This window comes from Alteromonas sp. IB21 (assembly GCF_016405965.1).
Classification (GTDB): Bacteria; Pseudomonadota; Gammaproteobacteria; order Enterobacterales; family Alteromonadaceae; genus Alteromonas.
On sequence record NZ_JAEFCD010000009.1, the window covers coordinates 1 to 57671 of the forward strand.

Consider the following 57671-nt stretch of genomic DNA (forward strand, 5'->3'; position numbering starts at 1 on the left):
TGAATCGTCGTTATGTTGACACTCTTAACGAGTGCCCACACAGATTGTCTTGTCTAAATTGTTAAAGAACATTGCGACTTCGTCGCAATTCACTAGAAGCCGCTGCTTCTTAGTGGCTCACCCTGTTCGAGTGAGGTGCGCATTTTACATCGTTTATTTTCGATGTCAACCCTGTTTTTAAACTTTTTGTTTGTTTGAAAACGTGGTTTCGCGTTTGTTGCCAAGTTGACTTTGTTTTTCTCGAAGCCCCCTCAGAACGTGGAGCGCATTATAGATACCTGCTGAGAAAGATCAACACTTGAATGGGATTTTTTTGCATTTTAAGACATTTTTAGTGTTAACCGCTCATTTCTGCATCATTTCTATCGACTCAATGCATCTTTCGACTAGTTTTTTCACATTTTATTGTTCTAATTGTTACAAATGAGTAAACTGTATACAGCCTCCAACACCATAATAAACAATAGAAAGGTAGGTATATGAAAGTAGGCTTTATTCAATGCGCTGTTATTAGCGCTATTTTTGCAATTGCAGGTTACTTGTTATTTTCTTCTGCTAGTTTAAACGTTCATGTTCCACTAACCGTTTCAGCAGCTCTGCTGATTAGCGGTATCGTTACTCCATGGCTAGCGTCTCTTATTCAAAGTCCATCTTCCTCAGATGCCAGAGTACATTCTAATGAAGGATCGATAGAAACCTTATATGTAGGTAATTTGCCTTACCGTGCTAACGAAAACGCTGTGAAAGAGTACTTCAGCAGTTTTATTGAAGTACAGTCAGTTCGATTAATGAAAGATCGAAAAACGGGAAAACGAAAAGGCTACGGCTTTATCGAAGTTGTGACAGACGATCTGAATAGCGTTATCGATAAGACAAACGATTCTATCTTTCAAGAGCGCACATTAAAAGTTCGCCCAGCGAAAGACAAAGTCGATCACGAATAATTACATTCGCATATACAAAAGCCCGGTAAGCATTTTGCTCCGGGCTTTTTCATATCAAGCAGATTTAAGACTCGTTAGTTTCAGCAGATTGAGGCAGCCCGTCTAGTAAGGTCTGATTAAAAGATCGAAACCTGTTAATAGCAGAAATTAAGTCTGGTACCTGCACATCTTTCATTTCGTTTATCAGTCCAGCAATTAACGCATTGTAGTCTTCGCTACTTGCTAGCTTATTCTCTGCATTGGCAAACGTATCCATCATCTTTTCTAAATACTGGGCTACTGGACTTACCACGTTACCGTATTTGGCGTTATCGCTGTTATCTTCATTGTAGTGCTGTATGTTCTCGTATGTTTTCAGCACTTCCGTTTGTGTGGTTCTATTTAGCTGCAGTGCGTAACCCACTAATTCCTTGTCGTCAAAGCCTAAACTTAGCGCCTCTTCAAATGCCTTATCGATATCGCCACTGTAGAAAGTGTCAGCTAAGTCCTGAACTTGCCCAACCAAATCAGCTATCGAGTCCAATTCATCTTCATCAAGCTCTCCTTTTAATGAGAAACTAATACCGCTTCGTTCGTAGTATTGATAAGAAGTTTGCTGAGTATAAGACGCAGAGAAGTTAGTTCCACTTTGCTCACCATTTTCTGCGCTTGACTGTCCTTCAGATGTCTGAGCTTCAAAGTTTAGCTGCTGAGATGCCTGAAACGACCGCAAACTTTCGAAGCTAAAGCTTACTTCATCGCCATCTTTCGTTCTGATCGTCAAACTACCACTTTTCTCATCAGATGCAGCAACGGCATTTAACGACGAAAGTGTGACAGCATTAGCTTGCTCGCGACCAAAAATATCAGTCTCCAGATCGTCGATACCCGTGTCGATGAGGTCGCGGCTTTTTGTCATTCCTTGCTCGATCTCTTCATTCATAAAACCGGCTAAATCTTTTTCAGCCATAGCAAAGCCTCGACTTACGCCCTCTCTTGCTTGGCTAAATAAACCATTTAACTTCTCATCACTTGCACCACCATCGGCGGCTCCGCGAATAACACCGCCTACAAACTTGAGTACATTTCTTGCCACTTTTTCAAAGTCGAACAAACTATTCGACTTCTCATCTAAATTCTTTTCTTTGACGTCCTTTGGCTTCTGCCCGTCTATTTCCAAAGATTGGCTTAAACTCGTACTGACGATTCTCATGCCAATGCTAGTTTGACTACTAGACATGGATACCGACGCCGCTTGTTGTTTAGAAAATTCGGCCGCCTGTTGCAAACCATCTTGTTGCAATTGCTTCTTTAACGCTTCATTTGGGTTAACAGAAGCCTTCTGATCAGCTTTCTGATCGACCTTTTGCTCGTTCATGAAAGCCTTGATTTGACCCACGTTCATAATTTGATCCTCACTATCCTCTTTCATATTATCGGCAAAGAATCGATATTGTTTAATTTTAATACAGATTTTTTTCAGCTAAGGGCTCAGATTCATGCTGGGTGTATTGCAGTTATTTTATAAGGGTCTACAATTCGCGCCCTTAACTGTGAATGGAGAATTTTATGACCGCGACTGAACAACAACGCTATGAAGCTCAATTAGACGAAAAAGTAGATCGTCTCACCGCGTTGCTTTCTCCATTTAATGCGCCTGAACTTTCTGTGTTCCCGTCTCAACCAACGCACTACCGTATGCGCGCCGAGTTTAGAGTTTGGCATGAGGGAAATGACTTATTTCACATCATGTTCAATCAAGAAACGAAAGAGAAGTACCGCGTAGATAGCTTCCCCCCTGCGTGTAAAGCAATAAACGATGCCATGGCACTATTGCTTAAGGAAGTTAGACCAAACGAATCACTAAGAAAGAAGCTTTTTCAAATAGATTATCTTTCTGCGCTATCTGGTGAGCTTGTTATCAGCCTTCTATATCATCGTCAGTTAGATGAAAAATGGGAAGAGGCAGCAAGAAAGCTAAAAGCGACGCTCGAAGCTCATTTTCCGAAAGTAAACATCATTGGTCGAGCTAGAAAGCAAAAGCTTATTATCGACAACGATTTTGTTATTGAGCGTTTACCAGTAAATGGTAGGGAATTTATTTTTAAGCATATAGAAAATAGCTTCACTCAGCCAAATGCAGAAGTAAATTGCAAGATGATTGAATGGGCACTTAGCTGTGTGAAAGCATTATCAGGCGACCTATTAGAAATGTATTGTGGTGCGGGTAACTTTTCACTGCCGCTAGCACTTCATTTCGATAATGTAGTGGGAACTGAAATTGCGAAACCTTCTGTGCAAGCGGCTCAGTTTAATATTGAGCAAAATCAGCTTAACAACGTGAAGATCGTGAGATTAGCTGCTGAAGAATTTACTCAGGCCATGAAGGGTGAGCGCACATTCAGTCGTTTGGAAGGCATAGATTTAAGCACGTATAACTTCACTACGGTTTTAGTGGATCCTCCAAGAGCAGGCTTAGATGAAGATTCATTGAGAATGATTCAGGACTACGACAACATTGTTTATATCTCGTGTAACCCTGAAACCCTAGCGCAGAATCTTGAATTGCTGAGCGAAACACATGAAGTTGCAGAATCAGCGCTTTTTGATCAGTTCCCTTTTACGCATCACATTGAAGCAGGCGTTTTACTTACACGCAAAAGCTGATTTGAGTAAAATAAAAAGGCTTGCGCTAGGTTCAGTCTTATACAAGTTTTGCTAATAACCCTAGGCTAGCCTTTCTGCGTCGCGCCAACTTGCACAAAGCGAAGTTGTGCTTTTACTCTCTCACCAATTTCTCGGCGAAGTTTCTCATCTGCTTCTAGCGCCTCTGCGCCAGCACTGAATACCAGCCTTACCATAGCGTCTGCTTGAAGCTGCGCGCATGCATACTCCACGCCCTGCTGTTCAATAATATAATCGGTTAATTCGTCGATGAAATGCTGAATTTCCCTGAATACTGCTAGCCGGTAAGCAGACGATGTACCCGTGTGTTCCCTAAGAAGAAGTCTAAACACATTCGTATTGGCGGCGATGAACTCCATGAAGGTCTCAACAGACGTATGGATAACGCCGCCTCCTGAGGCAATACGACGTCTTGCCTGGCGCATAAGCTGACGCAACGCTAAACCCGCTTCATCCACCAGCGTTAGCCCCAATTCGTCCATATCTTTAAAGTGTCGGTAAAAAGACGTTGGTGCGATACCCGCTTCTCTGGCTACTTCGCGTAAGCTGATTGCCGATAAGCTGCGGTTTTCATCTAACAATGAAAACGCAGCATGAATAATGTTTTGGCGGGTTTTTAATTTCTGTTCTTGTCGACTCACATTCGCACCATTGGTTGATTAGCGTGTCACGGCATGCTGATTTTCAGCGCCTTGAAATTAACGCCCTCGTCATCTTAATAGCCATTAACGCAATCATACTTCTTACATTAAAGACTAGCGTGTGTAGTTTATCGCAACACAGGCTAATGGGGAAAGAGAAACCAAATCATCTCTTTTATAAACAAGTATTAAGCAGAAAAAATGAATAAATAAGCGCGTTCTACGTTAGGTTTACTATAATTAAGTTTTACACATGTAAGCAGAACTTATCCGGGTTTTGCTTGCCTGAAGCTCCGTAAAACGATAAATTAGCGAACAGTTGTAAGCCAAGTAGTATAAAATGAACAAACCTCCTCTTATCCTAACTAATGTGCTGGTATTCATCATATCAGGCGCAATTGCATTTATTGGTGTGCCGCTTTGGGTGGCGTACCAAGGTATCGATTGGGCAGAAATCGGTACTGCTATCTTCTTATTTTACTTCACAGGTATGTCGATCACTGCTGGGTATCACCGCTTGTGGTCACACAAAACCTATGACGCCAATGTTGTGGTGAGAGTCATTCTTGCAATAGGTGGTGCTATGGCGTTGCAAAATAGCATTTTGCATTGGTCTTCTGACCATCGTGTGCACCATCGTCATGTTGATGATAATGACAAAGATCCATACTCAGCAAAAAAAGGGCTCTGGTTCGCCCACATCGGCTGGATGCTTCGCGAGTATCAAGCTAAACGTTACGATGATTACAGCAACTGCAAAGACCTGCAAAAAGACAAAGTGGTTATGTGGCAACACAAATACTACTTGCCTATTGTCCTTGCCGCTAACTTCGGTGTTACCGCGCTATTAGGGTACCTGAATGGTGATGTGCTTGGGATGATTTTGGTAGCAGGGGTACTTCGTCTAGTGCTTGTGCATCATGTGACGTTTTTCATCAATTCTCTCGCGCATTTTTGGGGAAGTCAGCCTTACACCGATAAGAACACGGCACGAGATAATGGCGTATTAGCATTTTTCACTTTTGGTGAGGGCTATCACAACTATCATCACATTTTTGAATACGATTATCGCAACGGTATTCGCTGGTATCAATTTGATCCAACGAAATGGCTAATTAAAGGGTTGTCGTTTGTTGGGCTAACAACAAATCTTCGCAAGGTGCCAGAGGAGCGCATTGAAAAAGCACTTGCGGCGATGCAGTTGCAAAGAGCAAGTGAAAAAGTGTCTTTGTTACCTAATGCAGAAGAAATGATGCACACTATTCAAGAAGAATACGATTTATTGATGCAGCGAATGAGCGACTATTACGCCACTAAAAAACGCATAATGCGCGTTAAGCAACGTACATTAAAACGCAGTCTTGATGGGCTGGAGCTCGCGTATAAATACAAAGAGCTAAAACATGCTTTTGCTGTTCAAAAAGAAAAATGGACGCATTTACAGAGCCTGTCGCTTCAAATGGCGTAAATGTTTCTGTTCTCAGCATTGTAAAAAACCACGTAAGCCAACGCTTATGTGGTTTTTTTTGTTCTATAGTTGGAATAACACATCAAGTAAGGTAGATATATAAGAGTGAGTCAAGCTTAAATATGTAGCTTGCCCTTTTAAAAACTCAAATATTTAAGCTACAGCATTGAATTTATATGGCGGTCATTTCGATTTCAAGCGCCACTTCACACAAGTAACAATACGGGAAAGTAATATGGCAACGAAGCAAAAACCAAACGCCCAATCGTATCATTACGATGCAATTGTTATAGGTACGGGCCCTGGTGGAGAAGGTGTGGCAATGCAACTAGCCAAAGCCGGTAAAAAGGTAGCGGTAGTGGAACGTTACGAGGCAGTAGGCGGTGGCTGTACCCATTGGGGTACCATCCCATCTAAAGCGCTTCGTCATTCAGTGAGCCGACTTATTGAATATAATTCATCACCTTTGTTTGCTGACAATCACTTAAGCAAAAGCCTTACTTTTTCTGACATTATGAGCCACGCTAGCGGCGTAGTTAAAAGCCAAACTCGCCTTCGCTCATCCTTTTACGATCGAAACCGCGTAACGCTATTTCACGGCGAAGCCAGTTTTGTCGATTCCCACACTCTCGAAATAACGCGAAAAGATGGTTCTAAAGATACCGTTACCGCAGGGCAAATTGCTATCGCTACGGGATCGCGCCCCTATTGCCCCAAAGATATCGACTTTAATCACCCACGTATTTATAACTCAGATACTATTTTGTCTTTAGATCACGATCCCAAGTCCATTATCATTTATGGTGCGGGTGTTATTGGGTCTGAATATGCCAGTATATTTAGAGGTCTGGGGGTAAAAGTTGATCTTGTAAACATGCGTGATCGCTTACTGTCATTTCTCGACGACGAGATCTCTGACGCGCTTAGCTATCATTTATGGAATAACGGCGTGCTTATTCGTCACAACGAAACCTACTCTTCAGTTGAAGCCTCTGACGATTCGGTAATTTTGAATTTAGCGTCAGGCAAGCGTATGCGTGCCGATTGTTTATTATTTGCCAATGGACGTACGGGTAATACAGATACATTAAAACTCGAAAATATTGGCCTGAAAGCTGATGGCAGGGGCCAGTTGAAAGTGAATGAAAACTATCAGACTGACGTAGACAATGTATTTGCGGTTGGGGATGTGATTGGTTATCCGAGTTTAGCCTCAGCCGCTTATAACCAGGGTCGATTTGCCGCCGAAGCAATGCTGGGTATAAAAACACATTCTGCGTTGGTAGAAGACATTCCATCAGGTATTTACACCATTCCGGAAATTAGCTCAGTGGGTAAAACAGAGCAAGAGCTGACTGCCGCAAAAGTGCCCTATGAAGTAGGTCGTGCGCAGTTCAAACATCTGGCCAGAGCGCAAATTGCGTCGACCCAAACGGGTAGCCTAAAGATCTTGTTTCACCGTGAAACGAAAGAGATTTTAGGGATTCACTGCTTTGGTGAACGTGCGTCGGAAATTGTTCACATTGGACAAGCCATAATGCAACAAAAAGGCGAAGGCAATACAATAGATTACTTTGTAAATACCACCTTTAACTACCCAACAATGGCTGAGGCTTATCGTGTAGCCGCCATAAATGGCTTAAACAGAATTTTCTGACGGGCAAATAAAAAAGCCGGCGAAATTATCGCCGGCTTATATGCGTTAACTAAAAATTAGTTACGGTTCGCAGCAAGCGCATTAAGCGAGTCTTTGTGAGCTACGATATCGATGTGCATATTTTCTTGATCGAATGTCATTGTTGCAATGGCGTAGTCACCCTGACTTTCGCTTGCAATGTCGATAAGCTTTGCCTGTGCATCACGGAAACGAATGTTATTGCCGATTTTATCTGACATACATTGGTTATTCATTTCGAATGTTTTTGCATCCATGCAATCGAAAAGCTGGTTGTCACCAGATTCCGCATGCGCAATACCAAAGGCTGCTGATAGAGCTAATGTTAGTACTACTTTACGCATGTGTCTTCTCCTGTGGTACAGTCTAATACTGTTAGCATTAACGATACTGTATATACATTCGATAGTCAAACTTAGATCACATGAATATTACAGAAGTATGACAGTGAGGAATATTTGGAGATTTTTTTGAAAGCGCATGATGAATGGGTAGCGAAAGCCCAGAAATGTTCACTTTGTGCCCACGCCTTACCTCATAAACCCAATCCCATTTTCAGCACCGCTCCCTTTACTAAGATTCTAATAATCGGCCAGGCGCCTGGTTTACAAGCGCATGAGAGCGGAATTGCTTTTGATGATGCTAGCGGCGATAGATTGCGTCATTGGTTATCAGTAAATAAGGCGGTTTTTTACAATCCAAAATGCATTTCAATTTTGCCCATGGGATTCTGTTTCCCAGGCTATAAGAACGGTTCAGATGCACCTCCACGAAAAGAGTGCGCGCCTGCTTGGCATGAAAGGTTTATCGCCTTCCTACAACCTTCGATTACTATTTACGTAGGCCGTTACGCGCAACAGTTTTATTTGCCAAAGTATAAAACCCTTACAGAAGCAGTTAAAACTACTTTTACTTCGCCCGAGAGATATTTTGCTCTACCTCATCCATCAGGCAGGAATAATCGATGGTTAGCCAAGAACAAGTGGTTTGAAACTGAGAGTCTGCCTCTTTTGCAAAATGAAGTTTTTAAAGCATTGCATGGCTAGTCGTGCGATGCTAAATACGCCAGTAGCGCTTCAAACGGCATCGGCTTAGCATATAAATAGCCCTGTGCCTCGTCACACCCAAGTTTTATCATATAGCTAGCCTGCTCTCTTTTCTCCACACCTTCTGCTATCGTTAATAAGCCCAATTTATTACCTAATGTAACAATTGTTTCTGCTAGTACGGCACTGGCGCCAGGCTCAATATCCTTAACAAATGAGCGGTCTACTTTCAGCCTGTCTAAGGGAAGCTGTTGCAGATAACTCATGGAAGAAAAACCTGTTCCAAAATCGTCGATAGCAATTTTAACGCCGAACTCTTTAAGGGAGCGTAGCGCATCAATCACTATTTGAGGCTCATCCATTACAACGCTTTCGGTGATCTCTAATTCTAATAGCCTAGGATCAATATTGGGCTTAGATAGCGCTTGTTTAACTTTTTCTACGAAAAACCTATCTCGAAATTGTGGTATTGAAATGTTAACTGCAACACGAAGATGCCCGTAACCTTTTTCTCTTAGTTCTAACAGACGATTGCACGACTCTTCTAATACCCATTCGCCAATATCAACAATAAGCCCAGAATATTCAGCAAGAGGAACAAAAACTGCGGGCGAGATATATCCGCCTTCACCATCTGGCCACCGAAGCAGACCTTCCATGCCCACAACTTTTTCACTAAGTAAATCGACCTGAGGCTGGAACCACAACTCCAATTTTTTCGCCGCGAAGTCACTACGCAATCTTCGTATCATATCAAGACGCCAAGTTGTCTGGTCTTCAATATCTTTGGCGTAGTATTCGAAGTTGTCAGTGAGGTTCTTTTTCGCTCGATTTAGTGCGATATTGGTGCGCTTTAAAATTTCAAGCCCAATATTTCGCTTGCTATCCAGTTTGCAAAAGCCAACCGTCACATTAACTGGCAATGTATGATCGCCTACTTTAAAAGAAGATTGAAAAACAGCGTTAACAGCTTCAGGGCAAACATATTCGTTAGGGCCAATAAGACCAAAAACATCTGCGCCTATTCGGCCTTTCTTGACAGTTCCGTCGAATGCTGTTTGGAACCGATCACTGATTGCACGAAGTAACTCGTTACCAACTTCCTGTCCTAACCCATCGTTAATATCGGAGAAGTGATTCACATCAATGAGTGCAACACTGCAGTTTTCGCCAGCAAACAAATGCGGTTTATCCAACATATTGATAAATTCGTTGCGGTTGGGAAGACGGGTCAACCAGTCGCGGAATGCCGCATTTCTTAATTCATGGAAAAGGTTTACGTTTTCGTAACCAACGGAAATGCTAGATAAAAACACCTCTAGCAGGTTTTTATCTAATTCGCTGATTTCCTTGGTTTGTCTGACATAAACCGCGGCTTCAAAACCCGCACGACTAATATAAAGTACGGTGCAAGTTCGCTCGAATATGTGGGTTTTAATACGTAAACAGCGGCCTATATTTTCCTCTATTTCAATATTTTTAACGTCAGAAACGGGATGATTTATAAATTTCGCATATTCTCCTGCGGCACCGAGCACATATACGCCCTCATCGTCTCTATCTAACAACGCACCGGCTCTAGCGCATAATAAGCCTTCGGTATCTAGCCCTATAAGTGAGCTAATCTGAGTGACAACACCCTCGCAAAACTCTTTAACTGAATGCTCTTCAAACAAGTTTGCTGAAGAAGTTATTATCTTTTCCAACCCTGCCCTACTTTGACTAATCGTCATGATTTGCTGGTAAGAGCGAAGGGAAGAGATAATAGTGGTGAGTAATTTTGCGCGCGTCAGCTCAGTTTTCGTTTTGTAGTCATTGATATCGTAAAGTTTAATCACTTGCTCTTCGGGAGCATAGCCGGGCTGACCTGTACGCAGAATAATTCGCGGTTCAAGTAACTTCATGTCCTCACGAATATATTTAACAACATCAAATCCTGCATCGTCTGTTTCCATAACGACATCGAGTAAAATTATGGCGATGGTGTTGCCGTATTCGTGAAGAAGTTCTTTTGCCTGTTTTGCAGAATACGCATTAATGAAGTTGAGTTTACGTTCATTAACAATAAGGTCGGATAACGCAAGACGCGTTACTGTATGAATTTCTTCATCGTCGTCTACGATGAGAATATTCCAGTCCTTGCCGAGTAAAGACTGCTCTTCCGCTGGACTATCGTCATCTAAAAACACTAATTCGTCGTTTTCGTAATCCATTTCCGACATTACCGCTCATTTCCTCGATACATACAAAACAAGAATGTGCTAAGCACCGCATTTAGAGGACGTTCACATTGATAAAATATCTATGCAGTGCAATAGTGCTCTTATGGTACATGCAATGTTACATTCAATCATACACGCATTATGAAGATTACCCCCCAACACTTTTCACCAGAGGTAAAGAAACCACAGGCAACTGATAGTCAAAAGGTCAACGCCGCGACAGATCAAGCTTCAACGGAAAAGGTTTCCGGTTCGATGAAAGCAGATGCTGGCCGTCAACGCATGATTTCATGGTTCGCTAGGGTGGGTATAAGCCCTGCAATGCTTTCTTCCGATCCTAAAAAGCAAAAACATGCGCTGGAACGAAGAAAACATATTTTAGAAACCCAAAAAGCGAGTAATCTTCAAGCTGTATTAAATATAGCACTAAATGTCACAATCAACGAACAAACTAGCGAGAATCTTGACCCGGACTGGTTTTTCGCTTTTAGCTCAATGGCAGAGGAAATTTACAGCCCCCCAATGCAAGAATTATGGGGAAAAATCTTTGCTGTTGAGGTAGCACGACCAGGCAGTTTTTCTCTAAGAACCCTTCAGCTTTTAAAAACACTTACACATCGCGATGCGAAAGTTTTTAATAAAGCGGTAAATATAGCGAGTCGTCGAAACAACGATGCAGTTCCGCGCATTTTGGTCGGATATCACAGGCGTAAGGGTCTGCTTTCTTTATTTAGAAAACCCATCCCTGAGCAAATAAATTTATCTACAATTGGGCTGAGTTATCCTGATTTACTCTCTTTGCAGGAAATGAAACTGATTTATGCCAGTGAAATAGAAAGCGGTGAATACGCAGAAGGTCAGGAAGTGTCGTGGCGATGCAACAATGATTTGATGACGTTAACGTGCAAATCTTCGGGCGTAGCACTGGTTTATTATAAGTTCACCTCGGTGGGCAGCGAACTTTATAAGCTGGTGCCCAAATCGCAAAATGAAGCGTATCTCAATCAACTCAAACTGGTGTTGAATGAGGTATTTAACATTAGTTAAATACCATCACCAAATTCATGAAGACCGCATTCTCTTTTTAGCCCAAAGAAACGCGTATCTTGCTCACTCATTCCCTCTTGCAAAGACTGCGTGGTATGCCAATCGCCGATTGATACGTAGCCTTGTTCCCAAAGCGGGTGATAAGACAGCTCATTATCTTTAAGGTAGTAATGGAGGTCTTTATTGCTCCAGTCGATAATAGGGTACATTTTAAACTGTTGCCCTACTTTTTGGAGAACTGGAAGTTTGCCCCGCGTGTCTGATTGACTTCTACGTAACCCCGCATACCACGTGCCCACGTCAAGATCGTTCAAAGCACGTTGCATAGGCTCAACTTTGTTCATCTTGTTGTATTTCTCAATACCGTCGATGCCTTGTTCCCAAAGTCTGCCAAATCGCGCTTCCTGCCATGCAGATGACATACTTGCACTGTAGACATGCAAGTTTAGGTTGAGTTTTTCAACCAGTTCATCAATGAACTTGTAAGTCTCAGGGAAAAGATAGCCAGTATCCGTAAGTACAACCGGGATATCCGGTTGTACTTTAGTAAGCATATGCAGCATAACCGCCGATTGTGCTCCGAAACTCGAAGACACAATATGAGTATCAGGCAAGTTATCCAGCGCCCAAGCGACCCGCTCTTGCGCCGTCATCTGCTCTAACATTTCATTGATATCAGCCAAAGCTTCTTTGCTGATATCTAGCGTAAGTGGTCGCTGCTTTTCTGCTGTATTATTCGTCATAGAAATCCCGTGCGGAGTCTACTACTGGTTTTACAACACCAGCGCGAACAACATAATCGCCAAAGGCTTCACCTGATTCACGCTCTGTAGCCCATTGCCCCAGCAGCGTATCAAGCTCTGTCATGATTTCTTGTTCACTAATATTTTCTCGATACATACGCGGAATACGCGTACCTTCTCGATTGCCCCCCAAGTGGAGGTTATATTTACCCGGTCCTTTTCCGACCAAGCCAACTTCAGACAACATAGCGCGTCCACAACCATTTGGGCAGCCAGTGACGCGGAAGATAACGCTGTCGTTCTCCAATCCATGTTTTGCCAGCAAACCTTCTAACTCAGTTACGGCATCTGGCAAATAGCGTTCTGCTTCCGCCATCGCTAATGGGCAGGTTGGTAATGCCACACAAGCCATTGAATCTAAGCGCTGATTAGAAATTGAGGGCGCTATTAGTCCATGCTCACGCGCCAAGGCTTCTATCTTGTCTTTGTCTTGTGGCGGAACCCCAGCAATAATCAAATTCTGGTTTGCAGTTAGACGGAAATCCCCTTTGTGTATTTTTGCGATTTCCGCACAGCCCGTTTTGAGCGTTTTCCCCGGATAATCTAAAATACGCCCGTTTTCAATGAACACGGTAAGATGATACTTTCCATCAATCCCTTCTACCCAGCCGAAACGATCTCCGCGGCCGGTAAATTCGTAAGGGCGGCTCTCTTGGAACGTAACACCCGCGCGTTTTTCAACTTCCGCTTTAAAGTTTTCAACGCCTACGCGCTCAAGCGTGTATTTAGTTTTCGCGTTCTTACGATTAACACGATTCCCCCAATCACGCTGAGTTGTCACAACTGCAGCGGCAACGTCGAGCGTGTTTTCAAGCGGAATAAAACCAAAATCAGATGCCTTACGCGGGTAGGTGCTCTTGTCACCGTGGGTCATTGCAAGACCACCACCAACAAGCACGTTAAAGCCAACTAGCTGACCATTCTCTGCAATTGCAACAAAGTTAAGATCATTCGCGTGAACATCAACGTCGTTTTGCGGAGGAATAACCACTGTCGTTTTAAACTTACGCGGTAGGTAGTTATCACCCAAAATAGGCTCAACCGGCTTTTCCGTTGTTTCGACTTTTTCACCGTCTAACCAAATTTCAGCATAAGCGCGAGTTTTAGGAAGTAAGTGTTCACTTATCTTTTTAGCCCATTCAAATGCATGAAGATGTAGTTCGGATTCCACCGGGTTTGAGGTACACAGCACGTTTCGGTTTACATCACCAGCGGTTGCGATAGAGTCGATACCGACCTTGTTCAAGGTTTGGTGCATAGACTTTATTTTAGGCTTCAATACACCGTGGAACTGAAATGTTTGGCGAGTCGTTAAGCGAATGCTGCCGTACATTGTATGGTCGGCTGCAAACTTATCAATAGCTAGCCACTGGTCGGGTGTAATAACACCACCAGGCAAACGCGCGCGCAGCATTACATTGTGTAACGGTTCAAGTTTTTGTTTAGCACGCTCAGCACGAATATCGCGGTCGTCTTGCTGATACATACCGTGAAAACGGATCAACTGAAAATTGTCAGCGGTAAAACCACCCGTAAGATCGTCTTTTAGATCTGTTGTGATAGTGCCACGCAAATTATTACTTTCACGTTTTAAGCGCTCGTTGTCAGCCAGTTTGCCCTCAACGATAAATGGTGATTTTTCGTTACTCATTAATAGACATCCTTCTGATAACGTTTCGCTTTTCTCAACTCTACAACGTAGGCTTTCGCATCGGCTTCTGATTTTCCGCCGTGCTCCTGCACAATACTAATTAGGGCGTTTTCTACATCTTTCGCCATGTGCATTGCATCGCCACATACGTAAAAGTGTGCGCCCTGCTCTAGCCATTCGTACACTTCTTTTCCGTTTTCTAGTAGACGGTGTTGAACGTATACTTTTTCTTCCTGATCACGAGAGAATGCCAGCGTGATTTTGTCAAGCAGACCTTCCTTAACGTAACTTTGCCACTCAACTTGATACAGGAAATCTTGCGTGAAATGAGGGTTACCAAAAAACAACCAGTTTTTGCCTTCGGCGCCTTGTACGTCACGCTCTTGCATGAAAGCCCTAAATGGCGCAATGCCAGTACCCGGGCCAACCATAATGACGGGAGTATTAGGATCCGCCGGCAAACGGAAGTTGTCGTTGTGTTCAACAAATACTTCCACGTCGCCATTTTCTTCCAAATACTCACATAAGAAGCCTGACGCACCACCTTGATGACGATGTCCAAACGCCTCATAGTCAACGTGCGCCACGGTCAAATGTACTTCTTCTTCCACCTCTGCCTGGCTTGATGCAATAGAGTACAAACGTGGCGTTAGTGGACGTAGCGCTTCTACAAGCTGCTGCTCAGATAACTTGCCTGGATGGTCGCGCACGATATCAATGATCTGGCGTTCAGCCATGTAAGTACGAAGCTGTGCTTTATCTTCCATTAGCGTAGCTAAGGTTTCAGAGCCTGTTGCAGCCTGATATGATTTAATGAAATTTGGATAGCTTAGTGTTAATTCAAGCTTTGACGTTAACGCCTCAGTAAGCGACATTTTCGCGTCACCCACAGAAACTTCTGCGTTGCCGTCTAGTGACAAAATACCAATAAGTTCAGATACCAGTGAAGCTGCGTTTTTGAACCATACACCTAGAGCGTCGCCTGGTAGATAGGTAATACCACTGTCTTCAAGGCTTATTTCGATATGACGAATATCTTTAACGGAGTCACGACCGGTAATTTTCTGTGCGTCGATAAGCGTTGCTTTAAACGGTGCTTTTTTGGTGTAGGTTTGTGCAGCTACACCTTGCACCGCTGCGCCAGTTTGTGCCGCTACCGCTGTTTGCGGTGCTGCACTGAAATCCTCTTTTAGCGACTCAATAAGTTTATTTAGCCACGCTTCTGCTTCAGCCTCATAATCAACGTCGCAATCAAGACGCTCAATAATCGCTTTGCCACCCAGTTTACCTAGGCGCTCATCAAAATCTTTACCTGTCTGGCAGAAAAACTCGTAACTGCTATCACCTAGACCTACAACGGCGTACTTTGTACTCGCAAGTTTAGGAGCTTTCTTGCCCCCTAAAAACTCATGAAGCTCAATGGCGTCATCAGGAGCATCCCCTTCACCGTGCGTGCTCACAAACACCGCAAGGTGAGTTTCAGCCTTCAAGTTGCGAGGCTTGTAATCTGCCATGCTAACGAGCTTGCTATTAAAGCCCGCTTCTTCTGCTTTTGCCTGACATTGTGCCGCCAAACCTTTCGCGTTGCCTGTTTGAGAGCCGTACAGAATAGTTAACGTAGGAGCGTCAGTTGCAACTGCCGGCGCGCTTTGTAACGCTGGTGCAATCGAACCGCCTTGTGCGGCCGCCACGCCAGCTGCATAGCCACTTACCCAAGTTAGTTGATCACGATTTAAGCCCGCAATAGCTTGCGTAATTGCATTCCACTGCTGTTCATTTAATACCGCGCCTGGCGCTGAGTTCGAATTAGAATCTTGTGACATAGTCTTTTAGCCTTTTTTCAATGCTGCTAAGGCTAACGGCTTTCATCAAGAAGAGAAAAGAATAAAAGAGACTTTTTTATTACTGAAAGTGCTAATGGCTACATAATTTAGTAATAAGTGGTGGTAGGGTTGAGCTAAAGATACAAAAAAAGCGTGAGATGCCAACGCAACCACGCCTTTTAAATTCGCATACTGGCGTTTAGAAATGCAGCTCTAAACCAGCAAACACGCCATCAAACTCCATATCTGCGTACACATCGTCAAGGTCTTCAATATCAACCGTTACATTTCTGTAACCGACCTGTAGTGTCATATCAACCGCTAAGCTTTCAATGAAAGAGTATTGAATGGCTGCTTGATAATCACTTAGCTCATGATCATCGAATGATAAATAGCTCCCTTCAAAATACGCTGATAACCCAGTGAAAGGTAAACCAATCTGCACTTTAGAATAGGCCATTGGAACAATGCCTGAAAATTCTGCGGAGCCACTGGTATCGCTAGCGGTATCAACAACAAACAGTGCCCCATCGATATACTTGGCGTTTACACCAAGGTCGAAGCTAACTAAATCGTTATCAAACAACTCGTAATATAAAATAAAATCTGTGGCATCAAGCTCTATATCTGTATTAACCACGGTACTTTGTGTAAACAACTGATCGTCAAAAGTGAAGTTTGCATCGAGCGTTGTTGTACCTGAATTGTCTAATGTGGTGTGATTAACCTTTACGTTTGGCAAGAAAGGTACAGGATGCTCGAAGGCGATATATAGCGCCGTATTGGTTTCATCATCAAAATTAAAATCAGCGGTGTTGTTGCTGTCAGCGAAACCACCTTGCGTATCGGTTTGCCATACTTGTGCACCTACATAAACGCCCGCAATAGTGTCTGCTTGAGATGAAATGGAGAACAATGCGCATCCCAATGCGGCAGCTATAAGACCCTTTTTCATTAATTATCCTTGATTAAGAAGTTCTGAAAGTTCAATTAAAGCAGCGTTTGCGCGTGAAATATAGTTAGCCATTACAAGTGAATGATTTGCTAACATACCGAAACCGCTGCCGTTTAAAATCATTGGGCTGAAAACAGACTGCTGCGTCGCCTCCAGCTCCCGAATGATCTGCTGAAGACTGACCAATGCATTCTTATCTTCAAGCACATCATAAAATTCAATTTCTACCGCTTTTAGAAAGTGTAGCAATGCCCATGTTGCACCACGCGCCTCATAGAAATTATCGTCTAATTTCCACCAACTGGTTTTCACCACGCGCTGGCTAGCAACGGGTGACGATTGCTTAGCATTCGAATCGCCAGCTAAATCCGTATTCACTCTAGCCGATCCTACGCTGGCGCTTAGTCTTTGTGAATAGCTACCTAGACGTTTTTCTACTTGCTTTAACCACTCTCGCAAATTATCTGCACGGGTGTAAAACTGACTGTCAGAATTGCGAGTAACTGCGAGCTCATCTCTATATTTTATTAGCAGTTCAATCCCTTCTGAGTAGCTGGATTCAGAAGACGGTAATGCCCAACTTTTATGATCCATGTTGAATTTGGGATGGGCTTTAGTAAGGTAAGGGTTTTCGATAGATTGAGACTGTGAGCGGCTGAAATCTTTACGCATTGAAAGCGCAAGGTCGCGCACCATTTCTAACGCACCAAACTCCCAGGCTGGCATGTTGTCTAAAAATATACCAGGAGGAGTAATATCGTTAGAAAGATACCCACCAGGCTTATCGATTAATGTTTGAGACACATCAATCATCGTAGACGTTAACGTGTAACCGGCAATGTTCGTGGGATTTTCTACTGAAGAGTTTTGTTCAAGACGCTTCCTAATATCAAACATGTCAGGAGAAAGACTCCAGTACCATCCGATAAGCCAGAACAGTAGTACAATCACCACAGCGACAATCGCTATCCGTTTTGAGTTAATTGATTGTCTCATATAAACACCAACCTTCCTTTTAAATAACAAATAGCCGACTGCAGTCAGCTATTTGTAATTATTAATACTATGTGAAAAATGCGAAACCTTTATGACGATACTGTTATATCACCATCTTTTACTACGTTAACACAATTTAAATTTAATTATATTAGTTATAAAGTATGGTGCATGTTTCGCTCATTTTGCTGCTTATACGCTGCAGAGTTTCTGTTTTTCAGTGCATATAGCGCGATAACGATGAGTATAATTGGCCAAAAAGCACTAACGCCCATAACCAGAAGCGCTAAGAATCCAGCACCCAGTGCAAGTAGAATTGTACCAATTACACTGACAGCAACCACGAAACCTACAATGGCGAGTGCCACACCGATTAAAGATAATACCGCTACATTTTCCCAGGGGCTTAATAGTTCATCCGACATAATTAAGTGCATACCCAACCAGCTATCCACTAAACTACCAAGGCAGTTCACCAGCACGATGGCTATCACCAGTGCAATTAGAAAGTTTTTCATTACACTAATCTCGGCAACAAAATAACTGCGGCGACATAGGCCACCAGCGTAATAGGTGTAGCGATGAATAAACCCGCTACCGCTGCCGCTCTCACCCATACTGCATCTATATCAAAATAACGTGCAACGCCTGCACACACACCAGAAATGATTCCAGAATCAAGGTCTCTGTAAATTCGTTTTTGCGATGGTAATTTCATCATCTTCTCCAAAATAGTAGCTTTCGATGTTCACAATATGGGCGAGGGCTATTCGAGGTCGCTTAAGCGACCTTCTTCCTTTTAAGCTCTGCAAGTTCTTTCTCAATGGCCTCATCTGCTTCCATTGCGTCAAACTCGGCTTGTAGTGATGCAGCTTCCGTGGACTTGGTCAAATCATATGAATCAACCTGTGCTTCCAAATGCTCAATACGCTGCTCGTAGCTTTCAAAACGCATCATTGCATCATCAATTTTGCCTTCATGGTCAGCTTGCTTAACTTTAAGACGGGTTTGCGCTGAGTGCTTGCGCTGAACTAACGTCTTTTGTTTCGCTTTTGCTTCCGCTAACTTACTGTTCAAGCGAGCAGTGTCGCCTTGAATCTTTTCTATACTTTCGGCAAGGTGCGCTTCCTGCTCTTCAAGAGAGGCAAGTTTAGACACATATTTTTGCTTCTCTATCAGAGCCGCTTTTGCTAATGACTCTTTATCATTGTTCATGGCGATTTGCGCTTTGTGCTGCCAACCTTCAATCTCTTTGTTTGCAGCAGCTATGTGACGCGCTAACGTTTTGCATTGTGCAATGAAGCGAGCAGCATCGGTACGAACCTCTACTAATGTTTCTTCCATCTCCTGGATAATCAAGCGAATGATTTTTTCTGGATCTTCAGCTTTATCTAATATCGAATTGATGTTTGCTTGGACGATGTCGTTAATACGTGAAAACATACCCATGATTATTTCTCCGTTAAAAATAGTGTGTTGGTTTCCAGCGCTCTTTCTGACAAACTCGCTGCTGGTTACCGCTGACTCAGTTCTTATCAACACTTTAACTATTACAATCACTGTGCCATTTATTTAACTTACTGTTTTATATAATCTTATTAAGAATTCATCATGAATTGATTTTTATTCGATTTAGCTGAATACAATTTATTAGTGAATTTAACCAACGTATTTGTAAAATCGACCACTTGTAAAAAAACTCCCGTTGAGGGGAGTTTTTTGTTAATACAGACACAAAAAAAGCGCCTACTGGCGCTTTTTGAAGCTCTTATTTATTTAGTCTGCATCTTTCTCAGAAGCGTCTTCATCAGACGGTGTACTAACGACCAGGTCAGTCACGCTGACCTTCGCGTTCGAGCGGGCTTCTGTGGGGCTTAACTCAAAATGATAGGCCGCATTTGCCACCGCTTGATAAACATCAGCTTTTAATTCATAAGTCGTGGTAGCTACTACATTTGAAACCATGTTCGTAACGAACGATTGAAGCACTGACTCCTCTGCATTTGCTACGCTGCTTGTCATGCTTGCTGTCAAAATGGTTGCTGCAATAAGTGAAGTTTTCATATTGTCCCTCTAAATTTAGTCAGTGCAACAACACGCTGTTGTTGCGATAGTTAGAGGATTGCGAGAGCTGTGCCAACTCCCAAAATAACAAACAAACCCATGATTTATAAAAACTTTACTCAACATCACAGGTTTGAGCGAACTGTAATGGGGCTGAACAAATATTAAACTTTAGTCAAACAGACTAATTTGTTAGTCTTTTTGACTATTGTATTCATGCACTTCCCGTTGCGCATTTTCTACAGCGTCTAATGCATTGAGTAGTAGGTTAGGATCAGGATTTTTACCCGTACCATTTTGGCTTAAGTATCTACGCCATATACGCCCACCCGCTTGGCCCTGATAAAGTCCCAAAATGTGACGGGCTGCATGCCACGGTTTAAAGTAAGGGTCTTCTTGGCGTTCAATATACTGCTGCATTTGAAGTACTATCTCACGACGAGACAAACTCTGTGCATTGCTATCATTGAATATGCTTTTATCGACGGTAGACATAATGTACGGGTTGCCATAAACCTCACGCCCTACCATAACACCATCTACGCTTTCCAACTGCTGTAGGGTTTCAGCGATTGTTTTAATGCCACCATTAATACTAATCGATAATTCAGGGCGGGCTTGTTTAAGGCGGTGCACGCGCGGATAGTTTAAAGGCGGAATTTCGCGGTTTTCTTTCGGACTTAACCCTTGCAACCAGGCTTTTCGTGCGTGAACAATGAATGTATCACAGCCAGCGTCGGCGACCGTATCGATGAAGCGGGCAAAGTCTTCATCTTCGTCCATGTCATCGATGCCAATTCGACATTTTACTGTTACAGGAATATCAACAACAGACTGCATAGCTTTAACACAGCTTGCTACCACTTCAGGTTGCGCCATCAGGCAAGCGCCAAAGCTGCCGTTTTTTACCCTATCACTTGGACAGCCCACGTTAATGTTTACTTCATCGTAGCCGCGCTCTTGAGATAACTCTGCGCACTTGGCCATGTCAGACGGATCGCTTCCACCAAGCTGTACGGCAATTGGGTGCTCTTCTTGGTTGTACCCTAAATAATCACCTTTACCGTAAATGATTGCACCTGTTGTTACCATTTCTGTGTAAAGCAGCGTATGTTTAGACATTAGACGCAGGAAATAGCGGCAATGGCGGTCTGTCCAATCTAGCATAGGAGCGACAGAGAATTTACGATTGAAAGAGATGTCAGACATAGGACATTAAAACCTTGATTAATATGTAAAAAAGTAAATCTCATCGCATTTTTACCGATTTCAAAATTAGTGACATTTCCGTGGTATTCCGTCGATTTTTCCTTTTCAGGAACACAATAGGAATACAAAAATATGGCGTTTTACTCAATCAACAAGCGGCTTCGCGGAGAAAGAACCGCACATTGTACTTCTGTAAGGCAGAAAAACAAAGGCAAGATAGTTTTCTCCAAGTCTAAAACATTCACTTCACGCTCCTTGATGATTGCAAGGTTTACATGAACCCAAATGAGCGCCTTCTTTTCCGCCTTCTTATAGCGGTATGGACGCAAGATGAGAAAGACAATGCAGCATTAAAATACATTAAAACTGTCAAACCATCATCTGTAAACACCGCTCCCCCACAAAACAATTGACCACAAAACTTAATCGATTAAGTCTTAATTAAATAAAGTAAAATTTATTAACAATCACCTAAATTAATGCATTAAACCTTATTTATTAATAAGATTTTTTATACGAAAAAACTTTTATTTATCATACTTTAAACATCTAAATAAGTTATATTAACCTTACGTTAAAATGCATTCTAACCATTGTTTTATATGACATTTTAATATTTTTTCATTTCTTGCAACGCCGAAGGAATTGCGAAATAAGATAAAAAATTCTTCCTATAAAGAATCAATAAATTTAGTTTTATATTTTTTATAAAAAACTCTAAATAATCAATTATTACAAGGCTTTGCATTTTAATTTAACTTAATCGTTTAAGTTACATTATACTTTAGTATAAACTCCTCCTGTTTTCGCATGTGATTCGAGCACTATTTGTTCGTATTTCAGGGCTAAATGCAGACAGTAATCGAAGCCCTTTGCGTCAACAGATTTTCGCTTTAAAAGTCTTATGAATATAAGAGAAGACAACGGTTGTGTTGTCGAGAATAAGTGAAGTCGTTCAGCGTAAAAGGGGGCGATAAAGCCTGCGCATATCCCATTCAGAAAGCACACATTAATCCAGGAGAATGACATTGACGAATCGTAAAATAAGTAAAACGGCCCTTTCAGTTCTAGGGGTGGTTATGGGTATAGCGACGGCTGCTGTTGCCGATCCTTATCTACAACCAGGGCCTGAGCCAACACTGCACACGCAAGAAGCATTTCCACCGAAGAGCAACTTCACTGCCAAATGGACCCGTGCTGACGCACGTCAGATAAAACGCATGTCTGACCCGACGGCTGGCTCACGTCAGAATTCAATGCCTGCACAATACACCATGCCTGAGATCCCACAGAACTTCCCCGACATGTCGAACGAGCAGGTCTGGGTATGGGATTCTTGGCCTCTTACTGACGCCGACGCAAATCAGTACAGTGTGAACGGCCAGGAAATCATTTTTTCGCTGGTTGCCGACCGAAATCTAGGCTTTGACGATCGCCACGTTTTCGCAAAGATTGGTTACTTCTACCGTCCGGCGGGTATCCCTGCTGAACAGCGTCCCAAAGACGGTGGTTGGACCTATGGCGGCCTCGTGTTTGATGAAGGTGTGACCGGAGAAATCTTTGAAGACCAGTCGTACAGTCATCAGACTCAGTGGTCCGGTTCAGCGCGTATTTTCCCAAGTGGCGAGGTTAAGTTGTTCTTCACTGACGTTGCCTTTTACCGTGACCCAAATGGCGGCCCAGACATCAAGCCTTACGACTCTAGACTTGCGCTAAGCGTAGGCCGTGTACATGCGAATAAAAATGGTGTGCGGTTCACCGGCTTCAATGAGGTTAAGTCTCTGCTTGAGGCTGACGGCACTTACTATCAGAATGCTGAGCAAAACCCATACTATAACTTCCGCGACCCGTTTACCTTTGAAGATCCTGCACATCCAGGCGAGACCTATATGGTATTTGAGGGTAACTCGGCGATGGATCGTGCAACTGCTCAATGTGACGCGGAAGACCTTGGCTACCGTGATGGCGACCCTTATGCCGAGACAGTAACCCAGGTCAATGCATCAGGGGCCCCCTTTCAGATCGGTAACGTTGGTCTAGCAATAGCAACTAACGACGACCTGACCGAGTGGGAGTTCCTGCCACCGATTCTGTCTGCGAACTGTGTTACAGACCAGACCGAACGTCCGCAGATCTACCAACAGGATGGTAAATACTACCTATTCACTATCAGCCACAGCACTACTTATGCAGCAGGTATCACTGGCCCTGAAGGCGTGTACGGTTTTGTTGGCAATGGTATCCGTAGCGATTATCAGCCAATGAATCAGGGGGCTGGGTTGGTACTTGGTAACCCGACGAACCTTAACTATTGGCCAGGCACCCCGTTTGCGCCAGACTACAACCAGCATCCTGGTCAATTCCAATCGTACTCACACTACGTGATGCCCGGTGGTTTAATCCAGTCGTTCATTGACACTATCGGCACCAAAGAAGACTTCCGTCGTGGCGGCACGCTTGCACCTACGGTCAGAATCGAAATTGATGGCGATTCGTCAACAGTAGATTATTCCTACGGCGTTGACGGTTATGGACTGGGTGGCTGGGCTGATATCCCAGCAAACCTCAATGTTAATTCTGGCGGGCAGATCAAGCCACTTAAGAAATAGCATCCGTAAATTAGGCTAACCAGCCCTTACCAGGGGAGGAACGGCGGCAATAGGCCGCTGTATCCTCTCCTATTTTTTGTTCATGACGACACTCCGATAAGGAGAATGATGAATCATCGTTCTATTTCAATGTTTATCAATAGTAGGCATATCGCAATGTATACGCTGGCCGTAATTATCTGTTCAGCAGCCGCGTTGGTCGTCGTCTACAGTTCTAAAACTGCAGCGGACTCCAACTTATTGTCACCAATATCTGCAAAATCGTCTACATTTCAGCGCCCGCAGGATTGGGCTCCTTATCGACCCGCCGTGCATCTAACACCGGCTAAACACTGGATGAACGACCCCCAGCGCCCGATTATGATTGACGGCGTCTGGCACTATTATTACCTCTACAATGCCGATTATCCCGAAGGAAACGGTACTGAGTGGTACCACACAACTTCAACGGATCTTGTACACTGGCAGGATCATGGCGTTGCGATCGACAAGTACAAAAATGGCCTTGGCGATATCGAGACCGGTAGCGCGGTAATTGACGTTAACAACACTGCTGGATTCGGTGCTGGCGCTGTCATCGCTATCATGACTCAACAGCATGAGGGCGTGCAGCGCCAGTCTCTTTTCGTATCTACCGACGGTGGCTATCGTTTTAAAGCATTTAATGGCAACCCTGTTATGGATAACCCCGGTGCTGAGCATTGGCGCGATCCTAAAATTGTATGGGATGACACTCGTAACGAATGGCTGATGGTGCTAGCCGAGGGTCACAAAATTGGCTTTTATACGTCACCTGATTTAAAGCATTGGGCCTATCAGTCTGGTTTTGAGCGCAATGATCTCGGGATTTTGGAGTGTCCTGATTTATTCCGTATGTCGCTTGATGGTAACCCTGCAAAAACACGTTGGGTTTTAGCAACCGGTGCGAATGGCTTCAAAAAAGGCAAGACCACGGGAACGCTTTACTGGACTGGTGATTGGGACGGAGAGCACTTCGCTGCTGATAGTGAAGACCCCCAATGGCTAGACGCTGGCGCAGACTTTTACGCCGCAGTGACGTGGGACGACCCCCGTCAAACCAACACAAAACGACTTGATTCCCGCTTTGCTATCGGCTGGCTCAATAATTGGGCTTACGCCACAAGTCTGCCGACAGATGAATGGCATGGTGGGGTTAACTCAATCGTTCGTCGTATCAGTCTGCAGTCGGTTGATGGTAAGCCTCAGCTTGTTTCGCAGCCAATTGGTGCACTCGATAAGCTAGAAGGTGCCGAAGAGAGGCGTTCTGATGTAAAGGTAACGACAGCATCGACGGTGACACTTCCTCAGACAACAACCGATGCCTATCGACTTAGGGTTGAGCTTGACCCAGCGTCAAACGCCAAAGAGGTACGGTTCCGACTTAAGGAAAAGGGTGAGCACTTTGTTATCGTTGGATACAACTTTTCGGACAGCACTGTTTTTGTTAAACGTGAAAAGGATGCTATCGCCGAGGCGATGCCTGAGGTTTACCGCCAGGTTACGAAGTCCATGGTAAAAGCGCGTAATGGCATTGTTAAACTGGATATCATTGTTGATACAACCTCCATCGAAGTGTTTGTGAATGACGGCGAAACTGTACTTTCAAACCTCGTATTTGCTCCCGTTGGCGCGAATGGCCTTACGGTCGAGTCAATTGGAGGAAACACGGATATACGCAGTTTCCGTTTAACCCCTCTTAAGGTCGCGCCGGTCAAGCGTCGTGATGTTGATGCACAGTAGGGGTTTATACTCGGGCCTATTTAATAATCAGAGCATTCTACTGACAGGCCCCACCCGCAATACGAGTCACGAAGATTTGAGTTTGAGAAGATACTATAGTAGTACGTGTCAGACCAAGTTAGCATCATAAACCCACCGCAGCTTGTACCCCTTTTTTGCACAAGCTAAACGAGGAGACCGCACAGAAAGGCTAATAACAACTTACTGAAACAGCGCCGCTTTTGGCTAGATACATGTCAATATAATGCTTTTAACATATTTCAATGTTTGCAAATTGGGGCTATTGTATAGCGCTATAATCATAATTATTAGCACATACAAAAATGTGAATGCAGCGCCATGGCGTAAGTATGCGATAGCACTGCACCTCTCGGAGACATCTTATGGCGGACAAGAAGCAGAAGGATCAGCACGTGCAGGACGGTACCCAAACTGAAAGCGCATCTCAACCAGCGGACGAACTGGGTCAACTTAGAGAAATACTGTTTGGTCAAACAAACCGTGCTTTCCGCGCAGATCTTTCGGCCCTAGAGTCACGGGTAAACGACAGTTTCACGAAGCTGAACGCGCATCTTGATAATCAATTTAACGATATACGCAAACTTATCGACGAGCAGATCAGTGAATTGTCCAATCAGCTAGCTAGCGCGAACGACAATCACAGTAATGTTCAAGAGCAGCTCCAAAACACCACTGATAAGTTACAGAGTGAGTTGGAAATCGCTGAAGCAGCAGCAAAAAATGATAACGATGCACTAGAAGCGCACGTGGTGAAAGAACTAGAGTCTTTAGATAACTTGTTTAATAAACGTCATCAAGAGCTGCTAGAAAAGCTTCAGCAGGTAACGAGCGACCTTTCAGAAAGTAAAACCGATAGAAAAACGCTGGCGAACTTGCTTTCTACCATGGCAACTAATCTCGCAACCGATCATTAATTAATGACTGATAAGGTGCCGCCGTCTGAGTTTACGGACAATTCTCTAGAAAAAGTTAGAGAATTACTTATTGGGCGGGACGATAAATTTGTTCGAGAAAAGTTAGACCACGATGCAAAAGGTTTCGTGAGCAATGTGGTGTCCGAAGCGTTATTAGAACGAGAGTCCAAAGACGGCTCTGTCAATAAAGTACTGGTTCCTCTCGTTGAAAAGTCCTTGCATCGCTCTATTGAAGTGAACAGCGAAAAAATTGTTGGTACACTTTATCCCCTTGTCGGAACGCTTGTCAGAAAAGCGGTTTCTTCGTTTTTAATTGAATTTGTTGAGCGAACCAACGCGTTAATTGAAAACAGCTTGAGTCCAAAGAGTATTTCTTGGCGCTTTAAAGCCTGGCAGTCAGGGGTAAAGTATTCCGAGTATGTTGCGTCACAAATATACCAGTACCAAGTTCAGCAGCTTCTTGTTATTCACCGCGAGACCGGCACACTACTTCACAGTATTTCTGCAGATCCTGCGAAGGAAAAAGATGCAGATTTAATTTCATCCATGCTGGTTGCTATCAATGACTTCGTTGCTGATGCTTTTGGCGTAGACACCAATGAATCAGAAAACGAACTGGGTGAAATTAAAACCGAAGATTTTACCTTGCTTATCAAAATTGGCCCTCAAGCATTGCTCGTCGCTGCCGTCACTGGAAGCATCCCCCCAGAAGTTCGCGGTAAGCTTCAGCAAGCGCTAGAGGACTTTCACAGATTTTATCAGCAACCGCTTATTAACTATGAAGGCGACAACGCTGCGTTTGATGGTTGCGAGACGATACTTGCCGACTGCTTGGTTAGTGAAAAGAAAGAGGGCGAAGGAAAGAAATCGAAGCGTCTTGTTGGCGCAGCTGTCCTACTCATCGTTGTCATTGTATTGGGTATTCTTTCTTTCATGCGATTATCTCTCAGCATTTTGAAAAGCGACTTGCATGAACTTCCCTCCCCACCAGGTGTAATCGTCACCGATGCTTACATTTCCAACGGCAAGGTGCATGTTAAAATACTTCGAGATCCAGCCGCAGACAATATTGAAAGATGGTTGAAAGACAGTGATATCGATCTTTCGCGTTTGGTGGTAAGTGAAGAGCCGTTTGTTTCACTTAAAACAAGTATGGTAGAGCGCAAGCTAGAGAAACTGATACGCGATTACCCGTTGAGCGAGCACGAAACTATTTCCCTCGATAAACAGAATGACAATAAGTGGATTGTCTTGGGTGATGTTTTTGCCTCCACAGCCATAAACCTTACTCAAAAAATAAATAACCTTCCTGGTATTTCAAGTTTAGAGCTAGATACCTCCCCACTTAATATTAAAGCAGAGTATGAAATTGATAATGCCGCGCTTCAAAAAGTCGCTCTGACGCGTTTGGTTAATAAAGTTTCTTCACAAAGTGTACTTTTTGCTACTAACCAAGACGCAGTTTCTGAAGTACAGTTAGCAAACTTGGAAATATTGGCAAATGATGTAAAACAACTCCTATCTGTTGCTAATAAGACAAATACAATAGTTAGCATCGTTGTGATGGGTGCCAGCGATAATTCCGGCTCAAGTGCACGAAACCGCGAACTTAGCCAAAAGAGAGCAGAAAATGTTGTAAATGCATTAATATCGCTCGGTGTTGAAAGCAGTATTCTTATCCCCGTAAGTTTAGGAGAACTGCCGTTACAAAATCCATCAATGGGACGATCAGTTATGTTAAACGTATTAATATCCAGTGCACTGTAGTAAGGAAACATCTCAGTGATACAGAAAAAAGTGTGTATTTTAGGGCCTACAGGGGTTGGAAAAACAAGCCTCATAAAGCAATTTGTCGAAGGTATTTTCTCTGAGAAATACAAGACCACTATTGGTGTAAAAATAGACAAAAAGCAAGTCAACAAAGAAGGCCGTGGGATACAGCTTCTGATCTGGGATCTAGAGGGTATTGACAGATATTGTGGGTTTAATCCTCGCTACCTAAGAGGTGCGAGCGCCTATATCGTTGTGGTTGATCAAACGCGCTCACAATCGTTAACCGAAGGCATGGAAATTCTTGAGCTTGCAAAAGAGCATTACCCTGATATCCCTGCTTTTTTCGTGATAAACAAAACTGACTTACCAACCAGCTGGCATTGGAGCGAGGAAGAGTTAAACACCTGTTCTCAAAAATTTGCTTTACTGACCAAAACTAGCGCGAAAACCGGCGAAAATGTAGAGAGTTTATTTAATACAATTGCGTTTTGGTAGGAGAACTCCATGGACATCCACTTATTAAATGCGTTAGGGATTACAAACTGTGCTTTGTTCAAATACACAGACTCCCATGAGCTTGAATGTCTTACACCAGAACTGCCATGGCTTTCCCACGTAGTCACGTTAGATGCAAACAATAAACTGCAAAAACAACATATACCTTCCATATTCTTAGACGATTTTTTTCTAGACGCTAATGAGGTGTGGAAGGGCAATAACTCGTTTAGCCTTTCTTCTGGGTTTTGGACTGAGCAAAACGGAAGTCATTTACTTCGCCTTGAAGCACTAGCGATTAACAGTGAATCAGGTGCGCGCTACCTAGTGATTAAAAACGTCGAAGAACAATTTGACGAAAGACGCAGAACGCTACAAGCTGCAAGGGAGTTGCTGCTAAGCCACCATGAAATTGTTGGGCAGCATGAATACATAAGGCATAAATTAAACAACGTGCTGCGTAAAAATACGCGGTTACAGAAACTGGTTCCCCCTATCCAGCAGGCCATTCACGATTTAGACACCGGCGTCGTCATTCTCGATAATGAAGGTGCTTTGGTCCTCGACAACAAAGCGTCCCATAGGCTTCTTTATTGCAATAGTTCAACGCCAAGCTCCATCCGCATAGGCGAGCTAATAAAAGACATAGGCGCCCCACCCACTTTTTTGTCTGCACTAGTAGAGAAAAAGACCCCTTGGCAAGGAGAGCTTTTTTGGCAACCTGTGGATGAGTACAAAGTTTGGCTGCAAGTTACTATTCACCCAGTACTACAGGGTGACCAACTTACTCATTGGGTTTATTTACTCACTGACATTACGCATATTCACGGCAATGAAGAGAGCGCACTTATCGCCAGTGGGATGGATTCATTAACGAAAGTGGCAAATCGCAACTTGTTTATTGATACGGTAAAACGCTTCGTTAATGAGCAAAGTGCATTCAAACTATTTCTCATTGATATTTGTGGTTTTAAGAAAATAAACGAATCACTCAGCTATCAGTCTGGCGATGAAATTCTAAAAACCTTCGCGCTTCGCCTACAAAGCTTCGTCGGTAATGCCGGTTTTATCGCAAGAATTGGCAGTAATGAATTTGCGCTTGTTAAACGCAGTGATACGTTTAAAGGGCAAACCAGTGAAGACTATACGGGAGAACTCATAAAGAAATTAACGCAAACCTATAATGTGCTTAATGGAAGTGAGCCTCATTTGGGTGTAGACGTAGGTATCGCGGATTTTCCTCACGATTGTAATTCTGCTGAGTCCCTGCTCCAATGCGCCGATATCGCACTGCAAGCTGCTAAATATCAAGGCCGTAATAGCGTACTTATCTATAGCGAAGAGTTGCACAAGCAACATCATGCTACCAATGAACTCGAACGCCAACTTCGCAAGGCGATCGAAGGTAATGAGTTAACGCTTTTCCTACAACCAATCGTCGATTTAGCCACCGGCAAAATTGTTAAGTGTGAGGCGCTAGCAAGATGGATAACGCCATTCGGTGAGTTCATTCCTCCAGACGTTTTTATTCCTCTAGCTGAAAAAAGCGATCTTATATTTGCGTTTGGTGAGTGGCTTATCAATGAAGCGTGTGAAGCTATTGAAGCAATTAAAGCAGCTAGTTTAGATATTCGCTTAGCGATTAATATTTCAGGCCGCCAAGTTGCGGACCTGGCACTGTTAAACCAGATCAAGAACGCCCTTGAAGATCATAAGTTATCGGGGTCGAGCCTATCTATCGAACTTACCGAAAGCGTCTTTGTGGAGAGCTTAGATTCGGTATCTATACTGCTAAACGAACTGCGCGACATGGGAATAACGGTATCAATTGATGATTTCGGTACGGGCTTTAGTTCATTAGTCTATTTGAAAAAGCTACCTATTGATGAGCTAAAAATTGATCGCTCATTTGTTAGTGAACTTGAAGACAATACTGAAGATCAAGCGATTGTGCAGGCTATTTTGAGTCTAGCGCACAATTTGAATATCAAAATTATTGCCGAAGGTATCGAAACAGAACAGCAGCAAGATTTTCTAAAAAGCCATCACTGCACTTATGGGCAGGGTTATTTATATCAACGCCCTGTGGCCGTTCCAGAATTCGTGTCGTCCGCTAAAAAGTTAAGATAATTACGTGATAACACGGTTACCTTTACGATGTTTTCCTAGAAAGCCGATATCGTCTTTTGAAGTGACCCCAGTCATTGGGTATTCCAACTGTTGGGGTCACTTCATTTTTCAAGCAGATGTCGGCTCTTTCAATTCGTTCATAAAACGTTGCGCTTAAATTAAGCCCATATGTCCTGCATGAAACTCCAAATGTTCCTCAATAAATGACGCAATAAAGAAGTAACTATGATCATACCCTTCGTGCATGTTAAGCGTTAGCTGCGTCTCTGACTGTTGGGCAGCGTGTACTAACGCCTGAGGCTTCAACTGTTCGTGCAGAAATTCATCTTTGGTGCCCTGTTCAACCAAAAGAGGAACACTGTGCGCTTTGCTTGCAAGCAGCATAGAGGCGTCATACTCTTTCCACGTTTCTTTGTCATCGCCTAAATATCGGCCCAATGCTTTTTTACCCCAAGGGCAGTCAGAAGGATTAGCAATAGGGCTAAAAGCTGAGACTGAAACAAATTTATTCGGATTACGCATGCCTATCACTAATGCGCCATGCCCGCCCATAGAATGCCCGCTGATGGCCCGCTCTTTAGTGACGGGGAATTCCTTCTCTATTAACGCAGGAAGTTCGTCTACAATATAGCTATACATATTGTAATGCGTGTTCCAAGGTGACTGCGTTGCATTAACGTAAAATCCAGCACCAAGCCCAAAATCATAGGCCCCCTCCTCGTCGTCGGGCACGCCCTCTCCGCGCGGAGAAGTATCTGGTGCTACGATCGCCATTCCAAGCTCGGCCGCCAGTTTCATTGCACCCGCTTTCTGCATAAAATTCTGGTCGGTACATGTCAGCCCTGATAGCCAGTATAGTACCGGAACCGGTTTATCCTTTGAGGCGAACGGGGGAAGAAAAATTGCGAAGGTCATGTCGCACTGTGTCGTTTCAGCTTTGTGGGTGTAGCGTAAATGACGCCCGCCAAATACTCTATTTTCGCCAATAAGCTCCATTACAGCTCCTTAAATTCGTAAATTTGCACCTTTATCGTGGAATCAGTAAAGGCTCTATCGGATTTTAGATCAAGTTCGTTTACACTAAGCGCCTAATTTTTGAGGTAAGTACAATGGTAAAAGCACTGCTGCATCATATTGTTGGCACTATTTCGGTCATCTGCTATTTCTTAAACACGGTTATATGGTCCACGCCCATCTTTATACTGGCGGTCTTTAAACTTATACCCATCGCGCCTTGGCGACGATTCACTTCCTATTTGGCAGATGCATGCGCAACTGCGTGGATTGGTGTAAATAATATCAACCAGCGTATAAGTGGCCGCACAAATTGGACGGTAAACGGACTAGAAAAATTAACCCGAGATGGTTGGTATCTCGTTATTGCTAATCATCAATCTTGGGTCGATATCTTAGTTCTTCAACGCGTGTTCAACAGAAAGATACCGTTTCTAAAGTTTTTCCTCAAAAAAGAACTTATTTACGTCCCTATTTTAGGCCTGGCTTGGTGGGCACTTGACTTCCCCTTTATGCGACGTTATTCAAAATCATTTTTAGCCAAAAACCCTCATTTAAAAGGCAAGGATATGGAAACCACGCGTAAAGCGTGTGAAAAGTTTCGTAATAAGCCGGTAAGTATCATGAATTTTGTAGAAGGTACCCGCTACACTCAGGCGAAACATGATAAGCAAAACTCGCCTTTTGCTCACTTACTCAAGCCGAAGGCGGGTGGCGTTGCATTTGTATTATCTGCAATGGGTGATAATTTACATAAGCTGATTGATGTTACTATTGATTACCCAAACGGCGTACCCTCGTTCTGGGACTTTGTAAGCGGCAAGGTCCGCAATATTCGCGTGAATATAAACGTAATGCCAATCAAAGAAATTATGGAAAACGGCATTTTCAATGACAATTATTTTGACGACCCCGAAGTTCGCGCCCGTTTTCAAACGTGGCTAAACGAACGTTGGCACGCCAAAGACCAACTGTTAGATTCACTTAACGCAACTCAGAAGCCATTATGATTCGTGTAGTACTTGCTCCATTTATTTTTGTTTTACACACCACACTGCAAATTCTGAACCTCGCCTTTTGGGGTGGACTTATAATATTGCTAGGCTTGGTAAAGCTTCTGCTACCTAACGGAAAAATCAGAACAGCGTGGAATAAGGTCATGCATGCGCTGATGTTTAGCTTTGGCCGTATAAGTGTTCTGTTAATCAGGCTGTTTAACAACGTAGATATTAAGTGTTCGGTGCACGGTGAGCTATCTAAAAGTAGTTGGTATTTGATTATTGCAAATCATTTGAGTTATTTAGATATCATTTTACTGATTGAGTTTGCCACCCACCGCATCCCTGCCCCTAAATTCTTTTTAAAGAAAGAGCTTATTTGGTTACCCTTCGTAGGGCTGGGGGCCTGGGCTCTGGATATGCCATTTATGCACAGATACACCCGTGCTTATCTAGAAAAATACCCTGAAAAAAGAGGCAAAGATCTGGAAACAACCAAAGCCTACTGTGAGAAATTTAGAACTGTGCCTACTACGGTAATCAATTTTGTTGAAGGAACGCGGTTCACGCCTCAAAAACACCTTTCCAAACAAAGCCCGTACGAGAATTTGCTACCACCGAAAGCAGGCGGCGTTTCCTTTGCTTTGTCGGCGATGGGTGAGCTATTCACTAACGTTTTAGATATCTCATTGCTTTATCCGGAAAATAAGCGTCATCCAATGATGGCAATGTTAAGCGGCCAAATGACGAAAATTGTCATAGATGTAAACGTTACGCCGGTTCCTGAGTTACAACAGCAGTCAGAACGCACAGAGTCTGAATTTCGTCTTTATTTTCAAAACTGGTTGAACGGTCTATGGGAAAATAAAGATAATCGTATAAAGAAACTGTTGGAGTCCTAGTTAATGGAAGTCAGTGCATCAGTACGCGATCACTTTATCAATTTGGTAAACGACGTTTTTCCAAATTTAACAACGGAAGATCCTTTATATAGCGTGATTGCGCTTGGATCTATTTTGATTATCGCAGCGCTTATTTATGTTATCGCGCGATTGTTGGTGCGCCCTCAAATCGCTAACTGGGTATATAAATCGAGTAACAAGTGGGATAACGCACTTCAAGAGCACGGCTTTTTTAGGCGTTTAATGCACCTTTTCCCTGCCCTATTTATTTATGTCACTACACCGGTTTTAATTGATGGCGAAGCCGTCATGCACGGCATGGTTATTAAAAGTGCTCAGCTATACATGTTGTATAGCGGTTTACTGGGCCTCTACGCAATGCTGAGCACAGTAGAAGACGTTTACAATGCGTCGGCTTTTTCCCGCAGAGCACCCATTACGGGTTTCATTCAGGTTACAAAGTTAGCGTTCGCCATTATCACCATATTACTTAGTATATCGTTGATTGTGGATAGAAGCCCTCTGCTTATTGTGTCTGGTCTTACAGCTATAGCCGCTGTATTGCTATTAATATTCAGAGATACGATTTTAGGCTTCGTTGCCGGCATTCAGATTGCCGCCAACCGTATGTTCAATACCGGCGATTGGATTGCGATGCCTAAGTATGAAGTGGATGGTGAAATTCTTGAGATAGGATTAACGAACGTTAAGGTGCAAAACTGGGATAAAACCATTTCGACATTGCCTACCTATAGTCTTACTACAGAGGCAGTGAAGAACTGGCGTGGAATGCAGGAATCGGGTGGACGCAGGATTAAGCGCGCCATTTTTATCGATGTGCACTCTATCAAGCTCTGCGACAACGATATGTTGGAGCGTTTTTCAAAGATTCGCTATATCAACGAATACATTGATAAAAAGAAAAACGAGCTGCGTGCTTACCACAGAGATTACTCTATTGATGAGTCTGACTTACTAAATAGCCGTCGCCTGACGAACATTGGCACCTTTAGGGCTTATCTGGAAGCTTACTTACGCAAGCACCCTAATATTAATCAAGAGCTAACCTTGATGGTTAGACAATTACCCCCGAATGAACTTGGCCTTCCCCTAGAAATTTATTGCTTTAGCGCAGAAAAGGAATGGGTGAAGTATGAAAAAGTACAGGCTGATATTTTTGACCACGTAATGGCGATGCTTGACCTTTTCGACCTGCGTGCTTATCAAAGAGACGGACATCTCTCACTGTTGGCAAGCCGTGAACAGAGTGTGTACAAGCATGATACGACAGAACACGCAGAGCGTAATGCTCGCGACAGTCAAAACGATGAGGGAAGCAACGATTCCCCTCGTAATGAAGGTCAATAGCGCAATTCATTCTCAAAGTAAGCGCATAGTCAGAAGCTAGCAGAGCAAAACACGAAGGCTTGAGTACCTAAGTCAAATAATACGCGAAAAAAAACCGGCTTAAATTTTTGCCGGTTTTTTTTATAACACGTAATGTTTACGCCAAGGCATAGGCCATCAGCAAGCACAGTACTAAACCTGTAACGCCAAAAAAACCATACTCGATTTTTTCCTGCATACCTTCAGCACCTGCTTTAGCAGTCATTAAGCCCATAACGATGCTGCTTAGCCCTAGCGTAAAGGCAATTAGCGCAACACCAAACATAATTGCATTAATCCAATCAGCCATTGTGATAACCCCTTAAAATAATTGGCGGTATTATGCACCAATAATTCAGTTTTGAACATGCTGGATTGGTTTTAATACACTAGCGTGAACCAAAAATTGATCTTAGTCAAAATTGCTAATTTATTAGTATATTCACCAAATAGTTAATAAACACAAAGTTAGCCAATGCCCTAGCAACGACTAAACCAATGAAAAATAAAGGGATTTAATCTTGGCAAGGGCATTGCTCTATGCCTTGCAAAGAATACATTTTGTAGCTTTAGTAAAATCAGTGACAGAACAAGGCTACGTTTTGTACAAATACAATCTTGTCACGAGTGAATTAAGGAATAACCAATGTCTAAGAAACTATTACTTTCAGTTGCCGTTACCAGCGCTTTAATCAGTGGACACGCCTTTGCTCATGACAAGAGCTTTCAGACGAATAGTTGTGACATGGAACTTGATGGTCACATTCAATACTACCAAGGCAACCTAACCGTAACCATGGACAATGGTTCGGTGATGGAGATTGACGCGAAGCGCAATCTTAAGATCAATGGTGAACCTGTCTCTCTTGACCGTGAGCAACAGAAATGGGTTAGCGATTATTACAACAATATAGATACCGCAATCCCCATGACCTTAACCATTGCGAGTGAAGGATTGAAAATTGCTAACGTTGCCGTAACTGAAGTATTTACTGAGTTGTTAGGTGGTGACCAGATGGGCGATGATTTTCGCGAGTTGTTTGACTCACTCGATGCGAAATTGCAAACCTCATTTTATGATGATGCTGGCAATATCCGCATTGATTCAACCAAATTTGAAGAACCAGGTTGGTTTGACGAAAGCTGGGAACAAGAGTTTGAAACGCAAATAGAGTCTTTGATTAGCGAATCTATGGGCCGAATTTTGATCGCTGTTGGTACTCAAATGCTTTGGGAAGGCGGCGATATGTCTGAATTCGAAGAGAAGATGGAACGTTGGGGTGAAGACCTAGAGTATCGTTTAGAAAGCCAAGCGGCGTCGTTAGAAGAAAAAGGCGATGCGCTGTGTAAAGTACTGAAAAAAGCCGACTATGCTGAAGGCAAAATGCAGGCCTCTATTTCTGGTCTTGATAGGCTGAATTTGTTGGATATCGACCCTCATTCTGAGATGAAAATGTAATCGCTTCATCATTTCATGATTAAAAGCACCCTGCTGGCAATGTGTCATTCACATAGCCAGCTTTTTATTCATTACCAATCCGCATAGATAATTGCCCACTCAGAAGGTGCTGGCAAGTTTCCTAGCGAAGCGTGGGAATGCACGAATGGCTGTTTCTCTTTCAAATTCCCACTAGACATTGTTCACAACGCTCGCCTTAATAAAAATATCTCATTTCAATAGCACCTTGTACTGCACAGTACCCACCGATTCCCTATAGTATACAAACATAGTTTAAGTAAATTGATGTAACCTAGGGCGCGTTGACAGAAAAGGTATGTAAACAATGACACAGAATTTAGTAATTACCGGCTATGGATGGTTAGCGGGATACGTCGGCAAGGCTCTGGCGGGTGAGGTTAATATTATCGGAACCACCCGAAGTCACGAGAAATGTTTAGCATTAAAAGACCAAGGCATTGAAGGTGTTGAATACACACTAGGCGATGATCCTGAAGCAGTATGCCGTTACCTACCAAATGCAACGTTATTACTCAACGTGCCGCCGGGTCGAAAAAGCACGCACTTAGAAACGTTCACTGCCAATATGACTGCACTTATAGATGCAGCGGTGAATGCTGGCGTTCGTCATATTGTGTTTATTAGTACTACATCGGTATACGGAGATAGCACTAATGAGTTTATAAATGAAACCAGCGCTACGGATCCTCATACCGCATCAGCAAAAGCGCACGTTGCTATTGAGAACTATTTGCTCGCACAACGCCACCAAATTAATGTCAGTATTGTACGACTAGCAGGCCTAGTTGGTCCCGACCGTCATCCTGCACGTTCACTGAGTGGCCGCGAACTTGATGGCGGCAACAAGAGAGTTAATCTTGTTCACATTCACGACGTGGCCTCAGTTCTTAAAAAGATTATTGGTAGTACGCCAATTAACGGCACAATACATTTATGTAGTTTGTCGCACCCCAAAAGAGGGGTCTACTATGTTGATGCTGCAAAAGCCATGAACATTGAGCCGCCCTACTTTACAGATACTGAGAGCTCTCCTTCAGGGAAGGCCATAGATGCCCACAAGAGCTGGGAGCTACTTGGCGTTTCGCCGCAGTACAGTGACCCTTTCAGCATGTTTTAAAGCAAAAAACGGCAGGTTTGGAAGCAAACCTGCCGTTTTGTTTTGCAAATGCGTTTAAGTGATAGTTAGCCGAAGAGACTTAACCCAAAGTATTTTACCGCAACAGTGTTAACAAAAATCACGAGTAATATTAGCGGTATGAAGGTTTTCAAAGACACGTCTACATACTTCTCAAACCAACTTCCTTTATAGCCTTCGCTACCCTCTTCAAGCGAGGCGTTAAAATTTGCGCTCTTCCACCGGTAAATAACAAACAAGCAAATTAACAGACCGTTAAGCGGTAAAATAGTGTCGTAGAATACATCGTAAATTACGTCAAATAAGGACTTGTCCGCGCCTGCATAGTGCATAAATGACGTTAGCATTTCAACCTTGCCAAAAGATAACGCACTCAAAATTGCCAAAATGATCATAATGCTACCAAGAGAGCCGAGCGCCCACTTACGGCTAACGCCTTTCTCATCCATCAATGCGGCCACCGGGACTTCAAAGATAGAGACGAGGGAAGTAATAGCAGCAAAGAACACAAGCAAGAAAAACAAGCTAGCGACAATCGATGCACCTACGTATCCTATAGAGTCCTGCAATGCCAAGAAAATGCTGGGTAGGTAAGTAAATATCATACCTACTGACGATTCACTGAGCTCATCAGGATTGATGTCAGGATTAAAGGAGAAAATAGCCGGCAAAATCATTAGACCTGCAGTGAACGCAACTGCGGTATCGGTTAACGCCACTAGCTTTGCGGCGCTTGGCACGTCTGCACGGTTATCGATATAGCTTCCGTAAGTTATTAGAATACCCATACCAAGGGACAAGGAGAAAAACGCTTGAGACAGTGCACCATTAACCACTTCAGCAGTTATTTTAGAAAACTCAGGGACAATATAAAACGTAACGCCAGCCATTGCGTTATCTTGAGTAAGAACAAAGATCACTAGGCCTATTAGCATCACGAAGAGCGCAGGCATAAGCAGCTTTGCCGCTTTTTCTATGCCTTCTTTTACCCCGCCTTGCAGAATAAGGTAAACCACGCCGACAACCACAGCCATGTAAGCAAAAATAGATTCGGAATTAATAAACATCCCGAACGTATTAGGATCCGCGAGCTTATCTAAGTTGCCGCTTACCGCTTCAAATAAGTAACCAAAAAGCCAAACGGTAATTACCATATAAAAGACGGCGATCATAAAGGGGGTAGCAATGGCTAACCAGCCTGCAACCTTCCATTTTTTCTCATTACCGCTAATGTCGCTGTATGCACCCAATGGGTCTTTTCTAGCATGGCGCCCCACTGACATTTCAGCCAGCATAACCGGTAAACAAATCGCAAAAACAAAAATCGCGTACATTAATAGAAATGCACCACCACCGTTTTTCGCTGCACCGACAGGAAAACCAACTAAATTACCAATGCCTACCGCAGAACCTGCAGCAGCCAAAATAAAACCTATGCGCGATCCGAACTGTTCTCTGGCCCCGCTCATATCCCTTCCTCTTGTTGAGTTATTGTTATAGCAATTCGCAGGGTCTACACTTGATGTGTACGTTTTATTCGTACTTGTTTTACCGTGCGAACTGATATTAATTATTATCAGGATGGCGTTTGTTGTTATGACTCACGTGTGGCGTCAACGCGTTGTATTGCTACCTCTATGGGCTCATCAATACGCTGCACCATTCCCAAAAGAGCATGGTAACAGCAGTGAAATAAAAAGTCTTGATGTTGAACTTGTAGAAATGATGAAAGAGCGTATCACCAAGTTACCACTTCACCGTTCCAGTCGATAAAATGACAAGCTTGGTCTCTATCTAGCTTCGAAACATGAGTAATAAGTTGTTTTGCGGTAAATTCAGGGGTGAATAGTTTCTTAGCTGCAACGTTCTTCTGAAACGGTTTTGACAACCCCGTATCAACTGTCCCCGGATGATAGCAAACAAGCAAAACGTCTTTTACTCTGCGCTTATATTCAACCGAGGCGGTTTTTACAAACATGTTTAGCGCCGCTTTTGATGCCCGATAACCATACCAACCGCCAAGACTGTTATCGGAAATACTGCCAACCCGAGCACTCAAACAAACAAGGGTTGAGCCCTCTTTACTGACAATATTAACGAGATGCTTGAGCCATAGCGCTGGCGTAATACTGTTGGCTGAGAAATAAGCTGACAGCGCCTGTTCGCTGATGTCTTCCAACCGTTTTTCTGGTTGTACTTTCTTGTCTTCGTTATGCAAGAAACCTGTAGTAATTACAACGGTGTTTAACACAACCCCCTGTTCGCTCAACTTATTAACGAAAGCACCAATATGCGCATCATCTTGTTGGGCTATCTGATGATAGGTAACGTTTTCTTGTTGTGTAAACTCAGACGCAGGCGCTCGACTAACCGCGATAACTGCCGCGTCATTAAGGCGATATTGCTCGATAAGTGCGCTGGCTATGCCACCAGAGGCGCCTACAATTAGCACATTATTTTTCATTTGCGTCTCCTGGAATACAGCGGTCACATTGACGTTTTTTACCCGTCAATAAATAGGAAATAGTGTATCTATGCTTGGCAAACACGTTGTAAAAAGCATCCGCAACATGACGAATGAGCGGCCAGCGAAGCGGTGCATACAGCCAACCTACGCCCACTGCCTTCCACGCTTCATGAGTGACATCTAGCCCAGTTATCAAGGTTCCATCGTCGCGAAGGCCATGAATTCTGGCGTTAAGGGCATGCCAGTCTAATGTTGGATAATTCGATGAAAAATCGGGAGACTGAATGTCTACCAACGTTAATTTATTGTGCTTGTCCCGTTTACTTAAATGTCTCATTTCGGCCATGCAAAGTGGGCAATAGCCGTCGTAAAATATAATCACCTTCAAATACCTCTGCTAGACCGAGCCTGTCTCTTCGTCAACTGCGCGTTTGCTTCTGTAAGCGTGCGCAGAGCAACCAGCACTTATCTCTTAATGCTAATAGCTTAAAATCTTTTTAGACTGCTTTGCGTTATTCTTATTTAATATTCGTTTATACGATAAAAAAACAGGCTTGGATGACTTGTGTTGCAGGCTGCTCGCACCCACACTAGAGTCAAAGATTAATTGAGGTTTTACTATGGCAAATTTACAAGTCGCAACCTTAGCAGGCGGATGCTTTTGGTGCATAGAATCAGCGTTTAACAGTATCGAAGGCGTAGAAAAAGCGATTTCTGGTTATGCTGGAGGTGAAAAAGCCGATCCCACGTATGAAGAAGTTTGCACGGGTAATACGGGCCATGCTGAAGTAGTACAAGTCACATTTGATGCAGATAGCATCAGCTACCGTGAAATTTTAGAAATTTTCTTTGCGCTGCATAATCCCACCCAGCTAAACAGGCAAGGAAATGATGTGGGCACGCAATACCGAAGTGCCGTGTTTTATCACGACGACGCCCAAAAAGCGGAAGCTGAACAGATTATTGCAGAAATTATCGAAGAAGAAATGTGGCCAGACCCTGTGGTGACCGAGGTTGTAGAAGTTAATAACTATTATGACGCCGAAGACTATCATCAGGACTATTTTAAAAATAACCCGCAAAACCAATATTGCTCAATGGTTGTTGCCCCTAAACTCGCTAAGTTTAAAAAGACCTTTGCTTCGCGGCTTCGCAGCGACGCATAGTTAACAAAGGCGCCTAATGGATGCCTGATTTAACGCTATCAAAATAAAGAAGGGTTGCTTAGCAACCCTTCTTTATGCGTATCTTGCTAACTACTCAAACCACGCTTCGTTAATTTTAAGGGAAAATAAAAGAGGTGCTAAATTCTCATAGCGACGTAAGTGCGCATCGCAAGTGGCATTTTTCAAATAATTTTTTTCCCAAGGGTCGTTAATAATCCACAGAGTATCGTCAATTGACACTAAACCTTCCATTGACGCGTTATCCATCGTGTATTGGTCGCAGTTCTCGTCTTTAACCACGTCAAAAGTAATGGGGATGCGTTTGGTGGCTTTACTGCCGCTGGTATCAATTACCCAAAGCTCGTTATCGTTTCTTGCTGCACCAAATAAATAAGACGCCCCCGATGGATGAGTGTACATTGCTAAACCATTGAGAGGATGATTGCCTGATGTGAATGATGGCAGCTGCAGATTAGGCTCGCTTACAGTTGCGAACTCATTCGACGTAAAAAAATCATCATCGATATTTAACGAAAAAATACGAGGTTGCGCTGCTTTATCTTTTTCCAACGCTAAGTATAACGTGCCGTCGTTAGCCATCGTTAGGCCCTCTATCCCATCGTTAGGAAAGTTTCCCACTTCAAATTCAACTGGGAATTTCAACGGCCGCACGCCCGCCATTTCAAATGAGCCGTTGTCTTTACGCGTCAGCTTTACGAGTAACGTCGGGTAATCAGTAGAGCCAGTATCCTCATACTTAGTTTCGCACCGCGGACTTAATGCTCCTGTTCGAGTTGCATCTTCGGTGACCGTATAAATTACGTGAGGGTCTCTGGGATCTACGGCTAATGCCTCTAAATCCGGTTCTTCATTCAAGTAGTTAAAAAAGCAACTTCTTCGCACATTTTGTGAAAATGAAAAGCGCTCGCTCGACGAAACCAGCATCGCAGTTGCAGGTGAAATAAAATGAAGCTTTAACTGCTGAGTTACATCAGCGCTGGCATCTGCAATTGTAACCAGCGTGTCGTCCATTACAATCAGCCCCGATGTCTGCGGGTCAAACATGACGTTGCCGTTCTCATCCAAGATCCATTTACCAACCGCTACCTCTGTCAGGTCCTTGGGCTCAGGCGTAATAACCACATCTACCGGCTCACTGCATGCACTAAGCAGCATAGCCATTATCACTGCACTTGTTACGTATTTAAACATATCTTGAATTCCTATCTCCGTTCATAAGAAAGAGAGCGATTACTAAGGCGCGATATTCTTTACTGTGCATTTTTAAAGCAGAGATTAACACGCCTACTACTAAAAAATTGTAAGGGAGTATAACGAGCATACCGTTTATGCACAAAAAAGAGTAAAGTTATATCGAAAGCGAAACACCATGTTGGTTATATTAAGAATGTGTCTCATGTTTTAAACGTTAGTTTTGTTAGCGCTTCGCGCAATTTATGTCAGAGGAGACCGTTATTTCTACGCAGCATTTGCCCCAAGTTATCGCAGGGCCAATAGTTAGAAAGGTGACATCAGAATCATGTCATGTGTGGCTCGTAAGCAGCAACGCTGACGCACCTTCGCTCTCTTTATCTCTTGGTAAGTCGGTATTGGCTGGCGACAGTCAAAGCGACACCGTTCGCGTCGGTAAGCACGCGTTTATACATCTGCTTACCTTCTCTGCATCAACGTTATTTGAAGACGGAGAACGAATAAGCTACAAACTCACATTTAACGACCCACAGCAGCAAAATGCTTGGCAAGACGAGCTGCGTTCTTTGCTCTATAAAGGTCAGGATAATCTGAGCTTTCACTATACGGATACCCCAGAGACAATTTTGCACGGCTCGTGCCGAAAGCCGCATTATAACGGCGATGACGCACTTGTTCAGGTAGACAATCTTCACAAAACTGCCTTTGAGAAAAAGGGAAATTTCCCTGACTTACTGTTGATGACCGGCGATCAGATATACGCTGACGACGTTGCAGGGCCGATGCTTAAAGCCATACATAGTGTGATTGCGCGTTTAGGTCTTTATCACGAAGCACTTGAGGGAGCGGTCGTTAACAACACCCGTGAACTTGCTGCCCATGAACATGGTTTTTATGAACGAGAGCAGCTCCTGCCACAAATTGCGACCAATACGGTCCTGTCTTCAATGTTCTTTGGTGCTAAGAAAAAGCCGGTCTTTACTTCAGTTAATGCCCAAAATCACTTAATAGGCAGTGCTGAAATTATCGCTATGTATTTGCTGGTATGGTCCGACGCACTATGGCCGGATATCGTCATTGATAAAGATGGGATCCCAGAAAAGTATAACGCTATATTCGATAAAGAAAATGAAGCGCTTACCGGCTTTGTGAAACCACTTTTGAAAGTGCGTAGAGCGTTAGCTCACGTTCCAACCTACATGATTTTCGACGATCACGACGTGACCGATGACTGGAACTTAACCCGTGGTTGGGAGCAAGAGGTTTATGGTAACCCCCTATCGAAACGTATGATTGGCAATGCCCTTTTCGGCTATTTGCTGTGCCAAGGTTGGGGCAATGCGCCGGAAAAAGTTACTGCACTTATTCAAAAGATAAAGGCGTCGTTAGATAAGCAAGGGTTGACTGCTCACGATGCGATCGTTGATGAATTGCTGGACTTTGACCAGTGGCATTACCGTATAGATACTACACCACCTATCGAGGTATTAGACACGCGCACACAGCGCTGGCGTTCAGAATCTAACATGAACAAGCCTTCAGGGCTTATGGACTGGGAAGCACTGTGTGATTTCCAGCATTCCATTATCGGTAAAGAGTCTGTCATTGTGGTTTCGGCCGCCCCTATATACGGTGTGAAAGTAATTGAAACCATTCAAAAAGTATTTACCTTTTTCGGTAAAGCCCTCACCGTTGATGCTGAGAATTGGATGGCTCACAAAGGTACGGCTAATGTAATTTTAAATATTTTCAGGCATTACAAAACGCCGCCTGAGTTCATTATTCTCTCTGGCGATGTGCACTACTCTTTTGTGTACGATGTGCGTCTGCGCTTCAGACGCAATAGCCCTCACATTACTCAGTTCACATGTAGCGGTTTAAAAAACGCGTTTCCCGATGGGTTGATAAAATGGTTAGATAGATTAAACCGCGTGTTTTATCGCTCTAAGTCACCACTCAACCTCTTCACGAGGCGCAGAAATATGTCTATAAAAGCAAGGGAACCAAGCACGGGGTATGGTGAATTATTCAACGGTTGCGCCATTGGTGTATTAAAAATTTCACAGAAAAACACCGATGTTCAGTGCAAGGCTTTGTTGAGCAACGGTAAAGAGGTAGAATTCCCAACTTCTAAAGACGATTAGTTCAAAAGAGGTATCTAATGAGTGATAGCGCACTGTCCATCGGGTTATTTTACGGCTCTACAACCTGCTATACCGAAATGGCGGCGGAAAAAATCCAAGCGCAGCTCAATAGCCTTTTTGACGAAGACATTGTTGACCTTCATAACATCAAGGACGTGAATCTAACGCGTACGGCCGACTACGATATTATCATATTTGGCATTTCCACCTGGGACTTTGGCGAACTACAGGAAGATTGGGAGTCTCACTGGGAAGAGGTTCATGACTTAGATTTGTCTGGAAAAACTATCGCTCTGTTTGGCCTTGGCGATCAGCTTGGGTATGGAGAATGGTTTCAAGATGCGCTAGGTATGCTTCACGATGCAATTTTGCCCTCAGGCTGCAGAATAGTCGGTTACTGGCCAAATGAAGACTACGAGTTTACTGCATCAAAAGCCTTAACCGAAGACAAAACACAATTTGTAGGTTTATCTCTTGATGATGAAAACCAATACGACAAAACAGACGCACGCATCGAAGCATGGTGTGAGCAGTTACTTGTCTCAATGGCCTAAGCACCCATTGTATTTGGATGTCAGCGTTGGAAAGTAAAGGCCGTATTCATCAGCAGTTCTACCGCAATGGCCCAAGCCACAGGGACGGCGCTGACGTCTCATTCCAAGATATCCGTAAGCTGTTTAATTTCGCTACGATCACTGTGGGTCGATGGGTAACGGCTGAAGAGCAGCAGATCGCAGCCAATTTATTTTTTGATGCGCTTTACGATCTGGTTGCGATCCTAAACATTAATGAGCAAGTGTTGTCGCTGAACGGCTCACTATCGCTTGCTTTTGGTAGCGGAGGCCAAAAGCACAGTAGTGCTCATTACAATAGTGCAAAGCGACAGCTTGCACTGGCTAAAAACGCCGGCGCCGGTGCGTTAGCACACGAATGGTTTCACGCGTTTGATCACTATATAGCGCCTCGCATGTTCGACGGCATCGCAGCGGGCAGCTTTGCAACGCAAGCATGGCTCGACAATGCGCCTTTGAACCCTCATCCTTTGAATCAAAAATTGAGCGATTGTTTCTCGCTGCTCTTCTTAAATGATCAAAAAAGGCCAAATGAGTACTTTGTGCGATCCGTAGAAGCTGATCGCGCGCTAAAAATGTATTATTATGCTATGCCTCAGGAGATGGCTGCCCGAGCATTTGAAGCCTGCATCCAAGATCACGAAATCAAAAATGCGTTCTTGGTGCAAGGGACAAAAAAATCAACGGAAGCTAGACTTGGCATTTATCCTCATGGTAACTTGCGTATATCACTCAATCAGGCATTGATGTTGTATTTTTACCAATTAGGTGTCGCTATTTCACGAAAACAAACATAGTTTGTTGTTTTATTACCGTGAAACTGAGTATTTTTTCAACAACAAGTGTTAATGAGCACACTGTTTTTATACAAAAGTCTGTATATTTTTGTAACAAGCAGTATACTAAATGGCTCGAACGTAACAGAAGAAAGAAGACGAGATGAAAAGAAAGAAGCATACCTCGGCTGAAGACGAGGCTCAGATTGATATGACCCCCATGTTGGACATCGTGTTCATCATGTTGATTTTCTTCATCGTAACGACCTCGTTCGTGAAAGAGAAAGGTTTAGACGTAAACCGTCCTGAAGATAATCAAGCTAAAAACGATAAGCCTTCAAAAGCGCTTTCCATCCGTATTGATGCTGATGGCACAATCATGATGGGCGGTCGTGAAGTTGATATTCGTCGTGTTGTAGCAAACGCTCAGACATACTTAGCGGAAAACAATACAGATACTGCAGCAATCCAGGCACACGAAGATAGTGAGCACGGTACTGTGGTAGAAGTAATGAACCAAGTTAAAATTGCGGGTATCGATAAAGTATCTGTTTTGGTTAAGAAGAGTAGCTAATAAGCTCTGACTACCTGATTAAATATATGAAAGCCACCTTTGGGTGGCTTTTTTCGTATTAGCTCTTATACCAAAGTATCTCTTGTGCTATCGCATGAATTTTGTTCAGATCGTACCATTCGGTGTGTCTGGAGAATCCATGTTGAAACTCGGTTCCAGACTCGGATGTCACTGGAGCCATTATGCACAAAAAAATACTCTACACTGCCGTGATTACGGCAATTGCGTCAGCACCACAAGTGTCTGCTGCAAAAATTGAATTAAGCGAAGCGTTTAATTACAACGCATTTATCTTCCAAGATTTTGAAGGAAAGTCTTCTGATGTAGAAGGTCGCCTTGCTGTTGGTGGAGAGATGCGCGTCACCGACTTTAACGTTGGCTTATTACTGCCTCCAGATTTATCAGAGTCTGCTCTTGCCGTAGGCGGTAACCTTCATTTCACGCGCGGTGATGTTCACGGTGGTTCAACTACCGTGTCAGGTATGGTGTTTGGATCTGAACTCACATTCGATAAAGCGGTTAACGCTCAGCAGACTGTAAATCTCATTAATTCTACGGTGAAATCTGGTGGTATCTCATCGAAAGGTGATGTCAAACTAGGTAACTCAAATGTTGTATCAGGTGATGTGCACGCCAATACTGTGAAACTTGGTGGGCCTAATAGTGTTTACGACAGTGTGAGTAACCCTACTTTGTATGGCTCCCAAGTTGAAAACGGAAACGTATTTGCTGAGTCTAGCGTTGAACTTGATAGCAGCGAAGTTAACGGTACCGTAACGCTTAACGACGTTAACAATTACACCGCTATCAATGGTTCGACAGCAACATCTGTTGAACAGGGCAGCGTGAGTAAGGCTGACGTTAACAATATTGACTTTAATGCTATTGCTGCCGAAGTAACAGCGCAGTCTCAGGAGTTTGCGTCAATGTCGGTGAATGGCACAACAACATTGTCGTGCACTGACGCTAACGATTCGGATCAAGCGGTTGCTTGTACCGACGCTAGCAAGGATGTATTAAATACCATTACCTTCTCTGGCTCTGATGATATCAATATCTACAATATTGACGCTAGTTGGTTTAGCGCGGCCGACAAAGGCATTGTTTATGATTTCTCTACCACCAGCTACAACATCATTAATGTGTATGGCGAGTCGGTAGAGCTTTTCAATACTGGCTTCTTTAATACCGCGTTTACGCAGGAAAATGAATATTTCAGAGAAAACGGCCAGTATCGAGACAACGACAACAATGTCGGCCAGCGTCACGATGGCCTTTATACTAATAATATTCTATTTAATTTTGTTGATGCTGACTTCCTTACGCTACACAGCGTGGGCGTAAAAGGTAGTGTATTAGCGCCATATGCAGAGCTAAGTTTTTACAATGGTCATGTAGATGGCAACGTGATTGCTAAAAGCTTGGTCACGCCGCTAGTGGAATTAGTTAACGACCAAGACGAAACCTACAACGCGCCTACAGGCCAAGTAAATAATTATCGGTTTGGCGCTATTAACGTCAGTGAACCGGCTTCAATCGCTATTTTGTTTGGCGCAGGATGTCTTATGCTAACTAGGCGTAGAAAGACTAGCTAGCGTCCCTAAAATCTTTAAATCTTAAGAAAAGATAGCAAACAATGCAGTTAAAAGCGGCTTTACAATACAAAGCCGCTTATTCTTGGGGATGATAGCAACAACTCGTCGCTGGTAACGCCATTACCTTTCCCTGCTCGCCATCTAATTTGAATACCCGCTTCAAACGCCTGATACTCAACAGCGAACGCTTTTCCAATATAACCTGCCGCAATCCAGTTGTTGTTGAAACGATATTGCCCCTCAGCCATAAAGTTGCCGCTCAAGCCTGTATCAGAACTTTCACCAAGGGTCTCATTTAAGTCTTGAGGACGAAACGCTTCTCCTGTAGGAAAGCGCAGATTATCATCTTGTTCAACACGAGAAAGCGCAAGTGAACTGCGTAATTTGATTTGCCAGTTGAGCACCTCAAGGGTGAGCAATTCGGAGTAGCCGCCGATACTCAAGAACTGACTTGGGCTAAAGTAACCGCCGTTACCTACAGTAAAACCGCTTAGGTTTTTTTCATAACGTGTATAGCTTAAAAATGGCCCTACACGCCAATAATCAAGTTTGGGGGAGACCAAACTTGCAATGTCATAACTCATATCACCACGGACTGATAGCGAGCTATTATTGGCAACGCGTTCGCCTTCGAGTCGGCTTACCTGAGCCGTTCCTGCGACAGACACTTTGTCAGTTATGGAGTGAGCCACCAAACCCCGAACCCCACTTTCTATAACGTAGCCCCAAGCTTGCGTATGGTCAGTATAGAATGTGCCAGTCTGGCTTAATAAGCTGTCTTCTTTCGCTTTTCGAAATAAGGTAGCCGCAACGGTAGTATTTGCTAAGAACTTTGTTGCCGAGATTTGCCCTGTCACTTCCGCCTTCACAGGCTGGTCAAACATGGCATAATCTAAATTAACGTAAAAATTAAAGTCTGGTGCCTGATAAAACGCTTCAGCGCGAAGGGCAGTGTCTTCAAAACCGCTTATTCCTGAAAATGTACTGCCTAACTGCCTGTCACCAAACCAATCATTAGTTTGTGGACGACCGCTAAAGAACTGCTTGTAGTCGAGTGATACTTGCCACAGCCAGTTTTTATAACCGCTGCCAATGCCGACGTATTGCGACAGGACGTCGAAGTTGCCAAGTCCTTCACCGCCACTTCGATTTCGAGTATTCATTCCATAGACTGCACTTAGACCATCTTTAGTTTGTGCCAAAACCTCTCGTGGATCGTCGTTTTGATAGGCCAGCCAAAACTGTTTTCTTGGCCAAGCATTGCGTGTAGTGCGCTCTTGCAAAATACGTTTTACTTCACTGTATTTGAGTGCCAACCTATTCAATGTGGTATCGTCACTTTGATTAAGTGAAACCAGTTCGTTAGCAATAACGCTATCATTTGGCGTTTTCGATAACACACGCTCAAACGCTGAAGTGGCGGTTGTAGTATCTTGTATTTCTTTCGCGGCCCAACCAATCAGCGCTTGCTCATCAAGACTCAGTCGTCTTAACTGGGAAAGTGCCTTACCTGCCTCAATGCTTTGTTTGTAACGCATTGAATCATAAAACTGCGCTTGTCGCGTTGCTAGCGCATCAGCACAGCGACGAATAAACACGTCGGTATCAATACTGCACGCTAAAGCAAAAGCGGCTTGCTTGGCGGATTCCGTTTCCTGTGCCATCAGCGCTAAATACTCACCTTCGTCATCATCTACCAAATGAAAGAGCGTTTCAGCGAATGTATAATTTTTAGCATCATATTGCTGCCACGCTTCCCCCTGGAGTACATCTTTAACGTAGTAACTGTCATCTCGCTGGAGGAAGGCTTCAAGCGCTTCAAAGTCTCGTAACGCCAGTGCCTGCTGCAATCTGATTCCCGTAACGCTATTAAGTCCTTGCTGCGCCGACTGCTCATCTATGTCTCGTACAGCCGTTTCTAATGCCAAAGAGAACTGCTGCGCCGCTATGTCGAGCATACCTTTATCTATGGCGGTCCATCCCATCAGTAAATAAAAGTCTGTTCGCTTTAACTGGTTGCTGAGTTCAACTAACGCTCTAACCTGTTGCTCTGAGGCATTGGCGCGGACCTTAGGCGTACGCTGAGCAAATTCCTCTAACGCCGAAGCCTTCGATGACGTTTTGGAAAGCGTTGGATCGCGCTTCTGGGGAACACGCTGTGGCGCGTCTGACTCTGACGGCTTTGTAGCAGCAGGCTTTAACGTACCTTTTAACCTACCGTTTATCTTGTTCAGTTCAGTTTCAATTTCTTTTGGTACTTGCCATCCAGGATAAAGTGCTTTTAACCGTCCAAATTCGTCATTGGCCTGCTTTACCTGTCGTTCATTAATATGATACCAAAGACCGGTTAAATCGGGTTGCGCCTGCGGTGCTGGCAGAAGACCTAAGTCTTTCTCTTTATAGGTCGTTTTAGTTTGCCCAACAGCCTGCGCTGGCACGAGTGAAGCGGTTACAGCGCCCAAAGCGAGCGCAAGAGCAGTTCGTTTACATATATCTTTCACGAGGCACTGTCCGCTACCGCTAGCATGGAAAGCAAAGTTAAACTTGATGAATAGTAATCCATTTTTCGATTAATAGAGGGCCATTTTGCGGCTTTCGAATTCATAATTTCATCTACTGCACGTTTTACAGAACGCATGCCGTCTGTCATTTCGTATTCAGCCGTTTGCTCGGTAAGCAGATTTACCGTTGCGGGGGTTGGTTTAAGCGCCCACCACTCATAATAAGGCGCAAGCAACCGCTCTGCTAACTCGTTATCGTCACGAACGTCTTCAGACCAAACTAATTGGAGTGGGATCCGCACGGCGTTGAAACCAAACTCTGGCGATATGACATTTTCTAACGTTAACTTACCTTTAAACTGTTCATTAACTATGTCCGCATTTTGGGGTTCTAAGCGCACCCAGTCGCTCGGTAGACGGTAAGATGAAAACTGCATATTCGAAAGAAGAGACAAGCCTGTTTCATAGAGTTTATTCCATTTCGCGGGCGTTGGTGCAAGGGACGAAAGTTCTGAAAGTGCTGGAAAAACCCAGTAAGACATGTTGAGCTGTATGCTGGTGATTTCACCTGATTTTGCACTGAATCCGTATTCTCCAGGTAAAAGCAAAACAGCCTCGCCATATTCAACTAACAAGGTGTTTTCAATCGCCTCGACAATATTTCGTGCGTCCTCTTTAAATCCGCTTACTCCCCACTTTTCACTTGCCCTTAGAAGCGCCCACGCGATCAATATATCTCCATCCGAGGCGTTGTTAGGGTCATCAATACAAGAAGACGAGCTATCTGCACAGGGTCGATAGCGCCAGCTAAAAAGCCCATCTCTGCGCATAAGCGTACTTTTAGTCCATTGCCACAGTGCATCAAAGGTCTCTTTATCATCGGCGGCAATAGCGAAAAGCATACCGTAGCCCTGCCCCTCGCTATGGGAAACGTCTCCGTTACCCGTATCGATTACGCGACCGCCATCAATAAACAGCGCTCTGTAGGCCATGAACTGAGCCTTGAACTCGCTATCGTCTTTAGTAGTACAAGACATCAGAACACAGAAAAAGCCAATGATAGACAGCGCCCTTGTTGCTTTTCTTAGCGTTACCATGAGTCTTGCACTTGCTCATTTCTACGTTTAAGCAATACGTAAATAATCATGCTGACGACAAAGACCGCAATGATAAAGCCAATTAACCAATACCAAGGGTTATTGGAAAGCCAAAGCCTTAAGTGCAGCCAGTTATCGTCAGCTTCACCCACTTCATATTTTTCACTCACTTGCATGATAAGCGATGGCGATAGCGCGTCTTTCCAGGCAAAGAAGTCTCCTGCCATTTGCCCCCACAACGACAAGCTAACCAAGTCTTCGACTCTCGCTTGAAGTAACTCTGGCGTTTGCGCTGCCATGATGAAAAGTGTATCGGTGTCTGAAGAAACGGGATGTGCTTGCGCGGTGAGTATCGCCTGCTCCCCCAAATCACTTTCCTGCACGGTGTGCCCATCAATTCGCATTTCTTTGAAAGACTTGTCATCCGTCATATTTCTTACTTGGTTATGTAGGCTATTTTGAAGTCGGTAGGACCAGCGCTTAGTGGCTTCTATTGCCGTATTGAATTGGGCTTGTTCAAAGTTTGAAAGGGTGTCTGGCGTTCCCAGAACAATGACAGAGCCTTCGGAAGAAATATCACTTCCCATTGCAATTTGAACATTAAGCAAGGGGACTTGAGCCGCCTGCGCTAACTTTGCAGATAAGGTTAACGCGGTATTCAAGAATTCGTCTGAGGGTATCGAAATGGTTGAAACAGGTGCAGATTTGAAGCGCGCAAACGGATAGGCAGTTTCAGACAGCATGGCCAAATTAGGCTGCACCGCGACATGTCCGGCACTAGGAAGCTCAATAACTGATGAGTTATCAAGCTGAAAAACCAAATGTGACCCAGGGACATCGTCGCACGCGACCCCGGCGAGCGGAGGTCTCAACGTTACTGCAAAATCCAAATTATTTACGCCACCTTTAAAGAACCGAGCAGGAATGCGTAGCTGGTAATCTCTGTACGCTTGACCATTGATGTTGTTTAACGCCAAGCCGTGCACCAACTCATCATTCACACTGATATTCATTACCGAGCCAGGTCCAAATCCTGCACCGTAACCGAAATCTAAAAGCAAACTGACCGATGCGTTTTCAGGAACATAAAAATCAGCTGGCAGCCTAAAAGAAACGCGCTTGTTAAAGTCGCCCTCATCTCTAAACTGCGTAGTTGTTACGCCAAAATCTTCAAAAGCATAATGGTTATCAGGGTTCAAGATACGGTTACGCTGCAGCGTATTTGGCTGCATTTGAGACTGAGAAAGCACCTTTACTTGCGAAATGGGGTTGATTGCATCATCCATAACCGCTAAAGCCTTTGCTGCCGCTAGCACTTCTTCTTGGGTTGTCCCGCTTACAATTAATCGATAACTAGCTGGCACAACAACCTTATTATCTTCTACGAAGGCTGGGGTGCGCTGCGCTTTTAAAAATGCGCCGTCGATATCGTTGATCACTTCATCAGGAAGCACTGGTGATAATGCTTCAACAGTGCCTACTAGCACGTGAACAGGTTGCTGTTGGTTTGTCTTGAGATACCACGCCGTGCGTTCGTAGCGTGCTACGTTCTGCTCATTCCAAAAATTACTTTCGGTTTGCTTAAGCTGCGGAAGCACGTAGCCATCGTCAAAACTGTCGTGTTGGATGATAAGCGGCTGGTACTGACTTCGAAGGGCCAGCGCCTGTGCGACAATAGGCAATGTTTGTTGCTTTATTAGCGGGTTTACTTCGCGTGGGGTATAGAGTTGAACATTGCGCTGACCGCCAATCCCAGGACTGAAGAACCCGCTCAATGCATCTAATGTGAAACGCTTCTCATTGATTGAGGTGGTTATCTTTAACGTAGAGTTATACACATTGATTTCACTCCACAACTCCGGCGCGTTACCATCTACACATTGCTCTGCGTAGTGCTGACTCACCGCAAGCGTAAGTGAGTTAAACCCCGCTCGCCAGAGAGCGTTGGGAATAGTAACCTCAGATACAAGTGAAGGCCTGTCAGGGTCAAAAGCAATCTGCCCGATAGTTGCATTGTTGAACCTGACATACAGTTGCGAACGCTTTTTAATTAACGCTTGTGAACTTACCACTTCAAGCGTTAGTAGGGCGCTATCTACCTCTGCGACTGAACTCAAAGGAATAGGAACGTCTACCGACGCGGATTTACCTTGCAGTCGGACCGTTCCCTCACCACCGTAAAAATCGGTTAGTCGGTACGAGTTGGTTTGAGCTGCTAGGGTAAATGGCATGCACAAACATAATAGTGGAATAAGGTATTTTTTTATCATTGATTTTCCTTTGCCGGCTTAACAAACAATCCAAATTTACCGACGAATTTCCCTATTAGTACAAGCATGTGCATTGAAACGGGCTTTAGCCCAACTTTTAACACATGTTTTGCGCCAAACCAGTATGAAATAGCCCTTGTTCTTCTTCGTTGAAACGACATCCAACGTAAACTATCGCAAAGTGAAAAGGCAACAACTTCGTTTTCTTGCTCTTCAGTTTGAGGGGCAAAACGCACCCTCAATATTTTCGACGAACTGTCGTAGTGCAGTACCTTAACGGGCATATGCACGTTTTTACTTAATGCGTGACTCCACGAGGTAAAGATGGCATTTTCAGGTACAAGCGCCCCCGCTCCTTTTAGTCGCAACCGCGCTCCCCCCAATGACAGGTCCACTAAATCCCCCACCCAGGCTTCGTCGTTGCTCGTTTTAATGACAACGCTATTTGTCGCTGGCAGCCGCGCTTGGCTTCTAACTTGTTTTCTCTCGAGTAAAACACTGAGTACCGACATTAATAAAATCAAGTTAAAAACATTCCATAGCATTACTACTACCGTTAATTCTCGCGTAAGTGGCTCTGTAATAAATTTATAAATCCCGCTGCCAAGCGCAAAAGTAATCACCAGTATCAACCAATAGAAAATCGTGGATAACGGCGATACGAAGGTTTTTTCTAAACTCTCTCCCTTAGGCGTGACTACAAATGAGGGGGCCTTTGGCTTCAAGAAAACTTTGATCAGAGCATTTAGCGTAAAAGCACATTGAAGTATTTCATAAAGTTCGGACACCAAAGGCCATCGGGTTCGCCCAAATAGCATCGTGGAAATCATATAAGTGGCTATAACGTGAGGCAGTGTGAAGGCAAAGATTTCTAGCATTGACGCATGATAGACCTGAAGGCCAAACACAAGATACGCTAGCGGCATTAGTAGGAAAATAATTCGAGCAAAAGGAAATAACCAAAACATGATTGAGCTCATGTAGCCAACTCGCTGATACCACTTCAAACCTTCGGCTTTATAAGGTTTTTTAAGTAGTAAAATCTGAGTCATCCCCTGCGCCCAGCGCATGCGCTGTTGAATAAATGCGTCGAAAGTTTCTGGCGCTAAACCACTTACCATGGGCCTATCGACATACACAGACTCATAACCCATTTTATGCAGGTCAAGGGCAGTTTCTGCATCTTCGGTAATGGAGTCGCCAGAAATACCGCCGACTAAATCTAGATGTTCACGACGCATTAGCGCAGCAGAACCACAAAAAAATGAGCTTCCCCAGTAATCTAAACCCTTTTGTATGGTTCCATAAAACATGTCGTTTTCTGACGGCATACGAGTGAATGCTGAGAAGTAGTTACGCTCAACGGGATCAGGGTTCGCCATAAAATGGGGCGTTTGAACAAGGAATACTTTCTCGTTTTTGAGCATCCAAGGTACGGTTCTATCTAAAAAGTCAGAGGTAGGCACATGGTCTGCGTCTAAGATAACGATTAAATCGCCAGTGGTATTTTGAATTGCGCTATTAACATTACCTGCTTTGGCGAACTCATTTTTTGCCCGCGTGTGGTAGGTGATATCCAAACGTTTGCAAAGGTCCTGAAGTCTCTCTCTTCGTTGTTTTGCCGACGCTGCTGAAGCTGGGTTTTCAGCATTAATTTTTTGGTCTGTTCCACCATCATCAAGCAGGTGAATATGAAGTTTATCCTTTGGATAATCTAGCATTTTCGCGGCTCGAATGGTTACCTCTAATATTTCATCGTCTTCGTTGTAGCTTGGGATCATGACATCTACGCTAGGCAGCGTAGATTTGTCCATGCCTTCAAGTGAAAGTAAAGGTCGACTGAGCGGAAACGCATTAACGATAGCCCCCAACACTGATGTGACGCCTGCGTATATTTCAGCGCCAAACAGCAACCAAACGGCTATCATTGAAAGAAAGTCAGAATAAGTCAGCGTATAAATACCTCGCCATAATAAGTATCTAACACTAAGGGCTATTGCTAACACCAGTGCGAACACGCGAAATAAATGCTGATATTTTTGAGTGTGCCTCGCTTCTTTGCTGCAGAGCGATATAAAAATAAGAATGACGATTGAAGAGAGAAGTTGCCCAAGTGCATCCATGGGCGCTAACAGTAACGCCCCAAGAATAAGGGACGCGACTAAAAGTACTACGATTAGCTTGGAAGTATAATGATGCCTATGTGTTTGGGAATAATCCAAGTTTGCGATCCAGTATGTGTATTTGCGTTACACTTGCATAGTTCGCCCTGTTTATTAACGTCATCTTGCCATCTGCCGTCTCTACTTCATGATTGCTTTTGTAAAACAAACTAGAGATTTGGTCTCTTCGCTTCCTATTGCTTTTCGAAATCAAAAACCATGCTGGGTAGGTGGCCACACCAAATACCGCCACAGCCACCAAGCTATAAAATGCTACAGGAGACATCGAAGGGGCTACGAACAGGGAAAATATAAAAACAGCCACACTCAATACAGTAAATATACCAGTAATTTTACGTAAACGTATAACTTTTAACAATTTGTTTTCAGCTTCCAACAGCATAATAAGTCGCTTTTTCCAAAGCGTCTCTGTCTCCAGGCTGGTTCGAGCTTCAACTAGACGCGGCTTATCATTTGCCGGCGCGGCGTTTCGGAAAAATTGGGCTTGCTCATACACATTAACCGCCGCACCATTATTAATGGCACGTTGAAATGACTGTTCAAGCAAATCAGAGCGTTCAATTTCATTAGAGTTATCAATTGAGTTCATCGCGTATACTCCCCTCACTACTACATACAGAGTCTACTTCCGCTCATCTCAAGGAAAAATTACTGAAACTATACTCACTGATAAATAATGATACGCTTACATACCTAATTTTAAATTGAACTTTAGCCCATTGCACTTTGGTATACGGTACTTTGGTATATGCCTAAAAAGGCAGGGGGAACGCCATTTTCGCGCTCAATATTTATGGCTTTCGCAGTTTGCTTACAATGCTTATTAAGTTACTCACGTTAAACATTGTACCGAAAATACTGCCAACAGAAATGGCATAAATTAGCCCTAGGGTTTCGGCAACAAGGAACACTTTTCTAATGGTATGGGTATTTCTAATGACAAGGGAACCAACGGTGAAAATAAGCGACGACGTATAAGCAACAAATATTATCCAGTTGTGGTTGAGCACGAACCATTCATAGGCCAAGAACCCCATATTTATTGCGATAAATAAAAACAGGATAACGTTACTTCTATGCTTAATAGCAATAAAGTTACGCACGCTCGCGAGTAGAGTACCAACCCCTGCTGCCATTGCATCAAGCATAAAAAAATGTGCACTCAACGCCGCCAATGCAAAAGCCGAGATAAGTAAGTATTTGTCCACGTTTGTTTGACGATAGCCTATGAAGTTCAGAACTACAGCAATCGCACCAAAAGCTTCCGCGACAATATTCATTGAGTCTA

The 57671-nt window shown here is 43.7% G+C and carries 50 protein-coding genes; 24 read left to right on the forward strand and 26 right to left on the reverse strand.

Translation table 11 applies throughout. From position 1 onward, the window contains the following. The first annotated feature begins 479 nt into the window (after positions 1 to 479). Complete coding sequence (locus tag JC525_RS07885) at positions 480 to 944, forward strand: RNA recognition motif domain-containing protein (RefSeq protein WP_198815333.1); 465 nt, start codon at positions 480 to 482, stop codon at positions 942 to 944. Positions 945 to 1008: 64 nt separating this feature from the next. Here the strand turns inward: JC525_RS07885 and JC525_RS07890 are convergent, their stop codons facing one another. After that, entirely contained in the window at positions 1009 to 2328 is a 1320-nt protein-coding gene (locus JC525_RS07890) for a DUF5610 domain-containing protein (protein ID WP_198815334.1), read from the reverse strand. A 164-nt stretch (positions 2329 to 2492) separates the two neighbouring features. On the opposite strand from JC525_RS07890, the gene trmA reads away from it, so the two are divergent. After that, positions 2493 to 3590 carry a tRNA (uridine(54)-C5)-methyltransferase TrmA gene (trmA, locus tag JC525_RS07895; RefSeq protein WP_198815335.1) on the forward strand — a complete coding sequence of 366 codons (1098 nt, stop codon included), beginning with the start codon at positions 2493 to 2495 and terminating at the stop codon, positions 3588 to 3590. A 65-nt stretch (positions 3591 to 3655) separates the two neighbouring features. Here the strand turns inward: trmA and fabR are convergent, their stop codons facing one another. Next, the gene (gene fabR, locus JC525_RS07900; RefSeq protein ID WP_198815336.1) at positions 3656 to 4249 is read right to left on the reverse strand and encodes an HTH-type transcriptional repressor FabR; all 594 of its coding nucleotides are present in this window, start codon (positions 4247 to 4249) and stop codon (positions 3656 to 3658) included. A 340-nt stretch (positions 4250 to 4589) separates the two neighbouring features. Between fabR and JC525_RS07905 the strand changes: the two genes are divergently transcribed. Further along, a complete protein-coding gene (locus tag JC525_RS07905; RefSeq protein WP_198815337.1) occupies positions 4590 to 5717 on the forward strand; it encodes an acyl-CoA desaturase in 1128 nt (375 codons plus the stop codon). Positions 5718 to 5952: 235 nt separating this feature from the next. Continuing rightward, positions 5953 to 7374, forward strand: coding sequence for a Si-specific NAD(P)(+) transhydrogenase (gene sthA / locus JC525_RS07910; protein ID WP_198815338.1), 1422 nt, complete (start codon positions 5953 to 5955; stop codon positions 7372 to 7374). A 56-nt stretch (positions 7375 to 7430) separates the two neighbouring features. On the opposite strand, the gene JC525_RS07915 is transcribed toward sthA, so the two are convergent. Then, entirely contained in the window at positions 7431 to 7736 is a 306-nt protein-coding gene (locus tag JC525_RS07915) for a hypothetical protein (protein ID WP_014999558.1), read from the reverse strand. Positions 7737 to 7862: 126 nt separating this feature from the next. On the opposite strand from JC525_RS07915, the gene JC525_RS07920 reads away from it, so the two are divergent. Beyond that, positions 7863 to 8438: a uracil-DNA glycosylase family protein gene (locus JC525_RS07920; RefSeq protein ID WP_442859531.1), complete on the forward strand. Its 576-nt coding sequence runs from the start codon at positions 7863 to 7865 to the stop codon at positions 8436 to 8438. On the opposite strand, the gene JC525_RS07925 is transcribed toward JC525_RS07920, so the two are convergent. Continuing rightward, the gene (locus JC525_RS07925) at positions 8435 to 10660 is read right to left on the reverse strand and encodes a bifunctional diguanylate cyclase/phosphodiesterase (protein WP_198815340.1); all 2226 of its coding nucleotides are present in this window, start codon (positions 10658 to 10660) and stop codon (positions 8435 to 8437) included. The genes JC525_RS07920 and JC525_RS07925 overlap by 4 nt on opposite strands. Before the next feature lie 141 nt (positions 10661 to 10801). On the opposite strand from JC525_RS07925, the gene JC525_RS07930 reads away from it, so the two are divergent. Next, a complete protein-coding gene (locus JC525_RS07930) occupies positions 10802 to 11707 on the forward strand; it encodes a TIGR03899 family protein (protein WP_198815341.1) in 906 nt (301 codons plus the stop codon). Here JC525_RS07930 and JC525_RS07935 read toward each other — a convergent pair. The 10 genes from JC525_RS07935 to dusA form a co-directional block, all read right to left on the reverse strand. Further along, a complete protein-coding gene (locus JC525_RS07935; protein WP_198815342.1) occupies positions 11704 to 12450 on the reverse strand; it encodes a phosphoadenylyl-sulfate reductase in 747 nt (248 codons plus the stop codon). The two genes, JC525_RS07930 and JC525_RS07935, sit on opposite strands and share 4 nt — an antisense overlap. Further along, entirely contained in the window at positions 12440 to 14161 is a 1722-nt protein-coding gene (gene cysI, locus JC525_RS07940) for an assimilatory sulfite reductase (NADPH) hemoprotein subunit (RefSeq protein ID WP_198815343.1), read from the reverse strand. Before cysI ends, JC525_RS07935 begins: the two co-directional genes overlap by 11 nt. Continuing rightward, positions 14161 to 15984 (reverse strand): assimilatory sulfite reductase (NADPH) flavoprotein subunit, encoded by a 1824-nt coding sequence (locus tag JC525_RS07945; protein ID WP_198815344.1) that lies wholly within the window; start codon positions 15982 to 15984, stop codon positions 14161 to 14163. Before JC525_RS07945 ends, cysI begins: the two co-directional genes overlap by 1 nt. A gap of 199 nt (positions 15985 to 16183) precedes the next feature. Continuing rightward, positions 16184 to 16939: a TIGR04219 family outer membrane beta-barrel protein gene (locus JC525_RS07950; protein WP_198815345.1), complete on the reverse strand. Its 756-nt coding sequence runs from the start codon at positions 16937 to 16939 to the stop codon at positions 16184 to 16186. A gap of 3 nt (positions 16940 to 16942) precedes the next feature. Further along, a complete protein-coding gene (locus JC525_RS07955) occupies positions 16943 to 17935 on the reverse strand; it encodes a DUF2333 family protein (RefSeq protein ID WP_198815346.1) in 993 nt (330 codons plus the stop codon). A gap of 155 nt (positions 17936 to 18090) precedes the next feature. Then, on the reverse strand, positions 18091 to 18453 hold the full coding sequence (locus tag JC525_RS07960; RefSeq protein WP_105930328.1) for a hypothetical protein: 363 nt from the start codon (positions 18451 to 18453) through the stop codon (positions 18091 to 18093). After that, positions 18453 to 18653, reverse strand: a complete 201-nt coding sequence (locus tag JC525_RS07965) for a PspC domain-containing protein (protein ID WP_105930440.1) — start codon at positions 18651 to 18653, stop codon at positions 18453 to 18455. Before JC525_RS07965 ends, JC525_RS07960 begins: the two co-directional genes overlap by 1 nt. Positions 18654 to 18715: 62 nt before the next feature. Beyond that, positions 18716 to 19384, reverse strand: coding sequence for a phage shock protein PspA (pspA, locus tag JC525_RS07970; RefSeq protein ID WP_198815347.1), 669 nt, complete (start codon positions 19382 to 19384; stop codon positions 18716 to 18718). Positions 19385 to 19711: 327 nt separating this feature from the next. Continuing rightward, complete coding sequence (locus JC525_RS07975; protein ID WP_198815348.1) at positions 19712 to 19999, reverse strand: hypothetical protein; 288 nt, start codon at positions 19997 to 19999, stop codon at positions 19712 to 19714. 192 nt (positions 20000 to 20191) lie between these two features. Continuing rightward, positions 20192 to 21208 (reverse strand): tRNA dihydrouridine(20/20a) synthase DusA, encoded by a 1017-nt coding sequence (gene dusA / locus JC525_RS07980; protein WP_198815349.1) that lies wholly within the window; start codon positions 21206 to 21208, stop codon positions 20192 to 20194. 1028 nt (positions 21209 to 22236) lie between these two features. Between dusA and JC525_RS07985 the strand changes: the two genes are divergently transcribed. The 6 genes from JC525_RS07985 to JC525_RS08010 all read left to right on the forward strand — a co-directional run bounded on the left by JC525_RS07985 (position 22237) and on the right by JC525_RS08010 (position 30911). Continuing rightward, on the forward strand, positions 22237 to 23817 hold the full coding sequence (locus tag JC525_RS07985; protein ID WP_233095063.1) for a glycoside hydrolase family 68 protein: 1581 nt from the start codon (positions 22237 to 22239) through the stop codon (positions 23815 to 23817). Between the two features lie 105 nt (positions 23818 to 23922). Further along, positions 23923 to 25578: a glycoside hydrolase family 32 protein gene (locus JC525_RS07990; protein WP_198815350.1), complete on the forward strand. Its 1656-nt coding sequence runs from the start codon at positions 23923 to 23925 to the stop codon at positions 25576 to 25578. Positions 25579 to 25961: 383 nt separating this feature from the next. After that, on the forward strand, positions 25962 to 26513 hold the full coding sequence (locus JC525_RS07995) for a hypothetical protein (RefSeq protein ID WP_198815351.1): 552 nt from the start codon (positions 25962 to 25964) through the stop codon (positions 26511 to 26513). 3 nt (positions 26514 to 26516) lie between these two features. Then, positions 26517 to 28280, forward strand: coding sequence for an OmpA family protein (locus JC525_RS08000; RefSeq protein ID WP_198815352.1), 1764 nt, complete (start codon positions 26517 to 26519; stop codon positions 28278 to 28280). Between the two features lie 15 nt (positions 28281 to 28295). Further along, on the forward strand, positions 28296 to 28781 hold the full coding sequence (locus JC525_RS08005) for a Rab family GTPase (RefSeq protein ID WP_198815353.1): 486 nt from the start codon (positions 28296 to 28298) through the stop codon (positions 28779 to 28781). Positions 28782 to 28790: 9 nt separating this feature from the next. Further along, a complete protein-coding gene (locus JC525_RS08010; protein ID WP_198815354.1) occupies positions 28791 to 30911 on the forward strand; it encodes a putative bifunctional diguanylate cyclase/phosphodiesterase in 2121 nt (706 codons plus the stop codon). A 153-nt stretch (positions 30912 to 31064) separates the two neighbouring features. Here the strand turns inward: JC525_RS08010 and fghA are convergent, their stop codons facing one another. Continuing rightward, positions 31065 to 31907, reverse strand: a complete 843-nt coding sequence (fghA, locus tag JC525_RS08015; RefSeq protein ID WP_198815355.1) for an S-formylglutathione hydrolase — start codon at positions 31905 to 31907, stop codon at positions 31065 to 31067. Between the two features lie 113 nt (positions 31908 to 32020). On the opposite strand from fghA, the gene JC525_RS08020 reads away from it, so the two are divergent. Genes JC525_RS08020 through JC525_RS08030 form a run of 3 tightly spaced genes read left to right on the forward strand, consistent with a single transcriptional unit; the run spans position 32021 to position 35193 of the window. Then, positions 32021 to 32935, forward strand: coding sequence for an acyltransferase (locus JC525_RS08020; RefSeq protein ID WP_198815356.1), 915 nt, complete (start codon positions 32021 to 32023; stop codon positions 32933 to 32935). Next, entirely contained in the window at positions 32932 to 33825 is an 894-nt protein-coding gene (locus JC525_RS08025; protein WP_198815357.1) for an acyltransferase, read from the forward strand. The genes JC525_RS08020 and JC525_RS08025 overlap by 4 nt, the downstream gene beginning before the upstream one ends. A 3-nt stretch (positions 33826 to 33828) precedes the next feature. Next, positions 33829 to 35193 (forward strand): mechanosensitive ion channel family protein, encoded by a 1365-nt coding sequence (locus JC525_RS08030; protein ID WP_233095064.1) that lies wholly within the window; start codon positions 33829 to 33831, stop codon positions 35191 to 35193. Positions 35194 to 35329: 136 nt separating this feature from the next. Here the strand turns inward: JC525_RS08030 and JC525_RS08035 are convergent, their stop codons facing one another. Beyond that, positions 35330 to 35521, reverse strand: a complete 192-nt coding sequence (locus JC525_RS08035) for a hypothetical protein (RefSeq protein WP_159120402.1) — start codon at positions 35519 to 35521, stop codon at positions 35330 to 35332. 336 nt (positions 35522 to 35857) lie between these two features. Here JC525_RS08035 and JC525_RS08040 point away from each other — a divergent pair, with 336 nt between their 5' ends. Beyond that, positions 35858 to 36670 (forward strand): DUF2884 family protein, encoded by an 813-nt coding sequence (locus tag JC525_RS08040; RefSeq protein WP_198815358.1) that lies wholly within the window; start codon positions 35858 to 35860, stop codon positions 36668 to 36670. 325 nt (positions 36671 to 36995) lie between these two features. Then, a complete protein-coding gene (locus tag JC525_RS08045; RefSeq protein ID WP_198815359.1) occupies positions 36996 to 37808 on the forward strand; it encodes an NAD-dependent epimerase/dehydratase family protein in 813 nt (270 codons plus the stop codon). 65 nt (positions 37809 to 37873) lie between these two features. On the opposite strand, the gene JC525_RS08050 is transcribed toward JC525_RS08045, so the two are convergent. Further along, positions 37874 to 39295, reverse strand: coding sequence for a sodium-dependent transporter (locus tag JC525_RS08050; protein WP_198815360.1), 1422 nt, complete (start codon positions 39293 to 39295; stop codon positions 37874 to 37876). Between the two features lie 127 nt (positions 39296 to 39422). Here JC525_RS08050 and JC525_RS08055 point away from each other — a divergent pair, with 127 nt between their 5' ends. Further along, positions 39423 to 39599, forward strand: a complete 177-nt coding sequence (locus JC525_RS08055) for a hypothetical protein (RefSeq protein ID WP_198815361.1) — start codon at positions 39423 to 39425, stop codon at positions 39597 to 39599. Here JC525_RS08055 and JC525_RS08060 read toward each other — a convergent pair. Further along, on the reverse strand, positions 39565 to 40290 hold the full coding sequence (locus tag JC525_RS08060) for an SDR family NAD(P)-dependent oxidoreductase (RefSeq protein WP_198815362.1): 726 nt from the start codon (positions 40288 to 40290) through the stop codon (positions 39565 to 39567). The genes JC525_RS08055 and JC525_RS08060 overlap by 35 nt on opposite strands. Further along, positions 40280 to 40675: a thiol-disulfide oxidoreductase DCC family protein gene (locus JC525_RS08065; protein ID WP_198815363.1), complete on the reverse strand. Its 396-nt coding sequence runs from the start codon at positions 40673 to 40675 to the stop codon at positions 40280 to 40282. The genes JC525_RS08060 and JC525_RS08065 overlap by 11 nt, the downstream gene beginning before the upstream one ends. A gap of 238 nt (positions 40676 to 40913) precedes the next feature. Between JC525_RS08065 and msrA the strand changes: the two genes are divergently transcribed. Continuing rightward, a complete protein-coding gene (msrA, locus tag JC525_RS08070) occupies positions 40914 to 41459 on the forward strand; it encodes a peptide-methionine (S)-S-oxide reductase MsrA (protein ID WP_198815364.1) in 546 nt (181 codons plus the stop codon). Positions 41460 to 41549: 90 nt separating this feature from the next. On the opposite strand, the gene JC525_RS08075 is transcribed toward msrA, so the two are convergent. Further along, entirely contained in the window at positions 41550 to 42671 is a 1122-nt protein-coding gene (locus tag JC525_RS08075) for a hypothetical protein (protein WP_198815365.1), read from the reverse strand. Positions 42672 to 42949: 278 nt separating this feature from the next. Between JC525_RS08075 and JC525_RS08080 the strand changes: the two genes are divergently transcribed. The 5 genes from JC525_RS08080 to JC525_RS08100 all read left to right on the forward strand — a co-directional run bounded on the left by JC525_RS08080 (position 42950) and on the right by JC525_RS08100 (position 48332). Beyond that, the gene (locus JC525_RS08080; RefSeq protein WP_198815443.1) at positions 42950 to 44815 is read left to right on the forward strand and encodes an alkaline phosphatase family protein; all 1866 of its coding nucleotides are present in this window, start codon (positions 42950 to 42952) and stop codon (positions 44813 to 44815) included. 17 nt (positions 44816 to 44832) lie between these two features. Continuing rightward, positions 44833 to 45369: a flavodoxin FldB gene (gene fldB, locus JC525_RS08085; RefSeq protein ID WP_198815366.1), complete on the forward strand. Its 537-nt coding sequence runs from the start codon at positions 44833 to 44835 to the stop codon at positions 45367 to 45369. Positions 45370 to 45395: 26 nt separating this feature from the next. Beyond that, positions 45396 to 46184: a CLCA_X family protein gene (locus JC525_RS08090; protein WP_198815444.1), complete on the forward strand. Its 789-nt coding sequence runs from the start codon at positions 45396 to 45398 to the stop codon at positions 46182 to 46184. A 142-nt stretch (positions 46185 to 46326) separates the two neighbouring features. Next, a complete protein-coding gene (locus JC525_RS08095; protein WP_105930350.1) occupies positions 46327 to 46737 on the forward strand; it encodes an ExbD/TolR family protein in 411 nt (136 codons plus the stop codon). Between the two features lie 182 nt (positions 46738 to 46919). Continuing rightward, positions 46920 to 48332, forward strand: coding sequence for a collagen-binding domain-containing protein (locus JC525_RS08100; RefSeq protein ID WP_198815367.1), 1413 nt, complete (start codon positions 46920 to 46922; stop codon positions 48330 to 48332). 59 nt (positions 48333 to 48391) lie between these two features. On the opposite strand, the gene JC525_RS08105 is transcribed toward JC525_RS08100, so the two are convergent. The 6 genes from JC525_RS08105 to JC525_RS08130 all read right to left on the reverse strand — a co-directional run bounded on the left by JC525_RS08105 (position 48392) and on the right by JC525_RS08130 (position 57663). Further along, entirely contained in the window at positions 48392 to 50833 is a 2442-nt protein-coding gene (locus JC525_RS08105; RefSeq protein WP_198815368.1) for a cellulose synthase subunit BcsC-related outer membrane protein, read from the reverse strand. Then, on the reverse strand, positions 50830 to 51930 hold the full coding sequence (locus JC525_RS08110) for a glycosyl hydrolase family 8 (RefSeq protein ID WP_198815369.1): 1101 nt from the start codon (positions 51928 to 51930) through the stop codon (positions 50830 to 50832). The genes JC525_RS08105 and JC525_RS08110 overlap by 4 nt, the downstream gene beginning before the upstream one ends. Further along, positions 51924 to 54200: a cellulose biosynthesis cyclic di-GMP-binding regulatory protein BcsB gene (locus JC525_RS08115; RefSeq protein ID WP_198815370.1), complete on the reverse strand. Its 2277-nt coding sequence runs from the start codon at positions 54198 to 54200 to the stop codon at positions 51924 to 51926. Before JC525_RS08115 ends, JC525_RS08110 begins: the two co-directional genes overlap by 7 nt. Further along, positions 54197 to 56422 carry a UDP-forming cellulose synthase catalytic subunit gene (gene bcsA / locus JC525_RS08120; RefSeq protein ID WP_198815371.1) on the reverse strand — a complete coding sequence of 742 codons (2226 nt, stop codon included), beginning with the start codon at positions 56420 to 56422 and terminating at the stop codon, positions 54197 to 54199. Before bcsA ends, JC525_RS08115 begins: the two co-directional genes overlap by 4 nt. Continuing rightward, positions 56400 to 56972 carry a hypothetical protein gene (locus JC525_RS08125; RefSeq protein ID WP_198815372.1) on the reverse strand — a complete coding sequence of 191 codons (573 nt, stop codon included), beginning with the start codon at positions 56970 to 56972 and terminating at the stop codon, positions 56400 to 56402. Before JC525_RS08125 ends, bcsA begins: the two co-directional genes overlap by 23 nt. A 202-nt stretch (positions 56973 to 57174) precedes the next feature. Further along, complete coding sequence (locus tag JC525_RS08130; protein ID WP_198815373.1) at positions 57175 to 57663, reverse strand: YgjV family protein; 489 nt, start codon at positions 57661 to 57663, stop codon at positions 57175 to 57177. Positions 57664 to 57671: the final 8 nt, after the last annotated feature.

Bases quoted from the DNA above. Each gene is read 5' to 3' on its own strand.
- JC525_RS07885 (WP_198815333.1), top strand. From the start codon at position 480: ATGAAAGTAGGCTTTATTCAATGCGCTGTTATTAGCGCTATTTTTGCA.
- JC525_RS07890 (WP_198815334.1), bottom strand. From the start codon at position 2,328: ATGAACGTGGGTCAAATCAAGGCTTTCATGAACGAGCAAAAGGTCGAT.
- trmA (WP_198815335.1), top strand. From the start codon at position 2,493: ATGACCGCGACTGAACAACAACGCTATGAAGCTCAATTAGACGAAAAA.
- JC525_RS07905 (WP_198815337.1), top strand. From the start codon at position 4,590: ATGAACAAACCTCCTCTTATCCTAACTAATGTGCTGGTATTCATCATA.
- sthA (WP_198815338.1), top strand. From the start codon at position 5,953: ATGGCAACGAAGCAAAAACCAAACGCCCAATCGTATCATTACGATGCA.
- JC525_RS07915 (WP_014999558.1), bottom strand. From the start codon at position 7,736: ATGCGTAAAGTAGTACTAACATTAGCTCTATCAGCAGCCTTTGGTATT.
- JC525_RS07925 (WP_198815340.1), bottom strand. From the start codon at position 10,660: ATGTCGGAAATGGATTACGAAAACGACGAATTAGTGTTTTTAGATGAC.
- JC525_RS07930 (WP_198815341.1), top strand. From the start codon at position 10,802: ATGAAGATTACCCCCCAACACTTTTCACCAGAGGTAAAGAAACCACAG.
- JC525_RS07935 (WP_198815342.1), bottom strand. From the start codon at position 12,450: ATGACGAATAATACAGCAGAAAAGCAGCGACCACTTACGCTAGATATC.
- cysI (WP_198815343.1), bottom strand. From the start codon at position 14,161: ATGAGTAACGAAAAATCACCATTTATCGTTGAGGGCAAACTGGCTGAC.
- JC525_RS07945 (WP_198815344.1), bottom strand. From the start codon at position 15,984: ATGTCACAAGATTCTAATTCGAACTCAGCGCCAGGCGCGGTATTAAAT.
- JC525_RS07950 (WP_198815345.1), bottom strand. From the start codon at position 16,939: ATGAAAAAGGGTCTTATAGCTGCCGCATTGGGATGCGCATTGTTCTCC.
- JC525_RS07955 (WP_198815346.1), bottom strand. From the start codon at position 17,935: ATGAGACAATCAATTAACTCAAAACGGATAGCGATTGTCGCTGTGGTG.
- JC525_RS07960 (WP_105930328.1), bottom strand. From the start codon at position 18,453: ATGAAAAACTTTCTAATTGCACTGGTGATAGCCATCGTGCTGGTGAAC.
- JC525_RS07965 (WP_105930440.1), bottom strand. From the start codon at position 18,653: ATGAAATTACCATCGCAAAAACGAATTTACAGAGACCTTGATTCTGGA.
- pspA (WP_198815347.1), bottom strand. From the start codon at position 19,384: ATGGGTATGTTTTCACGTATTAACGACATCGTCCAAGCAAACATCAAT.
- JC525_RS07975 (WP_198815348.1), bottom strand. From the start codon at position 19,999: ATGAAAACTTCACTTATTGCAGCAACCATTTTGACAGCAAGCATGACA.
- dusA (WP_198815349.1), bottom strand. From the start codon at position 21,208: ATGTCTGACATCTCTTTCAATCGTAAATTCTCTGTCGCTCCTATGCTA.
- JC525_RS07990 (WP_198815350.1), top strand. From the start codon at position 23,923: ATGATGAATCATCGTTCTATTTCAATGTTTATCAATAGTAGGCATATC.
- JC525_RS07995 (WP_198815351.1), top strand. From the start codon at position 25,962: ATGGCGGACAAGAAGCAGAAGGATCAGCACGTGCAGGACGGTACCCAA.
- JC525_RS08000 (WP_198815352.1), top strand. From the start codon at position 26,517: ATGACTGATAAGGTGCCGCCGTCTGAGTTTACGGACAATTCTCTAGAA.
- JC525_RS08010 (WP_198815354.1), top strand. From the start codon at position 28,791: ATGGACATCCACTTATTAAATGCGTTAGGGATTACAAACTGTGCTTTG.
- fghA (WP_198815355.1), bottom strand. From the start codon at position 31,907: ATGGAGCTTATTGGCGAAAATAGAGTATTTGGCGGGCGTCATTTACGC.
- JC525_RS08020 (WP_198815356.1), top strand. From the start codon at position 32,021: ATGGTAAAAGCACTGCTGCATCATATTGTTGGCACTATTTCGGTCATC.
- JC525_RS08025 (WP_198815357.1), top strand. From the start codon at position 32,932: ATGATTCGTGTAGTACTTGCTCCATTTATTTTTGTTTTACACACCACA.
- JC525_RS08030 (WP_233095064.1), top strand. From the start codon at position 33,829: ATGGAAGTCAGTGCATCAGTACGCGATCACTTTATCAATTTGGTAAAC.
- JC525_RS08035 (WP_159120402.1), bottom strand. From the start codon at position 35,521: ATGGCTGATTGGATTAATGCAATTATGTTTGGTGTTGCGCTAATTGCC.
- JC525_RS08040 (WP_198815358.1), top strand. From the start codon at position 35,858: ATGTCTAAGAAACTATTACTTTCAGTTGCCGTTACCAGCGCTTTAATC.
- JC525_RS08045 (WP_198815359.1), top strand. From the start codon at position 36,996: ATGACACAGAATTTAGTAATTACCGGCTATGGATGGTTAGCGGGATAC.
- JC525_RS08050 (WP_198815360.1), bottom strand. From the start codon at position 39,295: ATGAGCGGGGCCAGAGAACAGTTCGGATCGCGCATAGGTTTTATTTTG.
- JC525_RS08055 (WP_198815361.1), top strand. From the start codon at position 39,423: ATGACTCACGTGTGGCGTCAACGCGTTGTATTGCTACCTCTATGGGCT.
- JC525_RS08060 (WP_198815362.1), bottom strand. From the start codon at position 40,290: ATGAAAAATAATGTGCTAATTGTAGGCGCCTCTGGTGGCATAGCCAGC.
- msrA (WP_198815364.1), top strand. From the start codon at position 40,914: ATGGCAAATTTACAAGTCGCAACCTTAGCAGGCGGATGCTTTTGGTGC.
- JC525_RS08075 (WP_198815365.1), bottom strand. From the start codon at position 42,671: ATGTTTAAATACGTAACAAGTGCAGTGATAATGGCTATGCTGCTTAGT.
- fldB (WP_198815366.1), top strand. From the start codon at position 44,833: ATGAGTGATAGCGCACTGTCCATCGGGTTATTTTACGGCTCTACAACC.
- JC525_RS08095 (WP_105930350.1), top strand. From the start codon at position 46,327: ATGAAAAGAAAGAAGCATACCTCGGCTGAAGACGAGGCTCAGATTGAT.
- JC525_RS08100 (WP_198815367.1), top strand. From the start codon at position 46,920: ATGCACAAAAAAATACTCTACACTGCCGTGATTACGGCAATTGCGTCA.
- JC525_RS08110 (WP_198815369.1), bottom strand. From the start codon at position 51,930: ATGGTAACGCTAAGAAAAGCAACAAGGGCGCTGTCTATCATTGGCTTT.
- JC525_RS08115 (WP_198815370.1), bottom strand. From the start codon at position 54,200: ATGATAAAAAAATACCTTATTCCACTATTATGTTTGTGCATGCCATTT.
- JC525_RS08125 (WP_198815372.1), bottom strand. From the start codon at position 56,972: ATGAACTCAATTGATAACTCTAATGAAATTGAACGCTCTGATTTGCTT.
- JC525_RS08130 (WP_198815373.1), bottom strand. From the start codon at position 57,663: ATGAATATTGTCGCGGAAGCTTTTGGTGCGATTGCTGTAGTTCTGAAC.